The sequence below is a fragment of the Streptomyces populi genome, from assembly GCF_002911015.1.
GTDB classification, from domain to species: Bacteria; Actinomycetota; Actinomycetes; order Streptomycetales; family Streptomycetaceae; genus Streptomyces; species Streptomyces populi.
Genome location: NZ_KZ626904.1, coordinates 1 through 47,249 on the forward strand (window position 1 = coordinate 1; position 47,249 = coordinate 47,249).

Below are 47,249 nucleotides of genomic sequence, written 5' to 3' on the forward strand. Positions count from 1 at the left end.
TTCGTCCGCGTCCTGCTGCGGTGCTCGTTCCTGATCGACGGTGATCCGGTGGGGACTCGCGGGCATGAGACGGTACGGCTGGCCGAGGGCGGCACGGTCGAGGTGCTCCCGCCGTTCGCAGGAGGGTGAGCGAGACGATGAGCAACCAGCCGTACGAGGGTCGCCGCGAGGCGTACGACCCGTATCAGCAGCCGCAGGCGCACCAGGAGCCCCGGCAGGGGGCCGACTGGCCGCAGCACACCCAGCAGTGGGAGGGGCGGACCTGGGAGACGCAGGCGCAGGCGCCGGTCCAGGGGGCCGACCCGTCGTACCTGCCTCCGCAGGGGTACCAGGCCTACGACGAGCCCCAGGGGTACGGCGGTGCCGCGGGGACGACGCTGCCGCCCGGGGCTCCGGAGCGGCCGTGGGACCCGGAGCACGCTCCGGCCGACGCCGGGGCACCCGGTGCCGGAGTCCCGGCGCATGACGGCGGGCCCCTCCCCGAGGGCGGGACCGACGTCGCCTACGGGCCCGCCACGGTCGCCGGCCAGAGCCGGCTCACCGAGGCGCAGCGCGCCCGCGCCGAGGGACGGTCACCGATCATCGAGCCCGGGATCCAGCCGGCCGCGCTGACGGCGCTGCTCGCGCTGCTGCTCTCCGGGACGGCGGCGATCGGCCAGTACGCGCTCGTCGTCCCGCTCGTCCTGCTCCAGGCCGTCACCGCGGCGGGCTGGTTCCGGCTGAACGGCATGTGGCCCGCCCGGCAGGGCATCGCGCTGGCGTTCCTGGGCGCGGTGACCGCCGACGCGGCACTGCTCGCGGCCGGCCGGGAGAACGCGCCCGCCGCGATCCTCGGCACCCTCGGCGTGTGGGTCCTGCTGACCCTCGTGCTGCAACTGCGCAGCCACGCCGACCCGGACACCCGGATGTACGGCCTGATGGCGACCGTCGTCTCCGCGGCGCTGGCGGTCGTCGCGGCCGGGCACCTGGCGGCCGATCCGGACGCCGTCACGGTGGGCACGGCGGCGGTCGCCGCGGCGATCCTGGTCCGTGCGCTGCCGGTGCCCACGGCGGTCTCCGTGGTTCTCGCGCTGGCGGCCGCCGCCGGTGCCGGCTTCGGGGTCGGCGGGATGACGGACCTGGGCGCGCAGGGCGCCTTCCTCGGCCTCGGCGCGGGTGTCTGCGCGCTGATCGGGCACCGGGTGGCGAGCTACGACTACCCCTCGCGCTTCGTCCACTTCACCGCGGGCGTGGCGCTGCCGCTGGCCGCCGCCGCTCCGGCGGTCTACCTGCTGGGTCGCGCGCTGGGCTGATCCGCCGATCAGGCGGTCGGTTCCGGTCGTCCGGCCGTGCCGAATCGTCACAGGTGATCGACAACCATCTCGAAGGGCCCCCGATCCGGGGGCCCTTCGGGGTTAGGCTCGCGTTCGGTGGCCACTCGGCCGTCCAGACGGGGCCGTCCCAGGTGAGGGAACAACGAGCATGCGCGCACTGCGAATAACCCTGATTCTGTTAATCGTTCTCGGCGGTCTGTTCGTGCTCGCCGACCGGGTGGCGGTCGGGTTCGCGGAGGACGAGGCAGCGGGCCGGATCAAGAGCACCGAGGGCCTCGCGGCCACCCCCGACGTGTCCATCGAGGGCTTTCCGTTCCTCACCCAGGTCGTCGCCGGTGAACTCGACGACGTGAAGATCGGCATCAAGGACTACGAGGCGCCGAACGGCGGCACGGGCGCCTCCGCCGGCACCATCCGCATCGACGACCTCGACGCCGAGATGCACGGTGTCGCCTTCAGCGGTGACTACAGCTCCGCCACCGCCGACAGCGCCACCGGTACCGCGTCGATCTCGTACGCCGAGCTGCTCAAGGCCGCCAAGTCCGAGCCCGTGGAACTCGGGCTGGGCCTCACCGCCAAGGTGATCGGCCTGTCCGACGGCGGCAACGGCAAGATCAAGGTCGCCGTCTCGGTGACCGACCCCGTCACCAAGTCGCCCCAGACGGTCTCGGTGCTGAGCTCCGTCAGCGTCTCCGGCAACACCGTGAAGGTGCACGCCGACTCCCTGCCCAAGCTGGCCGTCCAGCTCGCCGAGGGACGGATCCGTTCGATCACCGACTTCCAGCAGAAGATCGAGGAACTGCCGGGCGGCGTCAAGCTCGACAAGGTCGAGGCGGCCCCGGACGGTGTCGAGATCTCGGTGAAGGGTTCGGACGTCAGGCTGGTCGGGTAGAAGGCCACACCGAAGCCCCGGGTCCCATCGGGGCCCCGGGTCCTACTGGGGCCCCGGGCCCCGTCGGTCCGGCGCGACGGTCAGATCCGCCGGAAGGCTTCGCGGGGCCCGTCGTCGGGCCCCGCGAAGGACGACTGTCCGAAAGGCGAGACGGCCCCGTCCGTACCGCAGATGGGCCGGCGTGACGGAGGCCGGCGCGGGACCCCGGGAGCCGTGCGATCCGGGCCTCGACGGCCGCCTCGTTTCACAATACGGACGATCGCGTCTCAACATACGACACACCGGTGACATGCCCGCCTGTCCGTCCCTACGATCGGACCCATGAAGCGACAGGCGGATCTCACGAAGCGGCGGGCAGTAGACCTGTGCCGCGTCGCCGCCATGCTCTGTCGCACCTTCTGAGCGGAAGCGTTCCGTCTTCCGCGAGCCGGGCCCCTGGACCTCTCTTGTCCGGGCCACGATTGCGCCGCGCAGGCCCTCACCGGCATGCACCGCACCGCGCACCCTCTCCATCGCACCACCCCGCCGCAACTGCCCCGGAGGAGAACGAGCATGAGCCGCAGCGACGTCCTGGTAGACGCCGACTGGGTCCAGGACCACCTGGACGACCCGAACGTGGCGATCGTCGAGGTCGACGAGGACACGTCGGCGTACGAGAAGAACCACATCAAGAACGCCATCCGGATCGACTGGACCAAGGACCTCCAGGACCCGGTCCGTCGTGACTTCATCGACCAGGAGGGCTTCGAGAAGCTCCTCTCGTCGAAGGGCATCGCCAACGACACGCTGGTCGTGCTCTACGGCGGCAACAACAACTGGTTCGCGTCCTACGCCTACTGGTACTTCAAGCTCTACGGCCACGAGAACGTGAAGCTCCTCGACGGCGGCCGCAAGAAGTGGGAGCTCGACTCCCGCGACCTGGTCGACGGCTCGCAGATCCCCGAGCGCGCCGCCACCGAGTACAAGGCCAAGGCCCAGGACACCTCCATCCGCGCCTTCCGCGACGACGTCGTCGCCGCGATCGGTTCGCAGAACCTGGTCGACGTCCGGTCGCCCGACGAGTTCAGCGGCAAGCTGCTCGCCCCGGCGCACCTGCCGCAGGAGCAGTCGCAGCGTCCGGGCCACGTCCCGAGCGCCCGCAACATCCCGTGGTCGAAGAACGCCAACGACGACGGCACCTTCAAGTCGGACGACGAGCTCAAGGAGCTCTACGCCGGCGAGCAGGTCGACCTCGCCAAGGACACGATCGCCTACTGCCGCATCGGTGAGCGTTCCGCGCTCACCTGGTTCGTGCTGCACGAGCTCCTCGGTGTGCAGAACGTCAAGAACTACGACGGCTCCTGGACCGAGTACGGCTCCCTCGTCGGTGTGCCGATCGAGCTCGGCGCCAACAAGTAACCCCCAAGGTCTGAAGGACGGAATCGAAATATGTGTGGAGCGAAGGCCGGCGGCCCCGACGCCTCGACGATCAAGCCCGGTGAGACCACGATCCAGGGTCAGGTGACCCGCGACGGCGAGCCGGTGACGGGCTACGTCCGTCTGCTGGACTCGACCGGCGAGTTCACGGCGGAGGTCCCCACCTCCGCGACGGGACAGTTCCGCTTCTACGCGGCCGAGGGCACCTGGACCGTCCGCGCGCTGGTCCCCGGTGGCACCGCGGACCGCACGGTCGTCGCCCAGACGGGCGGCCTCGCCGAGGTCGCGATCGCCGTCTGAACACCGGACCGCCGTAGCTGACGGCGGTCGACCGAACGGCCGAAGGGCCGCACCCCCGGGGGTTGGACGCTTACCGGATCGGGGTGCGGCCCTTCGGCTTGCCCGGCTCTCCCGTCCCGGCCCGCGCCCCGGGCCCTCCCGGGCCCGCCGGCACTGCGCCGGACGGGTTGTCCGGGCCTACGCTGGTGGTATGTACGCGCGCAGGCGGCATCAGTACTTCGCCATGATGGGGACGTGCATCGTGCTGTTCGTCCTCGCCTGGTCGGTCGTGCGGCTGTGGTCGGTTCCCGCCGCCGTCGCCATGTGCGTGGTGGCCATGCTGATTCCGCCGGTGGCCGCGATGGTGGCCAACCGGCGGGGGCCCGAGGACCGATGGTGGGACGACCCGTCCGGGGATCCGAAGTCCGACGAGTGGTGGGACGAGCTGGACGGCAAGAAGCGACGGCAGCAGTAGGAGCGGGAAGCGTCTATGTCGCGAACGAGGTTGTCCACCGTGGTGTTCGACGCGCCCGACGCCCATGAGCTGGCCGGCTTCTACCGGAGGCTGCTCGGGTACGAGGTGCGTGCCGAGGAGCCCGACTGGGTGCTCATCGGCCCGCCGTTCGGCGAGGTCGCGCTCGCTTTCGAGACCGAACCGGACTACACCCCGCCGGTGTGGCCCGCGGGCCCCGGCGACCAGCGGATGATGCTCCATCTCGACATCGAGGTCGACGACTTGGCCGAGGAGACCGTCCGCGCCGTGGAACAGGGCGCCCGGCTCGCCGTTCACCAGCCCCAGGAGGACGTACGGGTGCTGTTCGACCCGGCGGGCCACCCCTTCTGCCTCTGGGTGGACACGCGTACGCGGCGCAGGCGGGGTCAGTAGCACCGGGGAGGGCGGGCCGGCGAGGGCCCGGGGAGGCGGCCGCCGGCGGGATGCCGGCTCCGGGGGACGGGACGACGGTCAGTAGACCAGCGCCTGCGTCCCGTCCGCCATCGCCTCCTGCACGAACACCTGCGCCCCCGCGATCCGTACGCCCTCCAGGACGTCCTTCTCCGTGATGTCGCGCCGGGCCGCGCACTGGGTGCACAGGGTGATGCGCCCGGCCGCCAGGATCGAGTCGATCAGATCGGGCAGCGGTGCCGCGTGCGGGAGCTCGAACCCGGCGGCGCGGCCCGGCAGCGCGAACCAGGAGGACTCGCCGGTCAGCCAGAGGGAGACCTCCACGCCACTGGCCACGGCCACCGCGGCGACGGTGAACGCCTGCGAGCAGCGCTCCGGGGCGTCGGCCCCCGCCGTCACCTTGATCACGAGCTTGTTCGCCATGGCCGCCATCGTAGTCCGAATCGTGATCAACGACGACGCAACCCCGTGTACGCGCCACGGGTCTCCTGTGCGCGGATCGGAATCCGCGCTTCACCTTCTGTGGGGGGATGTCTTGGAAGTACCCGAAGCATCCGGGACACCGGAAAGACCGAGCGCGTCCGGTGACGCGCCGGCCGCCGGTCCCGGTACACCGCCGGACGCTCCGTCAGGGCCCCGGCCCCGTCGGCGCGGTCGTACGACGCTGATCGTCGCCACGGCCGCCGTGCTCGGTCTCGTCGCCGGTACCTGTGCCGGATTCCTGGTCCAGGCCCACCGCGCGCCCACGAAGCTGCCCTCGCTGTCGCAGCCGGCGGTGACCCGGGCCGAGGGTCCCGGCCCCGACCCGCTGTCCGCCGCCCAGGACCACCGGGTGAAGACGGACGGCGACCTGCGCAAGCTGCTGATCGCCCGGCCGAAGGGCGCGAGGGAGGCCCACTGGGCGGACAAGGACGGCTGGTTGGACCTGGCGGACTACGCGGAGTCGTACGAGAAGCCGGCCGACGCCTTCCCCGACCTCATCAGCGACCAGTTCCGCCGCGCGGTCGTCGTCGGCTGGGACCAGGGCAGCGCGTCCACCGTGGAGATCCGCCTGGTGCAGTTCCGCCAGGAGGACGGCCTGGAAGCCGCCGAGTACGCCGAGGGCGGCTACTACTGGGCGGAGAAGGAGGGCGGCACCCGCAGTTGGCCCGTTCCCGGCACCGGGGACGGCATGGCGTACGTCCACACCCGTCCCGACACGGAGCCGGGCTATCTCCCGGTGTACTCGGCGGAGGCGCACGCCTGGCGTGGCGACATCGCCATGGAGATCTGGGTCTACGACAGCAAGCCGATCTCCAAGGACAGGATCATGGATCTGGCCGAGCGGCAGGTGGGACGACTGTGAGCGAGAACCTGACCGGGAACCCCGCGGGCCCTGCCGGAATCCCTGCGGAGGGTGTCACTGCGGACCCTGCCGGGATCCTTGCGGAGGGTGTCGCCGGGGACCCCGACGGGACCACCGTCGAAGCGCCCGCGCCGGGCCCCGGCCCCGCTCAGGGCGTCGCCGCGCCCGCCGGTGAGGCCGCCGACGAAGCCGCCGACGAGGCCGTCGCGCCCGAGAAGCGTCTGCGCCCCGGCCGCATCGCCGCCGTCTCCGGCGCCGTCCTGCTGGTCGCCGCCGTGATCGGCGGGGTCGGCTGGACCTCCGCGACCGTGGACGCCGCCGACCGTGATCCCGGGAAGCCCACCTGGCGCTTCCCGAAGCCCGCGAAGGACGAGGGCGGGGAGACGAAGTCCGCCAAGGGCCTCGCGGGCATGCTCCTGCCCTACGACGAGGCCTACACACCCGGTCCCGACCTCGGCGAGTTCGGCAACGACGTCGAGCTGAACGGCCGTCAGGCCACCGCGCTGCGCAAGGAGTCCCTCCGCGACCTGCCCCGCACCCAGCGGCGGCGGCTGGAGAAGGAGATCGACGAAGAGCACATCAAGGGCGTGGTCATGCGCAGTTACGCGAGCGCGGACTCCTACGTGATCTACAAGAAGCAGACCTTCACCGCGAGCGTCACGCTGTCCCGGCTGGAGAACCAGCGGACCGTGCGGGACATCTCGAGGGCGCAGAACGAGGTGCTCGACGCGCTCGGTGTCTTCCGCAAGGGTCCGAAGATCGAGGGGCACAAGAACGCCGGGTGCTTCCTGCCGCCCAAGGACAAGACCGAGAAGCTCGACATGATGTTCTGCTCCGCGTACGTGGGAGACGTACTGGTGAGCGCCACCGTTTCCGGCATCAAGCCGCTCGACGGCCCGACCGTCACGCGCTTCCTGGCCGCCCAGCTCGACCGGATCACGGACCCGGGGGAGGCCGTATGACCGAGAACCCCGCCACGCCCGAGATTCCGGAGGCGGCCGTTTCTCCGGCCGGACCGCTCCCGGAGGCGCCCCCGGTCAGGAAGGACCGCCGCGTCCTTCGTGCCGTGCTGCGCTGGACCGCGGCCACCGTGGTCTTCGCGACGGTCGGCGCGGCCGCCGCGTACGGCATCACGGAGATGCGGCGCACCGACGTCCCGGGCCTCGCCACCGCGTCCGACGGGCGCTGGAACTACCCCGAGATCCAGTACCCCCCGCTGCCGTCGGGCAGCCCGAGCGCCTTCGCCGAGACCAACAGGGCGAACGTCCACCACGCCGACCTGCGCCGGCTCCTGCTGCCCGTTCCCGAGGGCGCGAAGGCCGACGAGGACCTGCGCGGTACGGACGGCTGGCTGCCGAAGGCGGACTTCCTCGACGTGTATGCCTCGAAGGGCGACCGCGATCACGTCGGGCGGCTGCTGACCGACTACGCCCTGCGGCACATCGCCGCCCGGGGCTGGACCACCCCGGACGGCACCCGCACCCGGATCTATCTGCTCCGGTTCGACTCCGCCGCCATCGTCGACTCGCTCCAGCAGGACGAGCTCACGAGCTGGGACAGCCCGAACTTCGCGCTGCGCGGCGCGGCCGACGTGCACAGCGACGGGAGCCTCCCGCAGGCCACCCAGGTCGAGCACGTCCCCCACTACGCCTACGAGGAGGCCAAGCCGTACGGCGCCGAGCAGGTCAGGCAGGCGTACCTGGTGGCCGGGGACACCCTCGGGCTGATCGTGCAGTCCCGCAAGGGCTCCGCGCCGAAGATCCCCTTCCAGCAGACGGTCGTGTTGCAGAGCCAGCTCCTCGGCTGAGCGTGACGGCCCGGACAGGGCCCACCTGGAAGAGAGCGCCGGGCCCCGGCCGCGTAAGCTGGGGCCCGGCCTTTGTGTACCTCCCCAGTTCCGGCCGAGCCCGGGCGGGGACCCGTTCGCTCACCGAGGAGCACACCCCGTGGAGATCTTCTTCGAAACCCTGCTGGCCTTGGTCTGCGTCGGCGTGCTCGCCTTCGCGGCACTGACCGTGAAGAAGCTGTACCAGGGCCAGCGCTGACCCCCATCAAGGAACTGTTCAGCTCATGATCGAGATCCCGTCGGACCTCCACAAGGACCTGGTCCCCCTTGTCTTCCTGCTCGGCGACTGGGCCGGAGTCGGTGTCCACGACTTCCCCGGTTCCGAGAAGTGCAACTTCGGGCAGGAGGTCAGCTTCACGCACGACGGGCGGGACTTCCTGGAGTACCGCTCGCACAGCTGGGTGCTCGACGAGAACGGCGAGAAAGTCCGGCCGCTGGAGACGGAGACCGGCTTCTGGCGCGTCGACGCCGACCGCAAGGTCGAGGTCGTGATGACCCGCGACGACGGCGTCGTCGAGATCTGGTACGGCGAGATCGCCGACAAGAAGCCGCAGATCGACCTGGTCACCGACGCCGTGGCCCGTACGGCCGCCTCCGGCCCCTACAGCGGCGGCAAGCGCCTGTACGGCTACGTGAACAGCGACCTCATGTGGGTCGGCGAGAAGCAGACCCCCGAGGTCGAGCTGCGTCCCTACATGTCCGGGCACCTGAAGAAGGTCGTCACCGCGGAGGACGTCGAGCGCTGGGCCAAGGCCCTGCCCGACGACATGCCGGACGACGGGATCGCCTTCTTCAAGTAGGAGACCGCCGCGCGGCGGTCGAGCCGTCGTACCGTTCCCCGGGGCGGCGCCCGGGGTGATGGTCCTAGACTTCCAGTGTGGTGAGCACCGACTGGAAGAGCGACCTCAGGCAGCGCGGCTACCGGCTGACGCCCCAGCGCCAGCTTGTCCTCGAAGCAGTGGACACCCTGGAACACGCGACCCCCGACGACATCCTCGGCGAAGTGAGGAAGACGGCGTCGGGGGTCAACATTTCCACGGTCTACCGGACCCTGGAGCTCCTGGAGGAGCTCGGGCTGGTCAGCCACGCCCATCTGGGGCACGGCGCGCCGACCTACCACCTGGCCGACCGGCACCACCACATCCACCTCGTCTGCCGCGACTGCTCGAACGTCATCGAGGCCGACGTCTCCGTCGCCGCCGAGTTCACCGCGAAGCTCAGGGAGTCCTTCGGCTTCGAGACGGAGATGAAGCACTTCGCCATCTTCGGCCGCTGCGAGGACTGCCAGGCCAAGCAGAAGTGATCGCGGACGTGGTCCCGTGCATGACCTCGCATGAACGCCGATGGTCATTCACGATCACGAGTGGTGATCGTTCGGTCGTCGCGTGGTCGTCGGCGCAGAAATAAAATCGGTGACCGCGCGGTCGTAGTGTGTATGTCCATGAAGAGCCCCCTCCTGTCCCTGCCCGGCGCCGTTCCCGCCGAGGGCGTGGACGAAGGCGTCGCCGCCCACTACGGCGACCTGTTCCGTGAGCAGCGCGCCCTCGCCGACGGCGTCGGCTTCGTGGACCTCTCGCACCGCGGTGTCGTCACCGTCACCGGCGACGACCGGCTGGCCTGGCTGCACCTGCTGCTCACCCAGCACGTCACCGACCTCCCGGCCGGCCAGGCCACCGAGGCGCTGATCCTCTCCGCGAACGGCCACATCGAGCACGCGCTGTACCTCGTCGACGACGGCACGACGGTGTGGATGCACACGGAACCCGACACCCAGGAGGCGCTGATCGCCTACCTGGAGTCGATGAAGTTCTTCTACCGCGTCGAAGTCGCCGACCGCACCGCCGACTTCGCGGTCGTCGAGCTTCCGGCTGGTTCGATCACCGAGGCCCCCGAGGGAGCCGTCGTCCGCGAGACACCGTACGGCCGCGACCTCTTCCTGCCGCGCGCCGACCTGGAGTCCTACGCGGAGAAGGCCGGGCCGCCCGCGGGACTCCTCGCCCACGAGGCCCTGCGCGTCGAGCAGCACCGGCCGCGTCTCGGCTTCGAGACCGACCACCGCACCATCCCGCACGAGCTGGGCTGGATCGGTACCGCCGTGCACCTCCAGAAGGGCTGCTACCGCGGTCAGGAGACGGTCGCCCGCGTCCAGAACCTCGGCAAGCCCCCGCGCCGCCTGGTCTTCCTCCACCTCGACGGCAGCGAGGTCGTCCTGCCCCCGCACGGCACCGAACTGCGCCTCGCGGACGAGGACCCGGCCGGCCGCAAGATCGGCTTCATCACCACGTCCGTGCGCCACCACGAACTCGGCCCGATCGCCCTGGCCCTCGTGAAGCGCAACGTGCCGGTGGACGCCCCGCTCATGGCCGACTCGACGGCGGCGGCGCAGGAGGTCGTGGTCGAGCCGTAGGGCTCACACCGGCCGGTCCCCGCGGCTCACATCTCCAGGAGGACGGTGAAGGGGCCGTCGTTCGTCAGGGACACCCGCATCCGGGCGCCGAATCGGCCCGTGGCCACCGTGGCGCCCAGGGCGCGGAGTTGGGCGACGACCTCGTCGACGAGGGGCTCGGCCACATCGCCGGGGGCGGCCGCGTTCCAGGTGGGGCGGCGCCCCTTGCGGGCGTCGCCGTACAGCGTGAACTGGCTGATGACCAGCAGCGGCGCGTCGATGTCGGAGCAGGACCGCTCGTCGGACAGCATCCGGACGGACCAGAGCTTGCGGGCGAGTTGGGCCGCCTTCTCCTTGGTGTCCTCGTGGGTGACCCCGACGAGGACGCACAGGCCCTCGCCGCTGATCTCGCCGACCGTCTCGCCGTCCACGACGACGCTCGCGCCGTCCACTCTCTGCACCACCGCACGCATGCGGACCATGATGCCGTGCCATGACTCCGTCGCGCGTTGCGGGCCCTTCGCGTGATTTTCGGAGGTAACCAACCCGCCATCTGGGGCCGATCGGGTCACTCGGTCACATAGCGGCCATCTGGGGTGGCACCATGCGGGGTGTTGCGGTCCGGCCGTTGGGCGGACCGCGCCGGTCGAGGGGACGGTAGAGGTACATGAGCACATCGAGGACCGGGCAGCAGACCGCGGCCGTGTCATTGACCCGCACGAGCGCGCGGACGGAAACGATGACGGCACGGCCGCCGGTGCAGCGCACCGGCGGCGGCCCGCTGGCGGCCGATCCGGCCCCGACCGGCATCGCCGTGCTCCGGCTGCCCGAACTGCGGACGCTGCGCCGGGACGCCCAGCGGGACGAGGCCGACCTCAGCTATGTCCGGCGACTGCTCCAGGGGCGCATCGACATCCTGCGCGCGGAGCTCGCCCGCCGCGGGGAGCGCCGGACGGCCCACCCGGCCTCCGGGCACCTCTCGTCCGTGGACCGGGCGAAGCCCTCCGTCGTCGAGCGGCTCTCGGAGATCCTGACGGACGCACCGGCCCGCTACCGTTCCTCGGCCCGCCACGTGACCGTGGGCACGCCGTACGGCGAGGAGTACCGGGCGCTGGCCGCCGAGATGCTCGCCGAGGTGGAGCTGTCGGACCTCGACGCCCGTACGGACGACGAGCTGGGCGCGGGACTCGGCCGTCTCGTCCGCTACGAGCAGCGGGTCTCCCGGCGGCGCCAGCAGCTCCAGCGCACGGCCGACGATTGCAGCGCCGAGATCGCCCGCAGGTACCGTGAAGGGGAAGCACAAGTAGACGACCTGCTCATGTGACGTGGCGGCCGCGGTGATCCCGGGGCCGGGGAACGTGCCGGAATCCAGGAGGCGCGCTTCCGTTCCGCGCAGAAGGGGGTGCGGCCCGGGGCACGACCCGGCCGCCGCCTTCCGAGCGGGTCCCCGTTCCGGAAGGCCACCGCCGATGTCCGCAGCTCCCCGTACGTCCGAAGGCTCCTCCATACCCGACGCGGCGGCCCCGGGGGCCGTCTCCGGCGTCCCGGCCGGTTCCGGGGTGCTCCCGGTGCTCGCCGAGGTCGTACGGTCCGGATTCATCGAGGGGCACCATCGCGGCAGCCTGGTGGTGCTGGCCGCGGACGGCTCGGTCGAGCTGGCCCTCGGCGATGCGGCGGCGCCGGTCTTCCCGCGCTCGTCGAACAAGCCCATGCAGGCGGCGGGCGTCCTGCGCGCGGGCCTGGACCTGTCCGGGGAGCGCCTCGCCCTCGCCGCCGCGAGCCACTCCGGCGAGACCTTCCACCGTGATCTGGTCCAGAAGATGCTCGTCGAGCACGGGCTGGACGCCGGGCAGCTCCAGTGCCCGCCGGACCTCCCGCTGGACCCCGTCGAGGCCGAGACCTACCTCGCCTCCGGTGCGGTCCGCGACCGGGTCACCATGAACTGCTCCGGGAAGCACGCGGCGATGCTGGCCGTGTGCGCGCAGCGCGGCTGGCCCACCGAGTCCTACCTCGACCCCGGGCATCCGCTCCAGCAGCTGATCCACTCCGTGGTCGAGGAGGCCGCCGGGGAGCCCGTCGCGGCGGTCGGTACGGACGGCTGCGGGGCGCCCCTGATGGCCATCACCCTCACGGGCCTCGCCCGTGCCTTCCGCTCCTTCGTCCTCGCGGCCCCGGGCACCGCCGAACGCCGCGTGGCCGACGCCATGCGCGCCCACCCCGAGTACGTCGCCGGCACCCGGCGCCCCGACACCTGGCTGATGCGCGAGGTCCCGGGCGCCCTCTCCAAGATGGGCGCCGAGGCCGTCCAGGCGGTCGCGCTGCCCGACGGCCGCGCCCTCGCCTTCAAGATCGACGACGGCGGGAGCCGGGCACTGGGCCCCGTCCTGGCCCGTGGGCTGGGTCTTCTGGGCATCGACGCGCCGGTGGTGGCGAGGATCGGCAGCGCGCCCCTGCTGGGCAGCGGCCGCGAGGTGGGGGAGATCCGGGCGGCCTTCTGAGCCGACCCCACCGAGCCACCGAGCCACCGAGCCACCGAGGAGCCGACCCGGCCACGGTGCCCGGGTCGGGAACGGCCATGGTGCCCGGGCCGGGCCGGGACCGCGTCCGGGCCGACACGACCACCGTCCCCGTCCGGGCCGGGCGTCGCCCTTGAACCGGGCCGGGCGTCGCCCTTGAACCGGGCCGGGCGTCGCCCCGAACCAGGTCGGGTCCCGTCCCCGAACCAGGTCGGGTGCCCGGGATCAGGGTGTGGTGAGCGGAGGGACCGGTCGGAGGAGAGCGGGTGGAAAACCGCGCGACACCCCGGCCGGGGGCCGCCTAGCGTGGGCCCATGACCCCGCACGATGCCAGCGACGCCATCGACGCAGGCGACACGGTCGCCGCCGCCGACACGATCGACGTACGGCCGATCACCGCCTCCGACCTCCCCGACTGGCTGCGCGCCGTGAAGACGGGGTTCCTGCAGCAGCCGGTCGTCTCCGACCAGGAGATCGAGAACCGGGCGCCGGGGGTCATCCCGGCGAGAACCCTGGGCGCGTTCGACGGTTCCCGCTGTGTGGCGACGTTCCGGTCGTTCCCGCAGGAGCTCACAGCGGTCGGCGGAGCGGCCGTACCCGCCGACGCGATCTCCAGCGTGACCGTCTCGCCCACGCACCGCCGCCGCGGCCTGCTCACCCGCATGATGAAGGCCGACCTGGCGGCGGCCAGGGAGCGTGGCGACGTCGTCGCGACACTCATCGCCGCCGAGTACCCGATCTACGGCCGCTACGGCTTCGGCCCCGCCACCACCGTCACCGAGTGGACGATCGACGTACCCCGCACCGGGTTCGATCCCCGCCGGGCAGGCCCGGACGACGGCGGCCGCATCGACCTCCTGGATGCCGAGGACGTACGCAAGACGGGCCCCGAACTGCACGAGCGGCTCCGGCGCGGCCGGCCCGGCGCGATCGACCGCGACGACCGGTGGTGGCAGATCAACACCGGCCTGCTGAGGTTCGGCAACGGCCCCTGGAAGGAGCCGTTCTACGCCGCGTACCGCTCGGCCTCGGGTGAGGTCGAGGGTCTCGTCTCCTACACGGCCGACGACGACTGGGGAGACTCCAACCAGCCCCGGAGCACGGCGGAGGCGAAGTGGCTGCTCGCGGTGACGCCGGCGGCCGAGCGCGCCCTGTGGGGCTACCTCTGCTCGATCGACTGGGTCACCCGGGTCAAGTCGGGCCGTCTGGCCCCCGACGACCTGCTGCCGCACTTCCTGCCGGACCCGCGTGCCGCCCGTCTCACCAACCAGTCGGACTGGCTCTGGGTGCGGATCCTGGACGTCGTACGGGCTCTGGAGGTGCGGACGTACGGGGCCGCCGGGACGCTCGTGCTGGACGTGCGGGACGAGAGCGGGCCGGACGGCGGCCGCTTCCGGCTCCGGGCCGCGCCGGACGGTACGGCGACCTGCGTGCCGACCACCGAGGAGGCGGACCTGTCGCTGTCCATCGCCGATCTGGCGACGCTGTGGCTCGGGGACGAGTCCGCGGTACGGCTGGCCGCGCTGGGCCGGGTCCGGGAACGGCGAGAGGGCGCCGCCGCGCTGGCCGACGCCCTGCTGCGCACGTCCAGGCGACCGTGGTGCCCGGACATCTTCTGATGCTGAACCGCTGCTGCCTGTAGGGAGGTTCTCCTTCCGTGCGGGGTGCGGGTGACGACGACTGCGACGGCTGATCCGTAGCGATTCGGTTGTGGTGGTGCGGTTTCCTGCGGTGGTGCGGACTGACCGAGCTCCCGGCTCCCCTCCGGAAGGGAGCGCGGTCAGCCGGACTGGCGGACGGTGGCGTCCGGTCAGCCGGACTGGGCGAGCAGCATCACGAGGATCACGGCCCCGATGCCGCTGACGGTGGTGTTCCGGGCCTTGAGACCGACGGACAGCGCGACGAACGCGATGATGCCCATCGGCCCGTACTCCCACTGGACGAGTTGCTCGAATCCGATGGCCAGGGCGGCGACGGCGAGGGCGACGAGAGGCATGACGGTCCCTCCTCGGGACGGGAGGCGGACCCCCGCTGAGGGCCGTCCGCCCCGGCCGCCTGGCGTACGGGCGGAACTTCGGCGGCCAACCCTCCGGAAGTTTGACCATGTTGTGCGAGTTGGCTACCAACTCACTCTTACTTATCTCCGGGTTGGGGGGACGAATAACCACCTATCCGGTAACTGCCCAAAGATGGCGGGAAGTTGTAGTGTTCTGGTTGTGGAGCCGGAACATGCCGTTGCCGACGGGCGGGACAGGTCACCACAGCCGCCGAGGTCGCACCGCGAGGTGGCCGACGAGCTGCGCAGCCGGATCAGATCCGGTGAGCTGCGGGCCGGCCGGCGCATGCCGACCCAGGCGGAACTGGCCGACGAGTTCGGCGTCGAGCGCGGCACGGTGCGCCGGGCGCTGCGCATCCTCCAGTCGGAGCGGTTGCTCGTCAACGCGTCCAAGGGCAGTCCGGCGACGGTCGCGAGCCGTCCCGAGAGGGCTCTGACCGGGCCGCATTCCCGGCCGCAGTCCACCATGGTGGCGCTCGCCCCGAGGATCACGGCGGCCTTCGAGGCCCCGCACGTGGAGATCGACGCGCTGTGCCTGACCTCGGTGTCGCTCACCCTCGCCATGGGCGAGCCGTTGCGCGAGATTCACGCGGAACGCATAAAACCGGCCAAGGTCGACGTCCGGGTGCTGCTTCCCGGCCGGGACATCGACCTCGCGTTCCCGGCCCTGGTCGACGACATGGCGGACGACCGTCCGCGGCGCCGCTGGCTGGCCCACCGCAACGCCCAGGTGCGGGTGCTGCGGCACAATCTGCTGGCGCTGCGGGCCACGCACGGCATCGACGTGCGGGTCTCGTTCCGCGCGTTGCCCTTCACCCCGCCCGTGAAGCTGTACCTGCTCAACGGGGCGGAGGCGCTGTTCGCGTACTACACGCTCGCGCGGCGGGGCGAGGAGATCGACCACGAGTACCTGGAGCTGTACGACGCCCAGGGCACGCAGTCGATGCTGTTCCCCTTCGGCCGGGGGGCGGGGCCGCGGGACACCGCGTTCGTGGAGCAGTCCCGCCTCTGGTTCGACGCGCTGTGGGGGACCATCAGTTCGGAACTGACGATCACGAACTGATGGCCGGCCCCGCGACCAGCAGGGCCAGGACGACGGCCCCGATGGAGCTGCACGTGGGGTTCTTCGCCTTGATGCCGACGGTGAGCAGCAGCAGCCCGAGGATGCCCGTCGGGCCGTACCGCCATTGGACGAGCTGCTCGAAGCCGACGACGAAGACGGCGGAGAGGAGGGCGATGGCGGGCATGGTGGTTCCTCCTTCTTCGGTGACCTGATCGGGACGTTCGGTGCCACGGGTGGGCGAGAGGAGGCGAAACTTCCGCCATCTTGGCCAAGTTGGCGACCAACTCTGATTAAGTTGTCCCCACTTGGTAAATATCCATAAACAACTTTCGAGCAACTCCCAAAAGATGGGAGGGAGTTGTACCGTTTGGTCGTGACTCGGGAGAACGTCGTGGTGAGTGACAGCGGCAGAAGGCTTTCGCCCCAGGAGATCGCCGACGCGCTGCGGAAGCGGATCCGCGCCGGTGAGCTGAAGGCCGGCGACCGTCTGCCGACCCAGGCGGAACTGGCCGACGAGTTCGGCGTCGAGCGCGGCACGGTCCGCCTGGCCCTGCGCGAGCTCCAGGAGGACGGCCTGCTCAGCAACGTCAGCAAGGGCAGTCCGCCGCGGATCGCGGACGTCGCTCCCGACCGGAACGGACCGCAGCCGACCATGGCGGGCCTCTCCCCCCGCCTCGCCGAGGCGTTCTCCGTCCCCCACGTACGGATCGACGCGGCCTGCCTCACCGCGGAGACGCTGATGGTGGCCCTCAGCGAGCCGGTCCGCCGGATCCACGACGGCAGGATCCGCCCGGAACGCATCGACGTCCGGATCCTGCTGCCCAGCCGGGAGATCAACCTGGCGTTCCCCGTCTCCGTCGACGACCGCGGCGACGAGGACCCGGTCCACAGGCGCTGGCTGGAGCAGCGCAACGCCCAGGGGCACGTCCTGCGCCACAACCTCCAGGCCCTGCGCTCCTCCCACGGCATCGACGTCCACGTGACCTTCCGGGCCCTGCCGTTCACCCCGCCGGTGAAGCTGTACCTGCTGAACGGGACGGAGGCGCTGATCGCCTACTACATGATCGCCAGACGGGAGGAGGAGGTCTCGGGCGACGAGACGCTGGACATGTACGACACCCTCGGCACCGAGTCCCTGCTCTTCTCCTTCGAGAAGCGGGCCGGCGGGCGGGACGCCACGTTCGTGGACGAGTCCCAGAAATGGTTCGACGCCCTCTGGGAAACCATCACCACGGACCTGAAACTTTCCTAGCGACCTCCGGTGCCTGGAGGTTCCTCCCGGGTTCGTCATGATCTGCCCGGTGCCGCGGGGGACGAAGAGGAGGAAAGAATTCCGCCATATCGACCGAGTTGGCCGCCAACTCTGACTATCTTGACCCTGGTTGGTGAATGACTTTCGAGTGACTCTTCCTGAACGGAAGAGGGTTGCACCGACCGGTCGTGACTCGGGAGAACGTCGTGGTGAGTGACAGCGGCAGAAGGCTTTCGCCCCAGGAGATCGCCGACACTCTTCGGAAGCGCATGCGCGAGGGCGTGCTCGAGGTCGGCGACCGGCTCCCGACCCAGGCCGAACTCGCGAGCGAGTTCGAGGTCGAGCGGGGCACCGTGCGGCTGGCCCTGCAGATCCTCAAGGACGCGCGCCTGCTCGACAACGTGTCCAAGGGGAGCCCGCCGCGCGTGGCCGCACTGCCGTCGGACGAGTTCCAGCGTCCCAGGGCGACCGTCGTGAGCCTGAACGAGCACCTGGCGCAGGCGTTCTCGTCCCCCCACGTGACGATCGACGCCATCTGCTTCACGGCCGAGACGCTCATGCTGGGCCTGAACCACATGCGCAGCGTCATCGCGAAGGGCGTGCCGCGCCCCGAGTCGATCACCATGCGCTGCCTGCTGCCGGGACCGCGGATCGAACTGGCATTCCCCCTCCCGGTGCCCCGCCCGGACCGCACGGCCGACGAGCAGCAGAAGCTGACGGCGAGCGTCCAGCAGAAACTCAGGAGCCAGATCAAGCACCAGAAGACGGTCATGGAGCAGACGTTCTACGCCTGGCGCGAGGGCGACGGCATCCGGGCGACCGTCTCCTTCGGCTGGCTCCCGACCACGCCGATGCAGAAGTCGTACGTGCTGAACGGCGAACGGGCCCTGCTCGGCGACTACGTGCCGAAGGCGTACCCGCCCAGCGACGACCCGGGCGGCTACGAGGTCGAGGTGTACGACGTGCGCGGATTCGACACGACCCTGTTCGCGTTCCGGAGCGAGGACGGCCCGCGGGACGCCGAACTCGTCAAGAAGAAGCAGGAAGCGTTCAACGCCGTCTGGGCAACGTACGTCGAACGGCCGACACTCGCTTAGTGACTGCTGAGACTGGACAGACCGATTTGATGACGAGTGAGATCGAGAATGTTCGGGAACTGGTCGCGCAGACACGGTATGTCCTCTTCGATTTCGACGGGCCGATCTGTCAGCTGTTCGCCCGCCACAAGGCGGAGGACATCGCGCGGGACCAGGTGAAGTGGCTGAAGGAGCGGGGCCTGTACGCGGTGCTCACCGAGGACGAGCGCAGCCGTCCGGACCCGCACGGCGTGCTGAGCACCGTGGCCCGCCGCCATCCCGGCAGCGATCTGGTGGCGGAACTCGAAGAACGCCTCACCCAGCAGGAGTTGAAGGCCGTCAGGACGGCGATGCCGACGGCCTTCGCCGACCCGCTGATCCGCACGTGGGCGGCGGTCGGCGCGAGACTGGCCATAGCGACCAACAACTCGGCCCGTACGGTGACGAGTTACCTGAGCGGAAGAGGCCTCATGCCGTGCTTCGCGCCGTACGTGTACGGCCGCACGCAGGACCTGAGTCTGCTCAAGCCCCATCCGGCCACCCTGAAGCGCGCCCTGAGCGCGATGGGCGCCCCGCTCGAGGCCTCGCTCATGATCGGCGACACCCCCTCGGACCACGCGGCGGCGGCACGGGCCGGCGTGCGTTTCCTCGGCTACGCCCGCACCCCCGCCAAGGTCGAGCTGCTGCGGGAGGCCGGAGTGCCGCCGCAGAGCATCGTGAGGTCGCTGGAGCCGCTGTTGCGTGCGGTGCGTGACCACTTCTGAGCCTTCCGGTCCTACGCCTGGACCGTCAGCATGATCAGCACCAGCGCGCCCGCGTAGGCCAGTGTCGTGTTGACCGCTCTCAGGCCAATTGTCAGCAGGAGGAAGCCCAAAAGGCCGACCACGCCGAAGGATCCCTGAAGCTCCTGCTCAATGCCCATGAGCGCGATACCTGCGCCGATCTCTATCAGCTCCGACTCTTTCACGGTCCCCCCGAACGAGCGTCAACTTGACTGCCAATTGGACTGGTTGTTCTAAGTTGACTGTTCCCGGGTGGGGTGATCGGTTAACTGCCAGTCCAATAAGTAGGTTTCCTTGCCGGGAAGTGGTGTCATCGATGCCGGACGGAGGTAGGTTCTGGCTGTGACTGCATCGGATACCGGGACCGGACCGGGCGGCGACGAGAGCGGTGGCCGGCCGTTCCAGCGCGTGGAGACCGCCCTGCGGCTGCGGCTGACGGACGGGACGTACCGCAAGGGCGACATGCTGCCAGCGCAGCGGACCCTCGAGAAGGACCTCGGAGTCTCACGGGACACCGTCCGGAACGTGTTGAAGCTGCTGGCCAAGGAGGGCTGGATCGCCACGCGGCGGGGCAGCGGCACCAAGGTGCTGAAGGTTCCGTCGGCGGCCGCCCCGCAGGGCAGGCCGCAGCTCTACAACTTCATGCACGACGCGTTCAAGCAGCCCGAGGTGTCCCTGGACGTCTCGGCGCTGACCGGGGAGTCGTTCGTCGGTCTGTTCGACCTACAGGTGGGCCGTGTCGAGGCCGGTGAGATCTCTCCGCTCCGCGTTCACGTCCGGATGATGCTGCCCTCGGAGGACACGGAGCTGCTGTACCCGCGCTCCGGGGACCCGAAGGACCCCCGGGTCCACCGGCGCTGGCGGAACATGGCGCGGCTGAACGCCGCCGACATGGAGGACTTCTGCGCGCGCCTCAGGGACAAGGGGGTCAAGGCCGGCCTGGAGGTCCACCGGGTCGGGTGGACGCCGCAGTTCAAGCTGTACATCCTCAACGACGCCGACGCGCTCGTCGGCATCTACTCCCCGGTCAGGGGGCCGATCAGGCTCGAGGACGGGACGAGCGTCCCCAACGCCATGGACGTCAAGGGTGTGGGCCTGACGCTTCACCACCATCAGCGGCCCAAGGAGGAGAGCGCCCGGCAGAGCTCGTACTTCGCCGACTACCGGGAGTGGTTCGACACCACCTGGAGCGAGCTCGCCAAGCAGCCGAAGTCTGGCTGAAACGAGGCTGTTCGGGGCGTCGTCCGTCGGGTTCGGCAGGGAGGTGTCCAGATAGTGACACAGTGTGAGATGAATCACGCCAAGCGCTACCCTGTGCGCTCATGGCACCTCACCTCCCCCTCGGAGCACACCGGGCGCTCGTGCGCGCGCTCGCGGAGGTGCAGCGACGCCGCCCCGACGGTGTCACCATCACCGGTCACCACAACCGCAACCACATCGCGCCGCTGGGCCGGCCGCTGGCCTATTTGCTGGGTGTGGATTCCGGACAGGTGCGGGCCAAGTTCCGGACGCCGTTCGAGACGGTGGAGGTCGTGCCGCGCCACTGGCGGCGCGAGGCGGACGTGCTGCGGGTGGTGAGCGAACGGCTGAGCGAGGTCCCGCGCTGTCTGGCGGACTTCGGGACGTGGTCCGTGCACCAGTATCTGACGGGCAGCGCGCTGGCCGACCTGGCGCCGAAGGGCCCGGTCGGGGAGGAGCGGCTCGAGGCGCTGGCGGACTTCTTCGGCCGTCTGGCCCATGTGCCGTGCCACGTCCTCCCCCCGCCTCCCGGCGACTGGCCGACGGACGGTGACAGCACGGCGTTCCTGCGCCGGCTGGCCCGGTTCACCGAGCAGCGGGTGCACCTGCCGAACCGGCCGCGCTTCGGGCGTCTCTTCGACGCGGTCGGAGTGCCCCGGGACGCCGTGGACCGGTTCCTGTCGTCGGTTCCGGACCTCACGCGACGCCCGTTCGCCCTGCTCCACACGGATGTCCACCGGGCCAACGTGGTGCTGACGCCGACGGAGGACGGGGAGCGGATCGCCGTGATCGACTGGGAGCTCGCCCTGATCGGCGACCCCCTGCACGACCTGGCGACCCATCTGGTGCGGATGGACTACGACGAGTCGGAGCGGGAGCTCATGACCGGTCTGTGGGCCGGGGCGATGCGGCGGGCGGGGCACGCGGACATGACCGCCGGACTGGACCGCGACCTGCGCCACTACCTGGGCTTCGAGTACGTCCAGTCGGTGTACCCCGACGTCATGCGAGCGGCTCTCGCCCTCCCGGCCGGGCCGGGAGACACCCACTTCGGCACGGCGGCCGAGAGCGTGTGCCGTGCGATGCGGCGTGCCTGGGGGCCGCTCGCCCTCCCCTGCGAGCCGCCGGACGCGTACACGGCGGCGCGGGCGCTGCGGCTCTGGCACACCGAGGACCGGGCGGGGCGCGGGCCCGGAGGCGGAGCGGCGGGCGGGACCGGGCGGACCGGCGCGCACGAGCGGCCGGAGCGGATGGAACTGTCCGAACCGCTGGAGGGTCTGGAACGACATGGCTCTTGACGTCGACGAGATCGAGGACGTGCGCACCCTGCTCGCGGGCGCGCGTGGGGTTCTTTTCGACTTCGACGGGCCGGTGTGCCGGCTCTTCCCCGAGGGCTCCTCGGGGCCCGTGGCCGACGAGCTGCGCGAACTCGTGGCCCGTGAGGGGGCTCGGGGCCTGCTGACCGCGGAGGAGGCGGGGGACAAGGACCCGCACGCCGTTCTCCGGGCGGTGCACCGGGGCCGGCACGGGCACGAGGGCCTGGTCGCGGTGCTCGAGGAGCTCGTCAGCGTGCGCGAGCTGGAGGCGGCCCGGAAGGCGTGGCCCACCCCTGACGCGGCACGGCTGATCCGGATGCTGGCCGGAAGGGGGCTCCGGCTCGCGGTGGTCACCAACAACTCGTCCCGCGCGGCCTCCTTTTACCTCGAGTCGAAGGGCCTGCGCGGCTTCTTCGACGCGGTCCACGGCCGTACCCGTGACGTCCACCTGATGAAGCCGCACCCCGATGTCGTCGTCCGGGCCCTGCGGAGCCTCGGTCTGCGCCCCGAGGACACGGTGATGATCGGGGACTCCCCGGCGGACGTCGGCGCGGCGGCACGGGCGGGAGTGCGCTTCGTCGGCTACGGGCGCAACCTCCACAAGGAGTCCGAACTGCGCGACGCCGGCGCCGCCGTCGTGCTCGGTTCGTACGCCCGTCTCCTCGACGAGGAGTGAGGGCGCGGCACCCGGAACCGCCGGCCCCGCCCTCCGGCGCGCCGCGGAGGTCCGCCGCGGGAAGCGGGCGGTGCGCGGGTTCCACGACCGGGTCCGGGGCCCCGCGCGGTGCGTAGGCTCGTGACCATGAGCGACACCGGACTGCGCGAACGCAAGAAGCGACGGATGTACCAGTCCGTCTCCGACACCGCCATCGGCCTCTTCCTGGAGAAGGGTTTCGACGCCGTGTCCGTCGCCGAGGTCGCGGCCGCCGCCGAGATCTCCAAGCCGACGCTGTTCCGGTACTTCCCGTCCAAGGAGGATCTGGTCCTGCACCGGTTCGCGGACCACGAGACCGAGGCCGCGCGGGTCGTCGAGGAGGGCCGGGCGGCCGGGCGGTCCGCGATCGACGCGCTCCGCGAGCACTTCCTGGACGGTCTGCGCCGGGAGGACCCCGTCACCGGACTCAACGACCACCCCGGCGTCCTCGCCTTCCACCGGCTGCTCTACGGGACGCCGTCGCTGGTGGCGCGGATGTACGGATACCTGGAGCGGTCCGAGGCGGCGCTCGCCGAAGCCCTCGCGGAGCCGCTGGGCGCCGGGCTCGACGCACGGCTCGCCGCCGGACAGATCACGGCCGTGCGCCGCATCCTCGCCGAGGAGAACCTGCGGCGGATCGCGGAGGGGGAGCGGCCGGCGGCCGTACGGCCGGACGCCGAGGCCGCGGCCGAGCGGGCTTTCGCGCGGCTGGCGGCCGGGTTCCCCGGCCTCGGGCGACCCGGGGCCGAGGGTGCGTCGGCGTGAGTTCCGGAGCCCGGCGGCGCGCGTGAAGAGAATGCAACCCGGTTAAAAATGTTACTCGGTTAAGTTATTCCGGTAGTCTGGGTGGAATGACGTCACCCGACCCCGCCCGACGGCCTGCCCCGGACCTGCCGCTCACCCGCTCCCTCTCCCGCGAACGCGCCTTCCACGACACCTGCCGTGCCGCCCTCGCCGTGATGGTCGACGGCGCCGAGGAGCAGGTCGTCACCGGTGAGGACGTCTCCGCCTCCGGGGCCGACGCCGAAGTGCTCGGGTACCGGCTGCGCAGCCGGGCCAAGGAGATGCGGGAGCTGCCCCGGGGCCCCTTGTTCTTCGGCCGGCTGGACTTCCAGGACTCGGCCCGGGCGGCCGGCGACCACGCCGGGCAGAGCTATCACATCGGACGGCTGCGGATCAGGGAGCACCCCGCCGCCCCGCCCCTCGTCGTCGACTGGCGGGCCCCCGTCTCGCGCGCCTTCTACCAGGCGGGCGCCCGCGACCCCCAGGGCGTCGCCGTCCGCCGCCGCTTCGGCTGGGCCCCCGGCAGCCGCGGCGACTCCGCCGATCTCACGGGGCTCGAGGACGAACTCATCGGGGCGGAGCCGGCCGGAGCCGGGACCGTCGAGGGCGTGGCCGCCGCCCGGGGGAGCTCGATCCTCGCAGAGGAGATCGAGCGCCCCCGCGTCGGCCCCATGCGGGACATCGCCGCCACCATCCAGCCCGAACAGGACGATCTCGTGCGGGCCGATCCGGCGGCCTCGGTCTGTGTGCAGGGCGCCCCGGGCACCGGCAAGACGGCCGTCGGCCTGCACCGGGCCGCCTACCTCCTCTACACGCATCCGCAGCGCGTCCGCCGCGGCGGCCTGCTGATCCTCGGCCCCAACCGCACCTTCCTGTCGTACATCGCGGAGGTCCTTCCCGCGCTCGGGGAGACCGGCGTGCGCCAGTCGACGATCGGGGAGGAGATCGCCCGCCGTCCGGTGACCGGGGAGGACGACGAACGCGCCGCGGTCGTCAAGCACGACGTCCGGATGGCGCGGGTGCTGCGCCGGGCACTGTACGGGGGCATCGGCGCACCGGCCGACGACCTCGCCGTGCCGGACGGGACGTACCGCTGGCGCGTCCCCGTCGGCGTGCTGCGCCGCATCGTGGACGACGTACGGGCCGAGGAACCGCCGTACGCCGTCGGACGGGAGCGGGTGCGCACCCGGGTCGTGCGCCACGTGCGCGAGAAGGCCGAACTGCGGTCCGGGCCGCAGACGAACGCCTGGGCGCAGCGGATCTCGCGGGCCCGGCCGGTCGGCGCCTGCGTCGACGCGGTGTGGCCCCGGGTGCGCCCCGAGGAACTGCTCGCCCGGCTCCTCACCGACGCCGGGGCGTTGGAGCGGGCGGCCGAGGGGATCCTCGACGCCGACGAGCGGAGGGCGCTCCTGTGGACGAGGCCGCCGCGGTCGTGGAAGTCGGCGCGGTGGTCGGCCGCCGATCTCGTCCTCCTCGACGAGATCGCGGGGCTGATCGAACACCCCGAGGGATACGGCCACTTGGTGATCGACGAGGCGCAGGACCTGTCGCCGATGGAGTGCCGTGCCATCGCGCGGCGGGCCTCCTTCGGGTCGCTGACCGTGCTCGGGGACCTCGCGCAGGGCACGACGCCCTGGGCGGCGCGGGAATGGGGCGAACTCCTCGCCCACCTGGGCAAGCCGGACGCGGCCGTCGTCCCCCTGACCGCCGGTTTCCGGGTGCCCGGGGCCATCGTCGAACTCGCCAACCGGGTACTGGACCGCCTGGGCGTCGGCGTCCCGCCGGCCCGCTCCCTGCGCAGGGACGGCGAGCTGAGGATCCGGCCGGCCTCAGACCCGTCGGCCGAGACCGTCGCCGCCGTGCGGGAGGCGCTCGCGCACGAGGGGTCCGTCGGGGTCATCGTCGCCGACGCGGACGTCACGAAGGTGCGGGAGGCGCTCGGCGCCGCGGGCGTCGACGCCGCCGGAGCCGACGAGCCGGGCGCCAGGATCGCGGTGGTGCCCGCGAGTCTGGCCAAGGGGCTGGAGTACGACCACGTCGTGGTCGTGGAACCGGCGGCCGTGGCGGAGGCCGAGGAGCGGGGGCTGCACCGGCTCTACGTGGTGCTGACCCGCGCGGTGTCGCGCCTGGACGTGGTCCACTCCCGCCCGCTGCCCTGGTGACCTCCGTGCCGTCACCGCCGGGCCTCCGTGGCGTGGCACACTTTTGCAAGCAGGTGCTTGCAAAAGTTAGCGAGAGTGGGGCAAGGTGGGGGCATGGCATCGCTCAACGTCGGCAATCTCGGTGAGTACCTGCGGGAGCAACGGCGCACCGCGCAGTTGTCCCTGCGGCAGCTCGCCGACGCCGCCGGGGTGTCCAATCCGTATCTGAGCCAGATCGAGCGCGGGCTGCGCAAGCCGAGCGCGGAGGTGCTCCAGCAGGTCGCCAAGGCGCTGCGGATCTCCGCCGAGACGCTGTACGTGCGGGCCGGCATCCTCGACGCCGAGCGGGACCGGGACGAGGTGGAGACGCGGGCCGTCATCCTCGCCGATCCCACGCTGAACGAGCGGCAGAAGCAGGTGCTGCTCCAGATCTACGAGTCCTTCCGCAAGGAGAACGGATTCGAGACCGCTCCCGACGTCGAGGCGCCCGGTACCGACGTACCCGGGACCCAGGACATACCGGACGCCCAGCCGTCGCAGGATACCGCCGTCCGCGGCTCCCGCACGGCCGACGGCAGCGATGCCGGTCCGCAGCAGACCGCGAGCTGACCACCTCGCGGATCACCAGAACCTCAGCCGAAAGCGACTACGGGAGGACCATCGCCATGGCCATCACCGACGACATCCGCAAGGCCGCCACGGACCCGACCCCGCTCTACTTCCTCGCCGGCACCGCCGACCTGGCCGTGCAGCAGGCGAAGAAGGTTCCCGGCATCGTGGAGCAGATCCGCGCCGAGGCCCCGGGGCGGATCGACACCGTGAAGAACATCGACCCCAACGCCGTCCAGGAGAAGGCCACCGCCCGCGCCAAGGTGGCGCAGGAGAGCCTCCAGGCCAAGGTGACGGAGCTCCTCGGCACCCTCGACACCGACCTGAAGAAGCTCGGTGAGTCCGCCCAGGACTTCGCCCTGCGCGGTGTCGGCGTCGCCGCCGAGTACGCCGTCAAGGCGCGCGAGACGTACGAGAAGGTCGCCGAGCACGGCGAGCAGACCGTGCGGACCTGGCGCGGCGAGGCCGCCGAGGAGATCGAGGAACTCGCCATCGTCGTCGAGCCGAAGGCCGAGCCGGTCGAGGTCAAGGAAGAGGAGAAGCCGGCGGCCGCCGCCGAGGACGCCCCTTCCAAGAAGAGCCCGGCGAAGAAGGCCCCGGCGCGCAAGCCGGTCGCCAAGAAGACGACTCCGCCCGCGAAGTAGGCGCGTGGGGAAGCGTGATTCCGCCGTGCGCGGACGGGGCCGGGCACTCTCTGAGTTCCCGGCCCGTTCTCCGGGTACGGTGGCCGTAGAGACGACTCGATCCGGGCGGTGGACATTGTGCTGATGACGGCATTCGGCGGTCTGATGTGGCTGATCTTCACAGCCATGCTCGTGCTCGCCGTGGTGGCGCTGGTGCTGGCCGCCGTCGCCCGCGAGGACGCCTACCGCGCCGCCGACAAGCAGAACAAGATGTTCTGGCTGATCATCCTCGGTATCACCGTGGCGGTGAACCTGCTGGTACCGATGCTCTTCCTGCAACTCGCGGGCCTGGTCGCCACGATCGTCTTCTTCGTCGACGTCCGCCCCGCCCTGCGCCAGGTCTCCGGCGGCGGCCGGGGCCGCGGCAGCAGCAGCGACGGCCCGTACGGTCCGTACAACGGCGGCAGGTAGATCCTCTGCCCCAGTCCGCTGCGCAAGCAGCGGACTGCCCGCATCCGGAGCTTCGCCCCGGCCCCCCGCTCCTCAAACGCCGGAGGGGCTCAATTTTCCCAGCCACGATGCACCTGCACCCGGGTACGCACGGCCCCGCCCCCCACCGCACCGGCACCGAACCTGGTGACGCCGGCGCGAGCGAACCCGCTACGGGTTCCGGTCCAGCAACACCACCGCGACGTCGTCCGCCAGCTCCCCGCCGTTGAGTTCGCGGGCCTCGTTCACCGCCGCGCGCAACAGGTCCTCGCCCTGGAGCCCCTGCGCGAGCTGCCGCCGGACCATGTCCACCATGCCGTCCAGGCCCAGACGTTCCTTGCCCACACCGGTGTGACCCTCGATCAGGCCGTCCGTGTAGAGCATCAGGCTCCACGCGGCACCCAGCTCCACCTGCATCCGCGGCCAGCGGGCGTTCGGCAGCAGACCGAGCGCGGGCCCGTTGTTCTCGTACGGCAGCAGCTCGGCGGGCCGGCCCGGACGGGCGATCAGCGGTGACGGGTGACCGGCCAGGCAGAGCCCGGCGCGGCGGCCGTCCGGCGCGATGTCCACGGTGCACAGCGTCGCGAAGATCTCGTCGTTCTCGCGCTCGTGCTCCAGGACCTGCTGCAGCGTGGACAGGAGCTCGTCCCCGCACAGGCCGGCGAACGTCAGGGCGCGCCAGGCGATGCGCAGTTCCACGCCGAGCGCCGCCTCGTCGGGGCCGTGCCCGCAGACGTCGCCGATCATCGCGTGCACCGTGCCGTCGGCCGTGCGCACGGTGTCGTAGAAGTCGCCACCGAGCAGCGCGCGGGAGCGGCCCGGACGGTAGCGCGCGGCGAAGCGCAGCGGGGAGCCCTCCAGCAGCGGGGTCGGCAGCAGGCCGCGCTCCAGGCGGGCGTTCTCCTGGGCCCGGAGCTTGGACTCGGTGAGCCGACGTTCGGCCTTGTCGGAACGTTTCCGCTCCACCGCGTAGCGGATCGCGCGGCTCAGCAGCCGGCTGTCCAGCTCGTCACGGAAGAGGTAGTCCTGGGCGCCGACGCGCACCGCCTCGGTGCCGCGCTCGGCGTCACCGGACGCGGTGAGCGCGAGGACGGCGTGGCCGGGTGCGAGCCGCAGCACGTGCTTGAGCGTCGCCAGTTCGTCGGCGCCCTCCGCCGCCCGGCCCGGCGCGGGCAGCGCGAGGTCGAGCAGGATGCAGTGGACGTCGTCGGTGAGCAGCCGCTCGGCCTCGGTGAGGTTGCGGGCGGTACGGACCCGGACCGGCTTGCCGGCCGCGTCGAGCATCTCGGGCACGCCGAGCGAACCCGCCGGGTCGTCTTCGATGACCAGGAGGGTCAGATGGGTGGCGCCGGTGACCGGGGCCGTGGTGCGAGCTTCCGGTGTCGGACCGGCGGGGCCGCCGGTGGTGTCTCCGGATGGGCCGCCGGGCGAGAACACGGCTTGAGCCTGACCACTCTCCACGGCCGGGATCGCTCTCTGCCGCGGTACGGGTGCGGGCATCGTCTGGGTTCCTTCCCTCCCCCCGAGGGCGTGGTGGGCGAAGGACCTCGACCCACCGACGGGGACCATAGCGCCCGCCGGTGCCGCAGCGGAATGGCGTACGGCGCGGCGTCGGGCAAAGGGCCCGCGTCATATGCCGCATCCCGTAACGCATTTGGACAGGACGCGCCCCCACCGGGGATGACGAAGGTCACGTCCCCGGGTCCGGCGAGCCGGGACGACCGTGCGGTGCGTCACGTGCGGTCCGTCACGTGCGGTCCGCCACGCCTGCGCAGGCACGTCTATGCCGTCACGCCTGCGCCGTCACGCGTGCCGCCTCCCGTGGCGCACGGCGCCGGACAGCCCGACGGAGCGGCTCACGCGTCCGGTCGTACGACGCCCAGGATCCGCATCGAACCCGCCCCCGTGATCGTCACCGTGCGTCCCGGGCGCGGGGCGTGCACGATCGCGCCGTCCCCTATGTACATCCCGACGTGGCTGGCGTCGTCGAAGTAGATGATCAGGTCGCCGGGGCGCATGTCCTTGACGTCGACGTGCCGGAGCTGCTTCCACTGCTCCTGCGAGGTGCGGGGGATGGGGTGCCCGGCGGCCGCCCACGCCTGGGAGGTGAGCCCCGAGCAGTCGAACGTGCTCGGGCCCTCGGCGCCCCACTCGTACGGCTTGCCGATCTGGTCGGTCGCGTACTTCACGGCCTTCTTGCCCTGTTCGGAGGCGTCGCTCTTGATGTCCGCGAGGACGCCGGAGCCCAGCCAGGCCGACTGCGCCTGGCGGGCGGCCTCCTCCTCCAGCTTCGCGAGCCGTTCCTTCTCCTTCTTCTCCAGCCGGGACTCCAGCTTCTCGGCGTCGGAGATCCGCTGCTTGACCTTCTTCTTGGCCGCGGCCTTGGCCTCGCGCTCGGCCTCCAGCTTCCGCCACTGCGCGGAGGCGTCCTTCGCGTACTGCCGCAGGTCCTGCTGGGTGCGCGTCATCTCGTCCAGCAGCCCATCGGTGGCGTGCTCGCCCTGCCGCACCCGTCCCGCGCCGTCCAGGAACTCCTGCGGGTCGTCGCTCAGCCACAGCCGAGCCTCGGGCGGCAGCCCGCCGCCCCGGTACTGCGCGCGGGCCGCGGCACCCGCGCGGTCCTTCAACTCGTCGAGCTTCGCCTGTCCCTTGACGATCTCCTGGGCCAGGCCGACGATCTCGGCCGACTGCTTCTCCACCCGCTCCTCGGCGGCGTTGTACGCGTCCGTGGCGACCGCCGCGTCGTGGTAGAGCTTGTCGAGCTTCTTGCGGACCTCTTCGAGGTCCTTGTTGCTCACGGGAGGCGGGGTCGCCGCGGGGGTTCTGGTCGGTGCCGGTTTGGGTTCCGGGCTCGCGTAGGCCGTCCCCGATGACGCCAGTACCGCGCAGACGCATGCGCAGGCCAGGGCCATGGCCGCCGTGGTCAGGCTCCGCTTGCCGGATCCCATTACTCCGCCCCCCAACTGATTTACCATCAGTAACATACGGATGCCTGAGGGATCGTGCCATGTCGGCGCGCAATGTGACAGAGCCGGGCGGGAACTCCCTTCCCCCGCGCGCGAGGCGGGCAGGAGTTCCCTTCCCCGACGCCCGCTTCGGCATGGCGATCTCATCCCCCGCCTGTGTGACGTGCGACTCACCGAGATCGTTCCCCGCGGGCCACGTGCCGGTCGTCTCCCGGCCGCCCGGGCCGCCCGGGCCGGGCGTCTCCGGGCCGATCCGGTCCGCCGGGACCGGCCGTCGGCCCCACCCGCCGGGCCCGTGGCGCTCCGTCAGACGCGGGGCGCCAGCGCCGCCCAGCGCACCGTCACTTCTCCCTGGCGCCAGCGGGTGATCCCGTCCACGACCGGCCAGTCGGCCCTCAGGTCGCGGACCGTGCGTATCCAGCGCTGCCTGGCGCCGTACGAGGCGTACGGCGCGGCGGCCGCCCAGGCGCGGTCGAAGTCGCGCAGGAAGGCGTGCACGGGCTCGCCCGGGACGTTGCGGTGGATGAGTGCCTTCGGCAGCCGCTCGGCCAGGTCGGACGGGCGGTCCAGGGAGCCGAGCCGGGTGGCGAAGGTGACCGTGCGCGGACCTTCCGGGCCGAGGGCGACCCAGACGTGCCGGCGGCCGATCTCGTCGCAGGTCCCCTCGACGAGCAGGCCGCCCCCGGAGCCGGGGTCCGCCGGGGCCAGCCGTGCGCAGAGCCGCCCCCAGACCTCGGCGACCTGCCCCTCGTCGTACTGGCGCAGCACGTTCGCCGCCCGGATCAGGTGCGGCCGGCCCGGCACCGGGACCTCGAAGCCGCCGTGCCGGAAGGCGAGGCCCTCGCGTTCGTACGGGAGGGCGGCGGCGACCCGTGCCGGTTCGATCTCGACCCCGAAGACATGGGTGCGGGGTGCGGCGGTGCGCAGCCGGGCCAGCAGTTCGACCGCGGTCCAGGGCGCGGCGCCGTAGCCGAGGTCCACCGCCACCGGCTCCGGTGCCCTGCGGAGTTCGGCGCCGTGCACCGCCGCGATCCAGCGGTCCATGCGGCGCAGGCGGTTGGGGTTCGTCGTCCCGCGCGTCACCGTGCCCACGACGGGGGTGCCACCGCTCGAGCGGAGCCGAGAGTGGGGGAGGGACGTGGCGCGGGCTGTCATGCGTACGAGAGTAGGCGGCCGGGGCCCGGCCCGGTGGCCCTGTGGACGGCCCGCGCCCGCTCCCGGACCGCTGTGGAAAACCTGGTGGGCCGGGACGGGCCGGGGAACCCGGGCAGGGGAGCAGCGGAGCAGACACATCCACGGATCGAACGGTTGAGCGATCAAGGGTAATGATTCGGCAAAGGGGAAATGGGGTGGGCGGCTCCGGCGTTCCACCTCGTGGAGGGCGTGACACGTCCTCCGACCGGCATGCCCGCAGCAAGGAGGATCGCCACGTGAGCCAGTACGTCAGCAGGCTCGGGCGCCGCTCTCCGGCGGCATCCTCGCGGCTCAGGCTGCACCGCAGGCCCCGCCGCGTTGCGATGCTCTCCGTGCACACCTCGCCCCTGCACCAGCCCGGCACGGGCGACGCGGGCGGCATGAACGTGTACATCGTCGAACTCGCCCAGCGGCTCGCCGCGATCAACATCGAGGTCGAGATCTTCACGCGGGCCACGACCGGGGCACTCCCGCCGGCCGTCGAGCTGGCTCCGGGCGTCCTGGTCCGGCACGTCGACGCGGGCCCCTACGAGGGCCTCGCCAAGGAAGACCTCCCCGCCCAGCTGTGCGCGTTCACCCACGGCGTCATGCAGGCCTGGGCCGGTCACCGCCCCGGCTACTACGACCTCGTGCACTCGCACTACTGGCTCTCCGGCCACGTCGGCTGGCTGGCCGCCGAGCGCTGGGGAGCGCCCCTGGTGCACGCGATGCACACCATGGCCAAGGTCAAGAACGCGGCGCTGGCCGAGGGCGACACCCCCGAGCCCGCCGCCCGTGTCATCGGCGAGACCCAGATCGTGCGCGCCGCCGACCGCCTCATCGCGAACACCGCGGAGGAGGCCGACGAACTCGTGCGCCACTACGGGGCGGAGGCCGGCAGCGTCGCCGTCGTCCACCCGGGGGTCAACCTCGACCGCTTCAGGCCCGCCGACGGCCGTGCCGCCGCCCGCGCGCGGCTCGGCCTCCCGCAGGACGCCCTGATCCCCCTCTTCGCGGGCCGCATACAGCCCCTGAAGGCCCCCGACGTGCTGCTGCGCGCGGTCGCCGTGCTGCTCGACGAGCGGCCCGAGCTGCGCGGCCGGATCGTCGTCCCCGTGGTGGGCGGACCGAGCGGCAGCGGGCTGGCCAAGCCCGAAGGGCTCCAGAAACTGGCCGCGCGGCTGGGCATCGCCGACGTCGTGCGGTTCCGTCCGCCCGTCGGACAGGACCAGCTCGCGGACTGGTTCCGGGCCGCGTCCGTGCTGGTCATGCCCTCGTACAGCGAATCCTTCGGACTGGTCGCCATCGAGGCGCAGGCGGCCGGCACACCGGTGCTCGCGGCCGAGGTCGGTGGCCTGCCGGTGGCCGTACGCCACCAGGAGACCGGCTTCCTCGTGCACGGTCACCACCCCGCCGACTACGCGCGCGTGCTGCGCGAGTTCGCCGACGACGAGACGCTCGTGGACCGTATGGGGGCCGCCGCGGCGCGGCACGCGGAACGCTTCGGCTGGGACACCGCGGCGGCGGCCACGGCGGACGTGTACGCGGCGGCGGCACAGGACCACCGGCGCCGCCTGCGGGCGCACCACGCCTGACGCCGGTCTCCCGCGTCCGACCGCGCGCCGCGTCCCGGGGCGGGTCGCGTACGCTCGGCCCATGGCTGACGCAGCGTCGATCATCGAGCGGGTCCTCACCGAGGCCGAGCTGGAGTGGGAGAGTCCCGGGACGGGCTCGTACGTCGTGAAACTGCCCGGCACCCGCAAGCTCTCGACGACGGTCTCGCTGATCGTCGGCAAGCACTCGCTGTCGCTGAACGCGTTCGTGATCCGCCACCCCGACGAGAACCACGAAGCGGTCCACCGCTGGCTCCTGGAGCGCAACCTCAAGCTCTACGGGGTCGCCTACGCGGTCGACCCCCTCGGAGACGTCTATCTGACCGGCAAGCTGCCGCTGGCCGCCGTCACCCCGGAGGAGGTGGACCGCATCCTCGGGTCCGTCCTCGAAGCCGCCGACGGTGCCTTCAACACCCTCCTGGAACTCGGTTTCGCCTCGGCGATCCGCAAGGAGTACGCCTGGCGGGTGTCCCGCGGGGAGTCGACGCGCAACCTGGACGCGTTCGCGAACCTGACCCGGCGCCCCACCACCTGACCCCCGCGTCCCGGGCGACCGCTCCCCGGCTCACGGGCGTGCGTAGCGTCCCGGGGTCACCCCCACCAACCGGCGGAAATGCCGGGTGAGATGGGACTGGTCGTGGAAGCCGGTCAGGGCGGCCACCTCACCCGGCGGGCGTCCGTCGAGGAGCAGACGGCGGGCGCGGTCCACCCGGCGGGACGTCAGGTACTGGTGCGGGGCGATGCCGAACGCGCCGCTGAACGCCCGGACCAGGTGCGCGGGATGGGCGTGCACGAGCCGGGCGGCCTCCTCCAGGGAGATCCCCTCCACGACCCGTTCGTCGAGGAGTTCGCGCAGCCGGCGGGCGAGCGGCCGGTCGGCGTGCCGGGCCTGAGGGGCCGTCCCGGGGCGGAGCAGTCCGCGCACCCGGTCCGCGATCAGCGTCAGCCTGCTGTCGGCCTCCAGCTCGTCCCCGGGGTGGGCGAGCGCCGTGTGCAGCCGGGCGACCCGGCGCCGCAGTACGGGATCCGCCAGAGCGGGCCCGTCCACCGCGGGTCCGATGAGGTCGTCGGCCAGACGTGAGCCGTCGAGGTAGAGGACCCGCTTGCGGAAACCGTGCTCGGTGGCGGGAGCGCCGTTGTGGGGGATGTGCGGCGGCAGCAGCGTCACCGTGTCGCGCGGGGTGCCGTGCTCGTGCCGGTCGAGGTCGTAGCGGACGGCGCCGTCGTCGACGATCAGCAGGGTCCAGGCCTCGTGCACGTGCATCGGGTACGCGTACCCGGTGTAGTGCGCGTGGAAGACCTCGACGACGCCGGGGACACCCGGGCGCCACGCGGACGTCTCACGTTGAGGGGGCACGCAAAGAACGTACAAGACGACGGCGTGCGCCGGTCGGCAGTCTCGATGCATGAGCAGCGAGAACGAGACGAGCCCTGTCGGCGTCGACGTGAGGGGCGGAACGAGTGGGCCCGTGCCCGGTGCGGTGGGTGGCGCGAGCCTTCCGGAGGCCGCACCCGTCCGCTTCGACACCAAGATCACCGTCGTCCTGCGCGACGACCTGGAACCCTGGCAGCGGCTCAATGTGACCGCCTTCCTCGTCAGCGGCCTGGGGACGACCGTCCCCGAGGTGGTCGGGGAGCCGTACGAGGACGCCGACGGGATCTCCTACCTGCCGATGTTCCGGCAGCCGGTCCTGGTCCTGGAGGCCTCGAAGGAGACCCTGACCGCCGCCCACGGCCGCGCGCTGTCCCGGGCGCTGCCGCGGGCGGTCTTCACCTCGGACCTCTTCGCCACGGGGAACGACCGGGACAACCGCGCGGCCGTACGGGCCGTGCCGACCGGAGAACTGGACCTGGTGGGACTCGCGGTGCACGGGCCGCGGAACGCGGTGGACAAGGTGGTGAAGGGGGCGCGGATGCATCCGTGAGGCCGCCCTCCGGGCCGTCGGCGAGGGGCTCTCGTGGTCCGGGGTCTCGGGCGCCGACGCTTCCGGCGGGCTCCCCGGGCTCGGGCGTCCGGGCCGGGCTCCCCGGGCCGGGGACCCTCGGCCCGGGGAGCCCGCCGGCCCGGGCCGGCGGCCCGGGGCACTGGGCCGGAGGACCGTTCGGGCCCGGACCCGTCAGGTCTGAGCCCTGTCAGGTCTGAGCCCCGTTAGGTCTGAGCCCCGTCAGGCCCGGGTGACCTCGGCGCGGGGTGCTCCGGCGGGCGTGTCGGTGGCGGCGGGCCCGGCACCGGAGCCGGAGTCGACCGCTCCCTGCGAGGACTCCCGTACCGATTCCTCTGCCGGGAGCCCCCGCATGAGCAGCGCGTACCCGAGCCCCGCCGCCGTGCCGACCACCGCGCACAGCCCCCAGAGCCAGGCCGCGCCGAAGCGGTCGATGACGACGCCGGACATCACCGGGGCGACGAGCGAGGCGAGGGCCCAGGAGAGGGTGTACATGCCCTGGTAGCGGCCGCGCCCGTGGACGGGGGAGAGGCGGACGACGAGACCGGTCTGCGTCGGGGCGTTGACGATCTCGGCGAGGGTCCACACGCAGACGGTGAGCGTGAAGGCCCCGACCGACCCGGCGAAGGCGGTGAGCCCGAACCCGTACCCGGCGAGCAGCGACGAGATCACGAGCAGCGACTTGGGGTCCCGGTGCTCGATGAAACGGCCGACGGGGATCTGGAGCGCGACGATCATGAAGCCGTTGACGGCGATCGCCGTGCCGTAGTCGGCCGGGGTGAAGCCGGCCCCGCCCATGGCGACCGGCAGTCCCACGGAGCCCTGCTGGAAGACGAGGGCGACGAGGAACGACAGCCCGACCACGCTCATGAACCGCCCGTCGCGCAGCACGGTCCCGAGCCCGACCGCGGCCTCCGCCTCCTTGGCGGCCCGCACCGGCTTGGACTCCGGGAGCTTTGCGAAGACGACGAGCGCGCAGGCGAGGGTCATGCCGGCCTCGATGAGGAAGCCCGCCAGGTAGCTGAACTCGGCGATGAAACCGGCGCCCATCGAGGAGAGGGCGAAACCGAGGTTGATGGCCCAGTAGTTGAGGGAGAAGGCGCGGACCCGGTCCTCGGGCCGGACGATGTCGGCCATCATGGCCTGCACGGCGGGCCGGGAGGCGTTGCTGGCCATGCCGACCAGGAAGGCGACCGCGGCGATGGCCACCGGGTCGTGCATGAAGCCGAGCAGCGCGACCGAGCCGGCGGTCGACACCTGCGCGACGAGCAGCGTGGGGCGCCGCCCGAACCGGTCGGTCATGACACCCGCGACGAGCGAGGAGATGACACCGCCGAGGCCGTGCAGCGACGCGACCAGACCCGCGTAGGAGGCGGAGTAGCCGCGGTCGAGGGTCAGGTACAGGGCCATGAAGGTGGCGACGAAGGCCCCGAGCCGGTTGACGAGGGTGCTGGTCCACAGCCACCAGAACTCGCGGGGGAGCCCGGAGACGGTCTCCCGGACGGCACGTCTCATGACGGCGGCTGGCATGGATCCCCCACAGATGTAAGCGGCTCGAGCGGTGAGCACAACTTACGAGCTGGCCTCGTCCGAGAGCCACTCGATTAACAGATGCCGTCAACTGAACGGCGCCGGAGCGGGCGGGGGACGGCTGTACGGGGGCTCCGGTGTCCGACTGATGGCCGGAGGAGCGAGCGGTCGAGGGGTTCGATTACGCTCGGAGCCATGGCCGACGCACCGTACAAGCTGATCCTCCTCCGCCACGGCGAGAGCGAATGGAACGCGAAGAACCTGTTCACCGGATGGGTGGACGTCAACCTCAACGAGAAGGGCGAGAAGGAGGCAGTCCGCGGCGGTGAGCTGCTGAAGGACGCCGGCCTGCTGCCCGACGTCGTCCACACCTCGCTCCAGAAGCGCGCGATCCGCACCGCGCAGCTGGCGCTGGAGGCCGCGGACCGCCACTGGATCCCGGTCCACCGCAGCTGGCGCCTGAACGAGCGTCACTACGGCGCCCTCCAGGGCAAGGACAAGGCCCAGACGCTCGCCGAGTTCGGCGAGGAGCAGTTCATGCTGTGGCGCCGCTCGTACGACACCCCGCCGCCGGCGCTCGACCGCGACGCCGAGTACTCCCAGTTCGACGACGCGCGCTACGCGGCGCTGCCGCCGGAGCTGCGCCCGCAGACGGAGTGCCTCAAGGACGTCGTCGTCCGCATGCTCCCGTACTGGTTCGACGGCATCGTCCCGGACCTGCTGACCGGCCGTACGGTCCTGGTCGCGGCCCACGGCAACTCGCTGCGCGCCCTGGTCAAGCACCTCGACGGCATCTCCGACGCCGACATCGCGGGCCTGAACATCCCCACCGGCATCCCGCTCTCCTACGAACTGGACGCCGACTTCAAGCCCCTCAACCCGGGCGGCACCTACCTCGACCCGGAGGCGGCCGCGGCCGCGATCGAGGCGGTCAAGAACCAGGGCAAGAAGAAGTAAGCCCGACTGAAGAAGCCCCCTACCTGCTGTTTTGTTGGCAGGAGGGGGCTCTTCTGTGCCCGTGGGCCGTGCACGGGCCGTCGCAGTCAGATGCGGTGGAGCCTCACTCGAACTGACACCAGGAAGGCCAACGGGAGGGCGGCGGCGGGTTCCGCGCCGACCCGCACGGCAAGGGCCGCGCCACCGAGGCCGATGAGGCCCAGAGGCAGCTCGCGGGGGATGAGGTCGATACGCAGGCCGCGTCGTGGCACCATGGGATCCTTCGAGGGATGCATTACTTCTCCTATCGCACTGGTGAATAAGCATGCCGACGGAGGCGAGGGGCCGCTCATGCCTGTGAGCGGCCCCTCTTGTTCTCTCGGCGGCTTAACGGACTTTAGCGGTCTAATGCGAGACCCCACAAACCCGCAGCTAAAAGCCTCGGTGTCGTCGTATCATTCCGTTCTTGCAGCGCCGAGGGGGCGCGGTGGGTAGCTCCTCCGATGCCCAGGATCAAGGCCACCTACGAAGAATCGTAGGTGGCCTCTATGGGGCGAGAGTGAGTGCTGTCATGCCAGCCTGACCTGGCAGTCCGGGTCCTCAGGCGGCCAGACGGCGGGTCCGTAAGGGTCAAATGCTAGCTTCGCAATGTTGGAAGCGGCGGAGCATTCGCGTGTGGTGATTTCAAATGCTAGCTTCGCAATGTTGGAAGCGGCGGAGCATTCCCGTGTGGTGATTTCAAATGCTAGCTTCGCAATGTTGGAAGCGGCGGAGCATTCACGTGTGGTGATTTCGAATGTTAGCTCGGGTAATGCTGTGGAGACCTCATTGTCGTACTGGGCGGCGGACGTAACGCTCGGTGTGCCTTCCTCAGGCGAACACGGCAGCAATCGCCTTCCGGGTACGTTCCTGGCTAGACGGCATGAGGTGCGCGTACACGCGGAGTGTCAGCCCCGGGTCTGAGTGCCCCAGGTACTCGGCCAGGGCCTTGATGTTCTCCCCGGCGTCTAGGAGCACCGACGCGTAGAAGTGCCGGAGTGCGTGCATGCCGTTCTCGCGGGACTCGGCGTGCGGCTGGCCGCGTTCGGGGGCTGGGATCACCCCGGCGCCGGCCAGCGCCCGCTTCCACGCCTCCTCGTTGAGCGACGTGCGCCAGACATGGCCCCCGCGCGGTCCAGTGAAGATCAGCAGCTTCGTCACCGGGGGACCGTCCGCTACCTTCCACGGCAACGTGATCTCGACCGGAGGGAACTCCTTCATGTGCGCCCGGAGGGCGTCAGCGACCGGCCCGGGAAGCGGGACGTCCCGAAGCTTGCCGCCCTTCGGCGGTGCGAACACAGCCTTGCTGCGGCTCAGCTTGAGCTGCTGGACCACGTGAAGCATGCCCGCCTCGAAGTCGATCGCGTCGACGGCGACACCGAGGATCTCGCCCTGGCGCAGCCCGCAGCCACCGCCCAGATCGACCATCGCCCGGAACCGCTCAGGCATGGCGGCGCGAACGGCGAAGACCCGTTCCGGCGTCCACGGCTTGACGCGCTTGGTGTCGACAACCGGCGGCCGGACCGAGCGAGCCGCACACGGATTGCGGGGGAGGTGCCCGTCATCCACGGCCGCGCTCAACGCAGCGCGCACATTGGAGTAGATCGTCCGGGCGTACGAACCCCGGACACCGTTCTTCTGAAGCTGCCGCACCCAGTCGCGGATGTGGGCGGGTTGAAAGGACCCGAGGGGGCGCGTACCCAGATACGGGAAGGCGTGGAGTCGAAGCTGCGACTCCATCGAGGCCTGCGTGTTCGGGTCAGCGCCCTGGGCCTCCACCCAGCGTTCGGCGTACTGCTGGAAGGTGATCCGGGCCGCGCGAGGATCGATGTACTGCCCGCGCGCCATGTCCGCCTCGATGTGGGCGAGCCACTGATCGGCAAGCCTCTTCTGCCGGTCGGGAAAGCTCTTGGCCTTCTCCGTACCGTCCGGACCGACGTAGCGCGCCCGGTAGCGAAGCCCAGAGCCGTAACGCTCGCTCTTGACCTTGCGGACCCTGCCGTCCGGACCCGTCTCGCTCTTGTACCAGCGGTCTTGGATGTGTCCGGCCATCAGGCAACAGCCCCTTCCATCAGGGACTCGACCCAGGCCCGGACGTCATCGGGGTCGTAGCGCAGATGCCGGCCGACCCGGAAGCCGCGGGGACCGGTGCGCTTCCGGCGCCACTGGTAGACCGTTTCGATCGGCACGCCCAGGAGTTCGGCGACATCCAGAGGCGTGAGGTACCGCCGTGGAAGGGGGCGCGGCTCGTCGGGAGCCCGCGCCACGGTAAGGCGCCGCTCAGCCATGGGTTGGTTCTCCTTCTGTTCCGGGGGCGGGTTCGAGGGATGCGGCGAGCCAGGCTTCGGCGGCGGACAGGCCGGTTCCGGCGAAGACCCAGTGCGAGACGACGAGGGTCGTGTCCGTCTCGCCCTCGGTCGCTGCTGCGGCTTGCGCGCGGCGCCATTCGGCGCGGGCGGTGCGGAGGGCGCCGAGGGTGGTGGAGTAACGGCGGGACTTGGTGGAGAAGTGGCCGCGGAAGCCGAGCATGTGGGCCCAGGCCCGGAGCCGGAGATCCTCCAGCTCCTTGCAGGCCCCGAGCGTCCAGGCCGTTCGGATCAGCCGGCGGGCGTGATCGCTGATGTCGAGCTGGGCGAGTTCGGCGAGGAACTTCAGTGGGCGGTCGAGAGCTCCCGTCGCGGTCTCGGCACCCTTGGTGGCGTACTTGGCGATGTACGAGGCCACGGCCCGCTCGGTCAGTTCCTGGCCGCCGTCGAAGTCGGCGGAGCGGATGGTGCGGACGTCGAGCTGACGGCCGAAGGCGAAGGTGTGGGCACGTCCGCCGATGACCGGGCCGTCCACGCGGACGTGAGCGGCAGCGGCGCCGATCGCGTCGGTGAGCAGTTCGGCGGTTGCCCAGGCCGGAGGCAGGGTGTCGCCGCCTCCGGGACCGTCGATGCGGATCACGGCGTGGAAGTGGACGGCTCCGCGCTTCTGGTACTCGGCGACCTTGGCGAACGAGACCCGGGCGTACTGGCGGAACGCGCGCTGTGAGAGTCCGGCGCGCTTGGCGACCTCGCGGCGCAGGTAGGTGGAGAAGCGGCGCCAGAGCGGACCGGCGTGGGCGTTCCAGAGGACGGCGGCTTCGTAGTCGTAGGTGTCCGGGTCGAGCGGGGTGCCGAGTGCGGCGTCGTCCTGGTCGTGATGGACGCCGCATCGGCAGCGGCGGACCGAACCGGCCGGGCCGGTGCGGCGGTTGTGGACGGGGCCAAAGCTCGGGGCGGTGAAGGTGGCGAAGACGCGGGGGTGCGCGGCGACGCGTTCCGGGACGCCCTTGCCGCCGCGCAGGCCGGAGGTGATCAGGTGGAAGGTGTCGCGGCGGTAGACCTCGGCGCAGGCTTCGCAGCGGGTCGCGCGGCGGTTGTTGCAGCGGACCAGGAGGTGACCGGCCGGGAGGTCGGCGGAGTTGAGGCGGTGGAGGACGGTGCCGATCTCACCGGTGCGGGTGTTCACGTCGTACTCGGTGCGGTGGCCGTCGAGGCGGATCGGATGGGTGCAGCCGCCGAGGCCGGAGAGTTGGCGCAGCAGTTCGGGCATGGTGCCGAGCGAGGCCAGTTCGGCGAGTTCGGGCAGCGGGGGCGTGGAGCGGGCGATGATGGCTTTCTCCTTCTGGCTTCGGCTAGGAGGGGTAGGGCCCCCGGGGCGGCGGATGCTTGGCGGTATCGAGGCCGTCCCGGGGATCTGTCGTTCAGCGGCTTTCAGCGGCTTTCAGCGGCGGTGCTGGTCGCGGAGCATCGAGCGCAGGACCACGGCGGCGATGGCCACGGAGATGGCCGTGACGGCGACGGCGGCCAGGAGCGCAGTGAGGACGACTCCGCCGGCGAGGACGGTCGCGACCGCTCCGGTGCTGATGGAGATCTGCGGGACCGCACGTCGTACGGGCGCCGGATCGGCCGGGGTGTGGCTGTACGCGGGCGGCGGGGTCGGGTTGTCGGGGTACTTGGGCAGAAACACAGCGAACCTCTCCTTGCCTACTCGTCTAGTCGTGTGAGCCGTTTATGACGTCCACGCCGGAGCGCGTGCCGGAGTCGATGGCCGGGGCCATGAAGGTGCGCGAGAGCAGGAATCCGAACAGAGCGATCACGACGACGATCCAGGTGCGGACACCGAGGAACTTGATCGCTCCCCAGGCGATGAGCCCGAGGACGAGGACAAGCGGCAGGCTGACGGTCACGGGGGTCAGGTCCTTTCAGCGGACGGGGCAGCGGTGGGTACGGGCGGCGAGTTCGGCGGCGGCGCGGCTGTCGTAGTCGGCGGAGAAGCCACAGCGCGGGGCGGTGCAAGCGGCGGTGTGCTTCTCTCGGCCACGACCGTCGTAGGACGTGCCGACCTGAACAGGGCCGATGCGGGTGACGGAGCGGAAGCGGCGGTTGCTGGGCACGGATGATCTCCCTTTCGTTGTCTGCTCGTCTGACGTGCGCGAGGTGGTGTAGACAGGTGGCATGTCACGCACAACACGAGGTCAGATCGCCCTCGCCATGAGCGCATTGGTACTTGGCCTCGCATGCGTGGCGGGTCACTGGTGGTTGGGCGAATCCTGGGCCACCGTGATCACCCTGGCCTGTCTCATAGCGCTGTTCGATCTGGCCGCGGTGGGAGTTCAGCGACGGCGGCGGAAGCGGTAGCGCCTGCCGCCGGAATCCGCCTTCAGAGGTGCGCGGCGATGGCTTCCGCCATGGGTGCCGGGACACCGAGGCGGGCCCGTAGGGCCGGGACATCGATGGGCGTGCCAGTGCGGGTGCGGTGTTCAGCGGCGACTTTGCGAGCGTGTTCGATGAGGGCGGCTGGGACCGGTACAGCGGAGGGCTTTCGCGTCGGTTCGATGACTGGTTGAGGGGCCGATTCGGGCGAGGCTTCGGGACCGTCCTCCTCGCTCTTGACGGCCTCGTTGTGGGTCTCCGCTGTCACTGCTGGCGCTGAGTGGGCGAGCAGCGTGCCGCCGAGGAAGGCGACCGCGGGCCAGCCCGCGACGAGGATGCGGAGCCAGGCCGGGACCTGGTCGAGGTCGAGGAGCCCGGCGGTGGCGACGTTCGCGCCGAGGGACGCGACGAGCGCGATGACGAACCAGCACCACCCGGCAGCTTTCGCGTCGCCAGTCCGCAGCCGTCGCCAGGCCGCGACGAGCAGCAGGTCGACGGAGACGGGGTACGCCCATGCCTTCCAGCCGTCTTGACCGGCCGCCGAGGCGACGTCGTGCAGGTGGGCGAAGGACAGCGCCGCGGCGATGACCGCTTGGACGAGCACCGCGTCGATACGGGCCAGTTGGGCACGCATGCCGCAGCTCCTTCCGGATTCAGGCATGGCAGGGGTAGGGATGTGGCGCGAGACGGTCACGCCGGCCGAGAGGGAGCGGGAAAGCTCAGTCGGTCACAGGGCGAGGCTGGACAACCGGGGCCGGAGACTCGACCGGGCGGACGGGCACATCCGGTCGGAAGGGCTTGAGCGCGGGCAGGTCGGGCACCAGGTGCGCCGACTCGCGGCAGACCTCGGCGGCGTCGCCGAGCGAGAGGTACGGCGTGCGGATGCGGGACCAGCCGCCGGAGGAGTCGCCCGCGACGGCGAGGCCAGGGCTCTCGGGTGCGATGGCGCAGGCGGCGGAGACCGCTTCAGGGGCGATGTCGCCGAGGGCCATTTTGGCGGAGGCTTCGTCGTTGACGCGGTGGCAGACACGGCCGGTCAACTGGGCCCGGAGCATGGTCGCGCCCTTGCCGAGTTCGGCGCCGAAGCGCTGCCCGCAGACCTCCAGGTAGATCCCGGCGGCGCGGCCGAGCTGGGCGAGGCGGATGAGCTGGGTGACCATTTCGTCGCGCCGTTCCTCGTCCTTGCGGGTAGCGACGAGGAAGAGTTCGGCCACCTCGTCGACGAACAGCACGATCGGGACAGGGCGTTCGTCCTCGGGAAGCCCCCAGACGTCCGAGGTGATCTCCTCGTCGGGCGTACCCGGGGCGAGTCCCTGACGGGCCTTGATCAGTTCGTACCGCTCCTCCATCTCTTGGATGAGCACGGGCAGCAACTCGGCCGCCTGCTCGGGGTCGGTGGCGAGAGCGGAGAGCCGTGCGGCGAAGGGCGAGAGCTCCACGCCGCGCTTGCAGTCGATGCCGACCAGGGCGACGGGCTGAGGAGCGAGTCCGGCGACGAGGTGGCGCAGGTACATGGACTTGCCGGAGAGCGTTGCTCCGAGGGTGAGTTGGTGAGGGATGGCGCGGTAGTCGCGTACGAACGGAGTGGCGTCCTCGCGCAGGGCCACGGACACTTTGAGGAGCCCGGACGCAAGCTTGCGAGGCATCCGCACGCGCCGCAGGACGTCGAAGCCGACGAGCCGGAGTTCGACCACGCCGGGCTTGACCGTGCTGACGTACACGGCGTGAACTCCCCAGGCGTGACGCAGTCGTTCGGCCGATGCGGCCACGTCCGCCGGCTCTTGCCCTGGAGCGAGCCGGAGGCGAAGACGTAACCCGGTCGACGTGGGACGGATGATGCCCCGCCGGGGCGGTACGGGCCGGACCTCACGGCGGGTGGTGGCCTTGACCGCCAGGACCCGCAGCCGCGACGGAGCCACGGTCAGACTGCACGCCTCCATGACCGAGCCGTACGAGCCGAGCAGTCGTGCCGTGGAGACCGGCAGACCGACCGTGGACCAGTAGACGCCGGGGTGCTTGGCCCGGGCGTAGGCAGCCCCGCCGCCGAGCGCGGCGACAGGACCACCCACCTCCAGAAGCGTTGTCAGGCCGGTCATCAGGCCGAGGCCCCCATGACGGCCGGGAACATGGCCGGGGTGACGGCGGCGGAGCGGTAGGCGATGCCATGACGCTGCTGCCCGTTGAACACGCTCTCCCACGGCCGGGCCACCAGCCCCGGCAGCGAGACCGGCGCTCCGAGCGCGAGCCCTTCGGACACCCCGCTCTCGGGAACGGTGACCTTGATCAGGGATGACTCCCCTTCCTCGATGTAGACGACGCCGATCGTCATCAGGGCCTCGCCACTGACGGCGTCCTTCGCGATCTCGCCGGTCTGACGGTCACGGACCTTGGGCTCGGGCGCCTCGGTGAGCAGGATCGTCGCGGCCGAGGTCTCCACACGGATGGTGCGCAAGGCTTCTTCCTATCTACTCGTCTAGACAAGATACAGTCTTCGAACCCGATGACTTCGGGAACGCCAACCACACTGCCACACAACTTGCCCACTCGTCTATACGAGTAGGGCTGTTGGGGTGTACGAGTCCGAAAAGTGGCCTCGCGCACCGCCGATCAGGTCGCCGGGAGCTGGTAGTTGAGGACGTACGCGTCCGCCGCCATGACGGTGTCGCAGACCTCCACGGCGCGTCCCTCCGTGTCGAAGGCGGTGCGGATGAGGTGAATCACCGGCACGCCGGAGGCCAGCCGGAGCGTCTTGACCTCGGTCGGCGAGGGCATCCGGGCACGAATCTCCTCCTCGAAGTGGTCGAGGTGATGACCCAGCTCCTCAAGCCGGGCGTAGATGCCGCCGGGGCCGGGGTTGGGTTCGGCGATCTGCGTGCCGCGGGCGATATCGAGCGGGAGATACGAGGTGGCGAACTCGACCGGCCGGCCGTCGAGCAGGTATCGGCGACGCCGAGCGAGCACGCGACGCACGGAGCCGAGCCGGGTGGAGATGTCCTGACTGGCTTTCTCCTCCTTGACCTCAAGGCTGTCCACCTGCGGGTGACTGCCCGCGGCGTCCGCCTCGACGATGAACGCCGCCTTTCCCTGCTCGCGGTGACGCCGGGCGAAGCGGTCGGAGGCCAGCCGGCGGACGGGCGGTCGCGGCCGGACGAAGACGCCCTTGCCGTGTTCGGCGGCGACCAGGCCCTCGCCCTGGAGGATGGAGAACGAATTGCGGACGGTCATCCGGGAGACGCCGTAGTGCTCGACGAGTTCGGCCTCCGAGGGGAGCTTTTCGCCCTCCTTGAATCGCCCACGGTCGATGGCCTCGCGCAGCTGGTCAGCGATCTGCCGGAACACCGCACGATCGCTCGTGGGGTCCAGATCGCCGAGCAGGGACGGAAGTGAGGTCACGAGTACTCCTTTAGGTATCTAGACGAGTGGGCGAGTGTTGTTGCTACCGTGGAGAGCCTAGCCAGCCGAGAGGGCCGAGGAACGTGAGCACTGACCGTCCGCACTCCGTGAGCGTTGCCGGAGTCATCGTTGACGACCAGGGCCGGGCTCTCTTGATCCAGCGGCGCGACAACGGTCAGTGGGAACCGCCGGGTGGTGTTGTCGAGCGGGAGGAAACCCTCCCCGAGGCGCTTCAGCGCGAAGTCCTCGAAGAAACCGGCATCAAGATCGCGCTTCCCGCGACCCTCACCGGCGTCTACAAGAACATGACGGGCCTGATCGTCTCTCTGGTCTTCCGCTGCGAAGCCGCCGACGGCTCGCCCACCACCGGGGACGAGACCCGCGCGCTGCGTTGGGCCACCCGCGAAGAAGTCACCGACCTCGCCGACGAGGCGTACGCGATCCGCGTCCTGGACGCACTCGACGCGGCATCCCCGCCGGCCATTCGCGCCCACGACGGCGTGAAACTCGTCTAGCCCGAACCCGCTGCACATGGCGGCCTACCAGCATGAAGGAACTTGTATGCACGAGTATACGAGCACTGCGCGGGTCTGGGGACTCACTTGTCCAGGATTTCCGGAAGAGGTGAGCAGGGCCCGCCGCTGGACCCGCGACATCCTGCGCGACTCGCCCTTAGCCGAGGACGCGGAGCTGATCGTGAGCGAGCTGAGCGCGAACGCGATCCTCCATACGGCCAGCGGCAAGGAATCGGGCAGCTTCCATCTCGCGCTCGCGGTCTCCTCACAGGTGATCGCTCTCTCGGTCACGGACGACGGAGGCACGGGATCCGCCCCGGCCATCGGGCACCAGGACCAGGAGGCTGAGCACGGCCGGGGGCTGGGCATGGTCAGCGTGATCGCACACCGGGTTCTCGTCCACGACAGCGACGGCGGCCACACGGTCACCGCGGAGCTCTTCACCGGGGCCTGCAGGGGAGGCCACCCGTGCTGATGGACAAGCCGCGGCGCGGCTACTGGTGCGAGTGCTGGACCCGACACTTGGACGACGAACAGCCGCCGATGCTCTTTGGCTCCTACGACGCGTACACCGAGGTCGAGGCGAACAGCTGGGTCTCCACGATCTTGCGGACCATCTCGCCGGCCCTCGACACGGACACCTCGCAGGAAGCGTGGGGACAACTCCACGACCACCGGGTCAACACCCGACGAGCCTTGATCCGCCGCGTGCCGTGGACAGTCTCAGTCACCCACGCCCGCACGCTCATCACCTGGATGGTGAGCCCGGTGACCTACCTCCCTCTCGCGCACCGTATCGGCGTCGAACTTCCCTCATGCACAACAGACTTTAAGCCTCGCGACAGCGGTCCACCTGCGGTGACCGTCTGAATGGTCGCTAAGGTGCCCCGCATGACAGAGCCAGGGCAGGACAGGCGAAAACCCACTCAACTGAGCGAGCTGACCGACGTGTACGGCTTCTTGGACCAAGTACGCCTGCATCCGGGCGTGTGGGTGCGCGGGGGCTCGCTTCTGCATCTGGAGTCCGTGCTGTTCGGATACCAAGCGGCCCTGAGTGTCCACGGCATCGATGAAGACTCCGACTTCTCTACCGGGAGCCAGGGACCGTTCGCTGACTGGTTGTGGACCAGACTGGCCATGCAGTTCCCCAGCGCGCTGGGCTGGGCAGTGGAGATCGAGCGCGCGGCGGAACAGGCTGGCAAGCCTGCCCTGGAGATGTTCTTCGAGTTGCTGGACGAGTTTCGCGCTTCCAACAACGGCGCCCAACTCCCGTCCAGGCCAGGCCGTCAAGCATCAAGCGGGATCGGACAGCCTCACGCGACCGTGTCTAGTCCCAGGTGATGTTTGACGTTCTGGTCCCAGGTGATGCTTGACAGTGGGCCTAGACAACATGGGAAGCCCCGTGGGGCTTGTTCGCTTTCACGTTACGGACCGGGACGTCG

58 protein-coding genes are annotated in these 47,249 nt (G+C 70.9%); 37 read left to right on the forward strand and 21 right to left on the reverse strand.

The annotated features are described in order from the left end of the window. From CW362_RS27615 to CW362_RS27645, 8 genes are all read left to right on the forward strand, one after another. Nucleotides 1-129: ubiquitin family protein (locus CW362_RS27615; protein ID WP_162684246.1), on the forward strand; the 129-nt coding region annotated here is incomplete at its 5' end. An 8-nt stretch (nucleotides 130-137) separates the two neighbouring features. After that, complete coding sequence (locus CW362_RS27620; RefSeq protein ID WP_103552360.1) at nucleotides 138-1,292, forward strand: hypothetical protein; 1,155 nt, start codon at nucleotides 138-140, stop codon at nucleotides 1,290-1,292. A 169-nt stretch (nucleotides 1,293-1,461) separates the two neighbouring features. Beyond that, nucleotides 1,462-2,205, forward strand: coding sequence for an LmeA family phospholipid-binding protein (locus CW362_RS27625; RefSeq protein WP_103552293.1), 744 nt, complete (start codon nucleotides 1,462-1,464; stop codon nucleotides 2,203-2,205). A 321-nt stretch (nucleotides 2,206-2,526) separates the two neighbouring features. After that, the gene (locus tag CW362_RS45710) at nucleotides 2,527-2,607 is read left to right on the forward strand and encodes a putative leader peptide (RefSeq protein ID WP_350310325.1); all 81 of its coding nucleotides are present in this window, start codon (nucleotides 2,527-2,529) and stop codon (nucleotides 2,605-2,607) included. A gap of 150 nt (nucleotides 2,608-2,757) precedes the next feature. Next, nucleotides 2,758-3,603, forward strand: a complete 846-nt coding sequence (locus tag CW362_RS27630) for a sulfurtransferase (protein WP_103552295.1) — start codon at nucleotides 2,758-2,760, stop codon at nucleotides 3,601-3,603. 30 nt (nucleotides 3,604-3,633) lie between these two features. Beyond that, nucleotides 3,634-3,921 (forward strand): DUF1416 domain-containing protein, encoded by a 288-nt coding sequence (locus CW362_RS27635; protein ID WP_054232391.1) that lies wholly within the window; start codon nucleotides 3,634-3,636, stop codon nucleotides 3,919-3,921. A 190-nt stretch (nucleotides 3,922-4,111) separates the two neighbouring features. Continuing rightward, nucleotides 4,112-4,375 (forward strand): DUF3099 domain-containing protein, encoded by a 264-nt coding sequence (locus CW362_RS27640; RefSeq protein WP_103552296.1) that lies wholly within the window; start codon nucleotides 4,112-4,114, stop codon nucleotides 4,373-4,375. Nucleotides 4,376-4,390: 15 nt separating this feature from the next. Continuing rightward, nucleotides 4,391-4,786, forward strand: a complete 396-nt coding sequence (locus CW362_RS27645) for a VOC family protein (protein ID WP_103552297.1) — start codon at nucleotides 4,391-4,393, stop codon at nucleotides 4,784-4,786. A 78-nt stretch (nucleotides 4,787-4,864) separates the two neighbouring features. Here CW362_RS27645 and CW362_RS27650 read toward each other — a convergent pair whose 3' ends face one another. Further along, nucleotides 4,865-5,227: a DsrE family protein gene (locus tag CW362_RS27650; protein ID WP_103552361.1), complete on the reverse strand. Its 363-nt coding sequence runs from the start codon at nucleotides 5,225-5,227 to the stop codon at nucleotides 4,865-4,867. Between the two features lie 262 nt (nucleotides 5,228-5,489). Here CW362_RS27650 and CW362_RS27655 point away from each other — a divergent pair, with 262 nt between their 5' ends. The 6 genes from CW362_RS27655 to ygfZ all read left to right on the forward strand — a co-directional run bounded on the left by CW362_RS27655 (nucleotide 5,490) and on the right by ygfZ (nucleotide 10,402). Continuing rightward, complete coding sequence (locus CW362_RS27655) at nucleotides 5,490-6,149, forward strand: hypothetical protein (protein ID WP_338069082.1); 660 nt, start codon at nucleotides 5,490-5,492, stop codon at nucleotides 6,147-6,149. Continuing rightward, a complete protein-coding gene (locus CW362_RS27660; RefSeq protein WP_240658068.1) occupies nucleotides 6,146-7,111 on the forward strand; it encodes a hypothetical protein in 966 nt (321 codons plus the stop codon). The genes CW362_RS27655 and CW362_RS27660 overlap by 4 nt, the downstream gene beginning before the upstream one ends. Beyond that, nucleotides 7,108-7,956 carry a hypothetical protein gene (locus tag CW362_RS27665; protein WP_103552299.1) on the forward strand — a complete coding sequence of 283 codons (849 nt, stop codon included), beginning with the start codon at nucleotides 7,108-7,110 and terminating at the stop codon, nucleotides 7,954-7,956. Before CW362_RS27660 ends, CW362_RS27665 begins: the two co-directional genes overlap by 4 nt. Before the next feature lie 263 nt (nucleotides 7,957-8,219). Next, the gene (locus CW362_RS27675; protein WP_103552303.1) at nucleotides 8,220-8,795 is read left to right on the forward strand and encodes a heme-binding beta-barrel domain-containing protein; all 576 of its coding nucleotides are present in this window, start codon (nucleotides 8,220-8,222) and stop codon (nucleotides 8,793-8,795) included. 77 nt (nucleotides 8,796-8,872) lie between these two features. Beyond that, nucleotides 8,873-9,298 carry a Fur family transcriptional regulator gene (locus CW362_RS27680; protein WP_103552304.1) on the forward strand — a complete coding sequence of 142 codons (426 nt, stop codon included), beginning with the start codon at nucleotides 8,873-8,875 and terminating at the stop codon, nucleotides 9,296-9,298. Between the two features lie 138 nt (nucleotides 9,299-9,436). Continuing rightward, entirely contained in the window at nucleotides 9,437-10,402 is a 966-nt protein-coding gene (ygfZ, locus tag CW362_RS27685) for a CAF17-like 4Fe-4S cluster assembly/insertion protein YgfZ (protein WP_103552363.1), read from the forward strand. Nucleotides 10,403-10,428: 26 nt separating this feature from the next. On the opposite strand, the gene dtd is transcribed toward ygfZ, so the two are convergent. Beyond that, nucleotides 10,429-10,854 carry a D-aminoacyl-tRNA deacylase gene (gene dtd / locus CW362_RS27690; protein ID WP_103552364.1) on the reverse strand — a complete coding sequence of 142 codons (426 nt, stop codon included), beginning with the start codon at nucleotides 10,852-10,854 and terminating at the stop codon, nucleotides 10,429-10,431. 194 nt (nucleotides 10,855-11,048) lie between these two features. Here dtd and CW362_RS27695 point away from each other — a divergent pair, with 194 nt between their 5' ends. The 3 genes from CW362_RS27695 (at nucleotide 11,049) to CW362_RS27705 (ending at nucleotide 14,516) form a co-directional block, all read left to right on the forward strand. Next, nucleotides 11,049-11,705 (forward strand): RsiG family protein, encoded by a 657-nt coding sequence (locus tag CW362_RS27695; protein ID WP_103552306.1) that lies wholly within the window; start codon nucleotides 11,049-11,051, stop codon nucleotides 11,703-11,705. A 145-nt stretch (nucleotides 11,706-11,850) separates the two neighbouring features. After that, complete coding sequence (locus CW362_RS27700) at nucleotides 11,851-12,879, forward strand: asparaginase (RefSeq protein ID WP_103552307.1); 1,029 nt, start codon at nucleotides 11,851-11,853, stop codon at nucleotides 12,877-12,879. A gap of 332 nt (nucleotides 12,880-13,211) precedes the next feature. After that, the gene (locus CW362_RS27705) at nucleotides 13,212-14,516 is read left to right on the forward strand and encodes a GNAT family N-acetyltransferase (protein ID WP_103552308.1); all 1,305 of its coding nucleotides are present in this window, start codon (nucleotides 13,212-13,214) and stop codon (nucleotides 14,514-14,516) included. Nucleotides 14,517-14,707: 191 nt separating this feature from the next. Here CW362_RS27705 and CW362_RS27710 read toward each other — a convergent pair whose 3' ends face one another. Next, the gene (locus tag CW362_RS27710) at nucleotides 14,708-14,893 is read right to left on the reverse strand and encodes a hypothetical protein (RefSeq protein ID WP_103552310.1); all 186 of its coding nucleotides are present in this window, start codon (nucleotides 14,891-14,893) and stop codon (nucleotides 14,708-14,710) included. Nucleotides 14,894-15,107: 214 nt separating this feature from the next. Here CW362_RS27710 and CW362_RS27715 point away from each other — a divergent pair, with 214 nt between their 5' ends. Next, on the forward strand, nucleotides 15,108-16,016 hold the full coding sequence (locus CW362_RS27715) for a GntR family transcriptional regulator (RefSeq protein ID WP_162684249.1): 909 nt from the start codon (nucleotides 15,108-15,110) through the stop codon (nucleotides 16,014-16,016). Here the strand turns inward: CW362_RS27715 and CW362_RS27720 are convergent. After that, nucleotides 16,006-16,200, reverse strand: coding sequence for a hypothetical protein (locus CW362_RS27720; RefSeq protein WP_103552312.1), 195 nt, complete (start codon nucleotides 16,198-16,200; stop codon nucleotides 16,006-16,008). The genes CW362_RS27715 and CW362_RS27720 overlap by 11 nt on opposite strands. A 183-nt stretch (nucleotides 16,201-16,383) precedes the next feature. Here CW362_RS27720 and CW362_RS27725 point away from each other — a divergent pair, with 183 nt between their 5' ends. The 3 genes from CW362_RS27725 to CW362_RS27735 all read left to right on the forward strand — a co-directional run bounded on the left by CW362_RS27725 (nucleotide 16,384) and on the right by CW362_RS27735 (nucleotide 19,108). Further along, a complete protein-coding gene (locus CW362_RS27725) occupies nucleotides 16,384-17,268 on the forward strand; it encodes a GntR family transcriptional regulator (RefSeq protein WP_103552314.1) in 885 nt (294 codons plus the stop codon). A 206-nt stretch (nucleotides 17,269-17,474) separates the two neighbouring features. Further along, a complete protein-coding gene (locus CW362_RS27730) occupies nucleotides 17,475-18,365 on the forward strand; it encodes a FadR/GntR family transcriptional regulator (protein ID WP_240658069.1) in 891 nt (296 codons plus the stop codon). Between the two features lie 29 nt (nucleotides 18,366-18,394). Beyond that, a complete protein-coding gene (locus tag CW362_RS27735; RefSeq protein WP_103552316.1) occupies nucleotides 18,395-19,108 on the forward strand; it encodes an HAD family hydrolase in 714 nt (237 codons plus the stop codon). An 11-nt stretch (nucleotides 19,109-19,119) separates the two neighbouring features. Here CW362_RS27735 and CW362_RS27740 read toward each other — a convergent pair whose 3' ends face one another. Continuing rightward, nucleotides 19,120-19,311, reverse strand: coding sequence for a hypothetical protein (locus tag CW362_RS27740; RefSeq protein WP_103552317.1), 192 nt, complete (start codon nucleotides 19,309-19,311; stop codon nucleotides 19,120-19,122). A 157-nt stretch (nucleotides 19,312-19,468) separates the two neighbouring features. Here CW362_RS27740 and CW362_RS27745 point away from each other — a divergent pair, with 157 nt between their 5' ends. From CW362_RS27745 to CW362_RS27780, 8 genes are all read left to right on the forward strand, one after another. Further along, nucleotides 19,469-20,347, forward strand: coding sequence for a winged helix-turn-helix domain-containing protein (locus CW362_RS27745; protein WP_162684247.1), 879 nt, complete (start codon nucleotides 19,469-19,471; stop codon nucleotides 20,345-20,347). 101 nt (nucleotides 20,348-20,448) lie between these two features. Continuing rightward, the gene (locus CW362_RS27750) at nucleotides 20,449-21,663 is read left to right on the forward strand and encodes a phosphotransferase family protein (RefSeq protein ID WP_103552320.1); all 1,215 of its coding nucleotides are present in this window, start codon (nucleotides 20,449-20,451) and stop codon (nucleotides 21,661-21,663) included. Next, nucleotides 21,653-22,357, forward strand: a complete 705-nt coding sequence (locus CW362_RS27755; RefSeq protein WP_167455640.1) for an HAD family hydrolase — start codon at nucleotides 21,653-21,655, stop codon at nucleotides 22,355-22,357. Before CW362_RS27750 ends, CW362_RS27755 begins: the two co-directional genes overlap by 11 nt. 126 nt (nucleotides 22,358-22,483) lie before the next feature. Then, nucleotides 22,484-23,140, forward strand: a complete 657-nt coding sequence (locus CW362_RS27760; RefSeq protein ID WP_162684248.1) for a TetR/AcrR family transcriptional regulator — start codon at nucleotides 22,484-22,486, stop codon at nucleotides 23,138-23,140. 86 nt (nucleotides 23,141-23,226) lie between these two features. Next, entirely contained in the window at nucleotides 23,227-25,320 is a 2,094-nt protein-coding gene (locus CW362_RS27765; RefSeq protein ID WP_103552323.1) for a HelD family protein, read from the forward strand. Nucleotides 25,321-25,413: 93 nt separating this feature from the next. Continuing rightward, nucleotides 25,414-25,908, forward strand: a complete 495-nt coding sequence (locus CW362_RS27770; RefSeq protein WP_103552324.1) for a helix-turn-helix domain-containing protein — start codon at nucleotides 25,414-25,416, stop codon at nucleotides 25,906-25,908. Nucleotides 25,909-25,964: 56 nt separating this feature from the next. Beyond that, the gene (locus CW362_RS27775) at nucleotides 25,965-26,552 is read left to right on the forward strand and encodes a hypothetical protein (protein WP_103552326.1); all 588 of its coding nucleotides are present in this window, start codon (nucleotides 25,965-25,967) and stop codon (nucleotides 26,550-26,552) included. A gap of 117 nt (nucleotides 26,553-26,669) precedes the next feature. Beyond that, nucleotides 26,670-27,002 carry a DUF2516 family protein gene (locus CW362_RS27780; RefSeq protein WP_103552327.1) on the forward strand — a complete coding sequence of 111 codons (333 nt, stop codon included), beginning with the start codon at nucleotides 26,670-26,672 and terminating at the stop codon, nucleotides 27,000-27,002. A 189-nt stretch (nucleotides 27,003-27,191) separates the two neighbouring features. On the opposite strand, the gene CW362_RS27785 is transcribed toward CW362_RS27780, so the two are convergent. The 3 genes from CW362_RS27785 to CW362_RS27795 all read right to left on the reverse strand — a co-directional run bounded on the left by CW362_RS27785 (nucleotide 27,192) and on the right by CW362_RS27795 (nucleotide 31,078). Next, nucleotides 27,192-28,520 (reverse strand): PP2C family protein-serine/threonine phosphatase, encoded by a 1,329-nt coding sequence (locus tag CW362_RS27785; protein ID WP_103552329.1) that lies wholly within the window; start codon nucleotides 28,518-28,520, stop codon nucleotides 27,192-27,194. Nucleotides 28,521-28,876: 356 nt separating this feature from the next. Then, entirely contained in the window at nucleotides 28,877-29,968 is a 1,092-nt protein-coding gene (locus CW362_RS27790) for a C40 family peptidase (protein ID WP_103552330.1), read from the reverse strand. Between the two features lie 324 nt (nucleotides 29,969-30,292). After that, nucleotides 30,293-31,078: an SAM-dependent methyltransferase gene (locus tag CW362_RS27795; RefSeq protein WP_103552332.1), complete on the reverse strand. Its 786-nt coding sequence runs from the start codon at nucleotides 31,076-31,078 to the stop codon at nucleotides 30,293-30,295. A 338-nt stretch (nucleotides 31,079-31,416) separates the two neighbouring features. On the opposite strand from CW362_RS27795, the gene mshA reads away from it, so the two are divergent. Continuing rightward, complete coding sequence (mshA, locus tag CW362_RS27800) at nucleotides 31,417-32,754, forward strand: D-inositol-3-phosphate glycosyltransferase (RefSeq protein ID WP_103552333.1); 1,338 nt, start codon at nucleotides 31,417-31,419, stop codon at nucleotides 32,752-32,754. A 61-nt stretch (nucleotides 32,755-32,815) separates the two neighbouring features. Beyond that, the gene (locus CW362_RS27805; RefSeq protein ID WP_103552334.1) at nucleotides 32,816-33,307 is read left to right on the forward strand and encodes a type III secretion system chaperone family protein; all 492 of its coding nucleotides are present in this window, start codon (nucleotides 32,816-32,818) and stop codon (nucleotides 33,305-33,307) included. A 30-nt stretch (nucleotides 33,308-33,337) separates the two neighbouring features. Here CW362_RS27805 and CW362_RS27810 read toward each other — a convergent pair whose 3' ends face one another. Then, the gene (locus tag CW362_RS27810) at nucleotides 33,338-34,180 is read right to left on the reverse strand and encodes a helix-turn-helix transcriptional regulator (RefSeq protein WP_103552336.1); all 843 of its coding nucleotides are present in this window, start codon (nucleotides 34,178-34,180) and stop codon (nucleotides 33,338-33,340) included. Between CW362_RS27810 and CW362_RS27815 the strand changes: the two genes are divergently transcribed. Further along, nucleotides 34,179-34,697, forward strand: a complete 519-nt coding sequence (locus CW362_RS27815; protein ID WP_103552337.1) for a DUF2000 domain-containing protein — start codon at nucleotides 34,179-34,181, stop codon at nucleotides 34,695-34,697. The two genes, CW362_RS27810 and CW362_RS27815, sit on opposite strands and share 2 nt — an antisense overlap. 240 nt (nucleotides 34,698-34,937) lie before the next feature. On the opposite strand, the gene CW362_RS27820 is transcribed toward CW362_RS27815, so the two are convergent. Next, nucleotides 34,938-36,245, reverse strand: a complete 1,308-nt coding sequence (locus CW362_RS27820) for an MDR family MFS transporter (RefSeq protein WP_206301068.1) — start codon at nucleotides 36,243-36,245, stop codon at nucleotides 34,938-34,940. 195 nt (nucleotides 36,246-36,440) lie between these two features. Between CW362_RS27820 and CW362_RS27825 the strand changes: the two genes are divergently transcribed. After that, nucleotides 36,441-37,202: a phosphoglyceromutase gene (locus CW362_RS27825; protein ID WP_103552340.1), complete on the forward strand. Its 762-nt coding sequence runs from the start codon at nucleotides 36,441-36,443 to the stop codon at nucleotides 37,200-37,202. Nucleotides 37,203-37,288: 86 nt separating this feature from the next. Here the strand turns inward: CW362_RS27825 and CW362_RS43860 are convergent, their stop codons facing one another. The 11 genes from CW362_RS43860 to CW362_RS27875 form a co-directional block, all read right to left on the reverse strand. Continuing rightward, on the reverse strand, nucleotides 37,289-37,456 hold the full coding sequence (locus CW362_RS43860; RefSeq protein WP_167455641.1) for a hypothetical protein: 168 nt from the start codon (nucleotides 37,454-37,456) through the stop codon (nucleotides 37,289-37,291). Between the two features lie 595 nt (nucleotides 37,457-38,051). Then, entirely contained in the window at nucleotides 38,052-39,272 is a 1,221-nt protein-coding gene (locus CW362_RS27830; RefSeq protein ID WP_103552341.1) for a tyrosine-type recombinase/integrase, read from the reverse strand. Beyond that, entirely contained in the window at nucleotides 39,272-39,508 is a 237-nt protein-coding gene (locus tag CW362_RS27835) for a helix-turn-helix transcriptional regulator (RefSeq protein WP_103552343.1), read from the reverse strand. The genes CW362_RS27830 and CW362_RS27835 overlap by 1 nt, the downstream gene beginning before the upstream one ends. Next, the gene (locus tag CW362_RS27840; protein WP_103552344.1) at nucleotides 39,501-40,796 is read right to left on the reverse strand and encodes a replication initiator; all 1,296 of its coding nucleotides are present in this window, start codon (nucleotides 40,794-40,796) and stop codon (nucleotides 39,501-39,503) included. The genes CW362_RS27835 and CW362_RS27840 overlap by 8 nt, the downstream gene beginning before the upstream one ends. A gap of 171 nt (nucleotides 40,797-40,967) precedes the next feature. Next, nucleotides 40,968-41,213 (reverse strand): SpdD protein, encoded by a 246-nt coding sequence (locus CW362_RS27845; RefSeq protein WP_103552346.1) that lies wholly within the window; start codon nucleotides 41,211-41,213, stop codon nucleotides 40,968-40,970. A 25-nt stretch (nucleotides 41,214-41,238) separates the two neighbouring features. Further along, entirely contained in the window at nucleotides 41,239-41,433 is a 195-nt protein-coding gene (locus CW362_RS27850) for a hypothetical protein (protein ID WP_103552347.1), read from the reverse strand. Nucleotides 41,434-41,448: 15 nt separating this feature from the next. Further along, on the reverse strand, nucleotides 41,449-41,640 hold the full coding sequence (locus tag CW362_RS27855) for a mobile element transfer protein (protein ID WP_103552349.1): 192 nt from the start codon (nucleotides 41,638-41,640) through the stop codon (nucleotides 41,449-41,451). A gap of 266 nt (nucleotides 41,641-41,906) precedes the next feature. Beyond that, nucleotides 41,907-42,533, reverse strand: coding sequence for a DUF2637 domain-containing protein (locus CW362_RS27860; RefSeq protein WP_103552350.1), 627 nt, complete (start codon nucleotides 42,531-42,533; stop codon nucleotides 41,907-41,909). Nucleotides 42,534-42,618: 85 nt separating this feature from the next. Further along, on the reverse strand, nucleotides 42,619-43,995 hold the full coding sequence (locus CW362_RS27865; RefSeq protein ID WP_103552351.1) for an FtsK/SpoIIIE domain-containing protein: 1,377 nt from the start codon (nucleotides 43,993-43,995) through the stop codon (nucleotides 42,619-42,621). After that, on the reverse strand, nucleotides 43,995-44,351 hold the full coding sequence (locus CW362_RS27870) for an SCO3933 family regulatory protein (protein ID WP_103552353.1): 357 nt from the start codon (nucleotides 44,349-44,351) through the stop codon (nucleotides 43,995-43,997). The genes CW362_RS27865 and CW362_RS27870 overlap by 1 nt, the downstream gene beginning before the upstream one ends. Nucleotides 44,352-44,506: 155 nt before the next feature. Beyond that, complete coding sequence (locus tag CW362_RS27875; RefSeq protein ID WP_103552354.1) at nucleotides 44,507-45,292, reverse strand: GntR family transcriptional regulator; 786 nt, start codon at nucleotides 45,290-45,292, stop codon at nucleotides 44,507-44,509. 107 nt (nucleotides 45,293-45,399) lie between these two features. Between CW362_RS27875 and CW362_RS27880 the strand changes: the two genes are divergently transcribed. From CW362_RS27880 to CW362_RS27895, 4 genes are read left to right on the forward strand one after another with little or no spacing between them, the layout of a single operon-like run. Then, the gene (locus CW362_RS27880; RefSeq protein ID WP_103552356.1) at nucleotides 45,400-45,807 is read left to right on the forward strand and encodes an NUDIX hydrolase; all 408 of its coding nucleotides are present in this window, start codon (nucleotides 45,400-45,402) and stop codon (nucleotides 45,805-45,807) included. A gap of 46 nt (nucleotides 45,808-45,853) precedes the next feature. Continuing rightward, the gene (locus CW362_RS27885; protein ID WP_103552358.1) at nucleotides 45,854-46,282 is read left to right on the forward strand and encodes an ATP-binding protein; all 429 of its coding nucleotides are present in this window, start codon (nucleotides 45,854-45,856) and stop codon (nucleotides 46,280-46,282) included. After that, complete coding sequence (locus CW362_RS27890; RefSeq protein WP_103552366.1) at nucleotides 46,282-46,677, forward strand: hypothetical protein; 396 nt, start codon at nucleotides 46,282-46,284, stop codon at nucleotides 46,675-46,677. The genes CW362_RS27885 and CW362_RS27890 overlap by 1 nt, the downstream gene beginning before the upstream one ends. 21 nt (nucleotides 46,678-46,698) lie before the next feature. Beyond that, nucleotides 46,699-47,148: a hypothetical protein gene (locus tag CW362_RS27895; RefSeq protein WP_103552367.1), complete on the forward strand. Its 450-nt coding sequence runs from the start codon at nucleotides 46,699-46,701 to the stop codon at nucleotides 47,146-47,148. Nucleotides 47,149-47,249 lie beyond the last annotated feature (101 nt).

What these genes read in the sequence shown, in the direction of transcription:
- CW362_RS45710 (WP_350310325.1), top strand. Translation starts at nt 2,527, where the DNA reads ATGAAGCGACAGGCGGATCTCACGAAGCGGCGGGCAGTAGACCTGTGC.
- CW362_RS27805 (WP_103552334.1), top strand. Translation starts at nt 32,816, where the DNA reads ATGGCTGACGCAGCGTCGATCATCGAGCGGGTCCTCACCGAGGCCGAG.
- CW362_RS27750 (WP_103552320.1), top strand. Translation starts at nt 20,449, where the DNA reads ATGGCACCTCACCTCCCCCTCGGAGCACACCGGGCGCTCGTGCGCGCG.
- CW362_RS27885 (WP_103552358.1), top strand. Translation starts at nt 45,854, where the DNA reads ATGCACGAGTATACGAGCACTGCGCGGGTCTGGGGACTCACTTGTCCA.
- CW362_RS27650 (WP_103552361.1), bottom strand. Translation starts at nt 5,227, where the DNA reads ATGGCGAACAAGCTCGTGATCAAGGTGACGGCGGGGGCCGACGCCCCG.
- CW362_RS27820 (WP_206301068.1), bottom strand. Translation starts at nt 36,245, where the DNA reads ATGCCAGCCGCCGTCATGAGACGTGCCGTCCGGGAGACCGTCTCCGGG.
- CW362_RS27810 (WP_103552336.1), bottom strand. Translation starts at nt 34,180, where the DNA reads ATGCATCGAGACTGCCGACCGGCGCACGCCGTCGTCTTGTACGTTCTT.
- CW362_RS27625 (WP_103552293.1), top strand. Translation starts at nt 1,462, where the DNA reads ATGCGCGCACTGCGAATAACCCTGATTCTGTTAATCGTTCTCGGCGGT.
- CW362_RS27890 (WP_103552366.1), top strand. Translation starts at nt 46,282, where the DNA reads ATGGACAAGCCGCGGCGCGGCTACTGGTGCGAGTGCTGGACCCGACAC.
- CW362_RS27895 (WP_103552367.1), top strand. Translation starts at nt 46,699, where the DNA reads ATGACAGAGCCAGGGCAGGACAGGCGAAAACCCACTCAACTGAGCGAG.
- CW362_RS27710 (WP_103552310.1), bottom strand. Translation starts at nt 14,893, where the DNA reads ATGCCTCTCGTCGCCCTCGCCGTCGCCGCCCTGGCCATCGGATTCGAG.
- CW362_RS27865 (WP_103552351.1), bottom strand. Translation starts at nt 43,995, where the DNA reads ATGACCGGCCTGACAACGCTTCTGGAGGTGGGTGGTCCTGTCGCCGCG.
- CW362_RS27720 (WP_103552312.1), bottom strand. Translation starts at nt 16,200, where the DNA reads ATGCCCGCCATCGCCCTCCTCTCCGCCGTCTTCGTCGTCGGCTTCGAG.
- CW362_RS27705 (WP_103552308.1), top strand. Translation starts at nt 13,212, where the DNA reads ATGACCCCGCACGATGCCAGCGACGCCATCGACGCAGGCGACACGGTC.
- CW362_RS27735 (WP_103552316.1), top strand. Translation starts at nt 18,395, where the DNA reads ATGACGAGTGAGATCGAGAATGTTCGGGAACTGGTCGCGCAGACACGG.
- CW362_RS27695 (WP_103552306.1), top strand. Translation starts at nt 11,049, where the DNA reads ATGAGCACATCGAGGACCGGGCAGCAGACCGCGGCCGTGTCATTGACC.
- CW362_RS27645 (WP_103552297.1), top strand. Translation starts at nt 4,391, where the DNA reads ATGTCGCGAACGAGGTTGTCCACCGTGGTGTTCGACGCGCCCGACGCC.
- CW362_RS27860 (WP_103552350.1), bottom strand. Translation starts at nt 42,533, where the DNA reads ATGCGTGCCCAACTGGCCCGTATCGACGCGGTGCTCGTCCAAGCGGTC.
- CW362_RS27825 (WP_103552340.1), top strand. Translation starts at nt 36,441, where the DNA reads ATGGCCGACGCACCGTACAAGCTGATCCTCCTCCGCCACGGCGAGAGC.
- CW362_RS27785 (WP_103552329.1), bottom strand. Translation starts at nt 28,520, where the DNA reads ATGCCCGCACCCGTACCGCGGCAGAGAGCGATCCCGGCCGTGGAGAGT.
- dtd (WP_103552364.1), bottom strand. Translation starts at nt 10,854, where the DNA reads ATGCGTGCGGTGGTGCAGAGAGTGGACGGCGCGAGCGTCGTCGTGGAC.
- CW362_RS43860 (WP_167455641.1), bottom strand. Translation starts at nt 37,456, where the DNA reads ATGGTGCCACGACGCGGCCTGCGTATCGACCTCATCCCCCGCGAGCTG.
- CW362_RS27765 (WP_103552323.1), top strand. Translation starts at nt 23,227, where the DNA reads ATGACGTCACCCGACCCCGCCCGACGGCCTGCCCCGGACCTGCCGCTC.
- CW362_RS27635 (WP_054232391.1), top strand. Translation starts at nt 3,634, where the DNA reads ATGTGTGGAGCGAAGGCCGGCGGCCCCGACGCCTCGACGATCAAGCCC.
- CW362_RS27830 (WP_103552341.1), bottom strand. Translation starts at nt 39,272, where the DNA reads ATGGCCGGACACATCCAAGACCGCTGGTACAAGAGCGAGACGGGTCCG.
- CW362_RS27790 (WP_103552330.1), bottom strand. Translation starts at nt 29,968, where the DNA reads ATGGGATCCGGCAAGCGGAGCCTGACCACGGCGGCCATGGCCCTGGCC.
- CW362_RS27840 (WP_103552344.1), bottom strand. Translation starts at nt 40,796, where the DNA reads ATGCCCGAACTGCTGCGCCAACTCTCCGGCCTCGGCGGCTGCACCCAT.
- CW362_RS27665 (WP_103552299.1), top strand. Translation starts at nt 7,108, where the DNA reads ATGACCGAGAACCCCGCCACGCCCGAGATTCCGGAGGCGGCCGTTTCT.
- CW362_RS27815 (WP_103552337.1), top strand. Translation starts at nt 34,179, where the DNA reads ATGAGCAGCGAGAACGAGACGAGCCCTGTCGGCGTCGACGTGAGGGGC.
- CW362_RS27620 (WP_103552360.1), top strand. Translation starts at nt 138, where the DNA reads ATGAGCAACCAGCCGTACGAGGGTCGCCGCGAGGCGTACGACCCGTAT.
- CW362_RS27835 (WP_103552343.1), bottom strand. Translation starts at nt 39,508, where the DNA reads ATGGCTGAGCGGCGCCTTACCGTGGCGCGGGCTCCCGACGAGCCGCGC.
- CW362_RS27760 (WP_162684248.1), top strand. Translation starts at nt 22,484, where the DNA reads ATGAGCGACACCGGACTGCGCGAACGCAAGAAGCGACGGATGTACCAG.
- CW362_RS27630 (WP_103552295.1), top strand. Translation starts at nt 2,758, where the DNA reads ATGAGCCGCAGCGACGTCCTGGTAGACGCCGACTGGGTCCAGGACCAC.
- CW362_RS27640 (WP_103552296.1), top strand. Translation starts at nt 4,112, where the DNA reads ATGTACGCGCGCAGGCGGCATCAGTACTTCGCCATGATGGGGACGTGC.
- CW362_RS27700 (WP_103552307.1), top strand. Translation starts at nt 11,851, where the DNA reads ATGTCCGCAGCTCCCCGTACGTCCGAAGGCTCCTCCATACCCGACGCG.
- CW362_RS27675 (WP_103552303.1), top strand. Translation starts at nt 8,220, where the DNA reads ATGATCGAGATCCCGTCGGACCTCCACAAGGACCTGGTCCCCCTTGTC.
- CW362_RS27775 (WP_103552326.1), top strand. Translation starts at nt 25,965, where the DNA reads ATGGCCATCACCGACGACATCCGCAAGGCCGCCACGGACCCGACCCCG.
- CW362_RS27770 (WP_103552324.1), top strand. Translation starts at nt 25,414, where the DNA reads ATGGCATCGCTCAACGTCGGCAATCTCGGTGAGTACCTGCGGGAGCAA.
- ygfZ (WP_103552363.1), top strand. Translation starts at nt 9,437, where the DNA reads ATGAAGAGCCCCCTCCTGTCCCTGCCCGGCGCCGTTCCCGCCGAGGGC.
- CW362_RS27755 (WP_167455640.1), top strand. Translation starts at nt 21,653, where the DNA reads ATGGCTCTTGACGTCGACGAGATCGAGGACGTGCGCACCCTGCTCGCG.